Genomic DNA, 46,369 nt, shown 5'->3' on the forward strand with positions numbered 1-46,369 from the left:
TGCCTGGCTCTCCCCGAAAGAAAAACTTGCTGCTTTCTTTGAATCTCTCGCTGTACAAGATGTTTGACAAACCTACATGTTCTGTGTTTCATCCCAGTGAACATCCGCCACCGCCGCACAGACCACACGCGCCGCCCCTTCCCGCAACAAGATACGCGCACATTCGCAGAGCGTTGCGCCCGTCGTGACGATATCATCGATGAGCAGGATGGACTCTCCCGCCAGCCGTATCCCGTTGCAAGCCCGGTATACGCCCTGCACATTTCGCAGGCGTTCTTCGCCGGAGAGTTCGTGCTGCACCTGGTTTTCCTTCGCCTTTCGGAGCGTTTCTACATAGGGCAGTCCCAGCCATTTTGCAGCCTCCCGCGCAATCAGCTCCGCCTGGTTGTATCCACGCTCGCGCAGGCGTCGTTTCGAAAGAGGGACCGCTGTTGCAACCGTAAAAGCTTCCTCCCTCCATTGCTCCCGAAGCCCTTCGGCAACTTTCCGGCCATAATAGGGCGCGTATTCCCGGTGCCCCTGGAACTTGAACCGCATGAGCGATTCTTTGACCGGGCCTTCATAGCGGAAGGGCGTCAAACACCATACAGTCTCCCCGCTTACGCCCGGTTTCATGCGGCGAATCGCGGGAGAAGCCGCGATCTCGTTTTCACACGCTTCACAGATCTCCCACCCTGGATAGATTAATTCGTCGCAAAATAGGCATCGCGGAGGGAACAGCATGTCCCCCAATGTTCGAAAAACAGCCTTTAAGCCCATGGTTCCTTCCCTTCTATTCCTCCTGACCGGCGCCCGTCAAAAAATATAAAAGGCCGGAGTAACGCCGGGTCTTGCGGGCGTTTTCCACCATTGCCTGCACGGTGCGCCGCATCCCCACCATCACCAGCAGCGTTTTTGCGCGCGTGATGGCCGTATAAAGGAGATTGCGATAGCACAACTGCGGCGGCCCGGGAAACATGGGCATCACCACCGCGGTGAACTCATTTCCTTGGCTTTTATGGACCGTCATAGCATAGGCCAATTCCAACTCGGAGGCGGCATCCAATTCGTACAGGACGAGGCGGTCGTCGTCCATCAGCACCGTCAGGACGGAAGCGCGGCGGTCCACCCCGCACAACACACCCATGTCCCCGTTGAACACGCCTTCGCCGGTGGTGCCGTCCGATTTGTTCCAAGGGAGGTTGTAGTCGTTTTTGACTTGCATCACCTTGTCCCCTTCGCGGAACAACACCCCGTTGACCGTGATCTCATTCTTTTTGCGGTCCGGTGGGTTCAGCGCAGCCTGTAGGCGCTTATTCAGCTCATTGGTTCCCAGATCGCCCTTCCTACCGGGACAAAGGACCTGAATGTCCGCCATGGGGGAATATCCATAGCTGGCGGGCAGGCGCTTGGCGCAGAGGCCGACGATGGTCTCCGCCACATCTGCGGCATTGCTGCTGGGCAAAAAGAAGAAATCGCTTGTCCGCACGGAGAGGTCGGGCATCTCCCCGGCCACGATCCGGTGGGCGTTTGTAACGATCAAGCTCTGCATGGACTGCCGGAAAATCTCGTTCAAACGCACCACCGGAAGCATCTCCGAGGCAATCAGATCGCCCAGCACATTGCCGGGTCCCACGCTGGGAAGCTGGTCGCTGTCGCCCACCAGGATCAAGCGGCAGCCGAGCGGGAGCGCCCGCAGCACTGCCTCAAAAATGGTGACGTCCACCATGGAAAGCTCGTCGATCACCAGTGCGTCGCAATCCAGATTGTTCTTTTCGTTCTTGGCAAAGGTGGGCTGGTCGTTCTCATCCCATTCCACCTGCAACAAGCGGTGGATGGTCTTGGCCTCTTTGCCGGTCAGGTCGGACATCCGCTTCGCCGCGCGGCCTGTCGGCGCAGCCAAAAGCACCTTTTCCCCCTTGCGCTCCAAAATCTTGATGATTGCGTTGAGCGTGGTGGTCTTTCCGGTGCCGGGGCCGCCGGTCAAGATCAGCATGCCTTGGGACAACGCCTTGCGGATGGCCTGCTTTTGCATCTCCGCATAGCGGATCGAGAGTTCCTGCTCCATCACCGCTATGTAGTGGTCGATCCCGACGATCGACTGCGCCGGATAACGCAGCAGCATCCCGATGCGCGCTGCTGCGTAAACTTCGGAGCGGTGCAGCTTTGGGGTAAAAATAAATTCCCTGCCGTGAAAGAGCTGGGAGATGACGGAACCGTCCTGCTTGAGCTGTTCCAGCGCCTCCTGGGTAAGCGTCACATCGACGCCCAGCATTCCGGCCGTCGCAGCCAGAAGCTTTTCCTCCGGCAGGCAGGTGTGCCCATTCCCGATGTTGTGCTTTAAAACATACACCAGCCCGGCGCGGAGGCGGCAGATGTCGTCCTGCGGGCGCTCCAAAGAGGCGGCGATGTCGTCCGCCCGGCTGAATCCGATGTTCAGTCCGTCGTCACATAGGCAATAGGGATTCTCCTGGACGCGTTCCACGGCCTGCGGGCCGAACTGTTTCCAGATGCGCACCGCTTCCTCCGGGGAAATGCCGTATTGCCCCAAACTGAGCATCATCTCCCGGATGCCGTGCACGCGCTGGAACTCCTCCCCAATCTTCCGCGCCTTGTCGCGTGTAATCCCCTTGATGCTGCTCAGGCGCTCCGGTTCTTCTTCCAAAATGTGCAGGGTGTTGTCCCCAAAGGTATCCACAATCCGGGCGGCGGTGGCAGCTCCAATTCCCTTGATCGCTCCGGAGGACAGGTATTTCAGCATTGCCACTGCAGTGGCCGGCTTGGAGCGCTCAAACGCCTCCACCTTGAACTGCGTGCCAAAATTCGGATGGCTGCTCCAGTTGCCGATCACCCGGAGCTCCTCTCCGGCGCTCACCCAGGGGATGGTCCCCACCACGGTGACCAGCTCCTGGCCGTTGTTGAGCTCCAATACCGTATATCCATTTTTTTCATTCCGAAAGACAACCCGCTCCACCGAGCCGGTCATCTCCAGAAGGGTCTCTTCATACATGTTGGTTCCTCCCATATGTCGGGTTTTTGCACTCCAATTGCATCGCTTGGCAGCCGTCATCCGACAAAATTCCAATTCCAACAGGGCTTATACCGGCCGTTTGTCCGTTCGGCCGGTATAAGGCATGATTTTAGTATAGACGATTTTGTATGTATTTGTAAACTATTGTTCCAGGATTTCCGCGACTTCCTCCGGCGTACAAATGCGCACATCCAGGTTTTCACGGCTGACAACACGGCAGACCTCCCGCGTTTCTTCGTCCATTCCTCGGTCGACGCAGAGCACCAGCTTCTCCTGCGTGCTGTCCAACCAGCGCAAATGCTCCAAGGCGTTCTTCAGTGCGAGCTCCGCTTCACCGTCGTGCCCTTGGAAGGAGAGCACCCAAAAGAGCTTCCCCCGATGGCGGGTGCGCAAAAAATGGAAGGCCAAAAGCCGGAATACCTCTGTCAGCCCAACAATCGCTAAAAGAATCAGAATGGTCTTAAATAGAATTCCCCACATAAAAAATCACCTCATCACAGTTTATGTGACAAGGTGATTTCCGCGCATATTTTTTTCGAAAATCGTACTATTTAAGCGTTAAGCGCCGCCTTGAGCGCTTCTACCCGGTCCCGCTGTTCCCACGGCAGGTTCAGATCTTCGCGGCCCATATGACCATAGTTGGAGATCTGGCGGTAAATCGGGCGGCAGAGGTCGAAATTCTGGATGATCGCGGCCGGGCGCAGGTCAAACACTTTGCGCACGGCATTTTCCAGCTGTTCGCTGGTATAATCGGACGTCCCGAAGGTATCCACCGCAACCGAGATGGGCCGCGCTACACCGATGGCATAAGCAAGCTGCACCTCACATTTCTTTGCCAAACCCGCCGCTACAATGTTCTTCGCGACATAGCGTGCCGCATAAGCCCCGGAACGGTCCACTTTGGTCGGGTCCTTTCCGGAGAAGGCGCCGCCCCCATGACGGCCATACCCGCCATAGGAATCCACAATGATCTTGCGCCCCGTCAAGCCGGTATCCCCCGCCGGGCCACCCACAACAAAGCGGCCGGTCGGGTTGACATAAAATTTGGTGTTCTCGTCCAGCCACTTGGCCGGGATCGCCGCTTTGATCACATGTTCCACCACGTCGGCGCGAATCTGTTCCAACGTGACATCCGGGCTGTGCTGCGTGGACAGCACGACCGTATCCACGCGCACCGGGACGCCGTCTTCGTACTCCACAGTAATCTGCGTCTTCCCATCCGGACGCAGATAGGGCAGCTCGCGGCTCTTGCGCACGTCGCTCAGCTTTTTGGACACCTTGTGCGCCAGGGAGATCGCCAGGGGCATGAGCTCCGGTGTTTCGTCGCAGGCAAAGCCAAACATCATCCCCTGGTCGCCCGCGCCGACGCTGTCGAGGGCGTCGGTCGCGCCGTTCTGCGCCTCATAGGATTTATTGACGCCCATGGCGATATCGGGCGACTGCATATCGATCGATGTGATAACGCCGCAGGTATTGCCGTCAAATCCATATTTGTTGTTGCTATAGCCGACGTCGATGGCCACATTGCGGGCGATCGACGCAATATCCACGTAGCATTCCGTGGAAATCTCACCCATGATGTGCAGCATCCCGGTTGTCGCCGCCACCTCGCAGGCGACATGCGCATGGGGGTCCTGCTCCAAAATCGCATCCAATACCGCGTCGGAAATCTGGTCGCAGAGTTTATCGGGATGCCCCTCGGTCACCGATTCGGAAGTGAAAAAATACTTTGCCATGTTGTGTTTGTCCTCCTGTTTGAAAATTGCCAGTCTTGTCCATGTCCTTGGAAGCGCGATTGCCTCCTGATTCAAGATTCCAGGTCATAAAAAAGCCGCCCGGAAAACCGAGCGGCCTATAAAGCAACCTCATCTTTCGGTTTACCCGCAGGAATTAGCACCTTGCTTTTAAAAGCAGGTTGCCGGACATCACAGGGCCTGTTCCCTCCGTCACTCTTGATAAGGACATATTCTGTTAGCAGATGTATTATAGCACGGATTGGTATCCCTGTAAAGGGACAAAATAAGAAAAATTCCTACAAAATGTGTCTTAGGACTGGCCAACAAGATCCTTATGACGGCGGACAAACGGCTGCAATGCCTTGAAGACAATCGCTGTAATCACACAGTTGGCGGATGCCTTGATGAGATTAAACGGGATAATCACTGGGATGATCATATCCACGACCGCCTGCATCGGCACGCCCTGGAAATAGCTGGTCAATACCAGATTCAGCGGGATCATCAACGCGGTCATCGCCAAAGTCCCCAGCACCATACCGACGACCGTATCGCGGAATTTGTGGTGCCAGCCGCTGAACTGCCCCACCAGGACCACCAGCGCACCGGATGCGACAACGTGCATCACCAGCCCAATCCAGCCATCACCGCCCAAGAGAAACGCCTGGATCAGGGAAACCACCAGCAGGATCACCAGCCCCGGTACGGTTCCAAACAACAGCGTCCCCAATAGGATCGGCACATCCGCCATGTCGTACTTCATGAACGGTGCGGCAGGGATAATCGGGAATTGGGTGACCGTTACAAGAACGATTGCAATTGCGGCGAGCATTCCCATTTGCGCCATGCGGATCACATTGTCTTTGGTGTTTGTTTTCATAGATACCTCTCCTTTTTGTGGGCTGTCTACGAAAAAAGCCCCGCGGCAATAACGCCACGGGGCCTAAATACGCATAACGCGCGGTTCTTCTTCCATCCGGACTATACCGTCGGCTTTGGGATCTCACCAAAATCAGCTTTCGCTCGCGGGCTTGTCGGCTAACGCCGCATTACCGCCGGTGGGGAATTGCACCCCGCCCCGAAGACAGCTCTTAAATTTGTTAATATTATAACGCTCTTCCATGCGTCTGTCAATCCTTAGAACGATATTTTTCCGGAATTACTTGCTCCACCATGTTTTGTATGTAAGATAAGCTAAAGGAAGAATCGTATTGGCGCACGCCGTGCTGTTGCGCCAATGCCTCCGAATATTGTTCGAGCGGATAGATCGTTATATTCCGGAAATAGTCGCCGTAATGGGTGACAATCGGTTCGAAACGGACGTCCGTTATGGATATCTTCCCGCTTTGCAGCTCTTTCTCCACGGTCACCTGGAGCATCCCGCCCACCATGCTCATCGCGCGATCCTGCGCCGAGACAAAATTTCCCAGGGCATAGACCACCGGACATTGCGCGCCATCCGAAGCGCGTTCCAACATAGCCACCGGCTGTAAGGTATGCGCATGGTTTCCGAAAATAATATCCGCGCCCCAATCCACCAGATTTTGGGCCAGCTCCTGCTGCTTCTGGGTGGGGGTATGGGTATACTCTGTCCCCCAGTGGACGGATACCACTACAACGTCCGCCATGGATTTCGCCTTCTGGACCAACCGCTTCAGAAGGTCCGTCTCCTTGGTCAAGAGGATGTGATAGGGGGAATCCTTCGGCAGAAACAGGCCGTTGGTCATCTCCGTCACACCGATGTGCGCTGTCTTGATGCCGTTTTTCTCTATGATGCGGATGTTTTCCAAGTCCGCATCGCTTCGGTACGCCCCCACCACGGCGGCATTCTTTTTGTCCCAAGTGTCCAACGTGGCGCGCAGCCCCTGTTCGCCCTGATCCAGTATATGATTGTTCGCATGGTTGATGACATCAAAACCGATCTTCACCAGCTCGTCCCCCAATTCCGCCGGCGAATTGAACCGCGGGTATCCGGATAAGGGCAGGATATCGCCCGCCAGCGGCGTCTCTTGGTTGATGACCGCGACGTCCGCCTGTTGGATATAGGGGGCAACCCGCTCATATACCGGGGAAAAGTCATAGCCTGTCCCGCCGGCGCGCCGGTTGGCCTGTTTGTAAATGCCGTCGTGGATTAGGTTGTCGCCCACCCCGAGGATTGTGATCGAGGCGGTCTCCGGCTCCGGCAAAGGTTCGCTTTCCAAAGGCTTGTCCGGAGGCGGTGTAGACGGCGTTTCCGGCTCCAGCTCCTGTGACGGTTCGAACGGTTCCTCCGCTGGCTGTGAAACGCTCTCTTGTGGGATCTGCTCTGTATTCTGAATCCGCCCCGTGGTGGTCAGCAGAAGGAAAGCAGCAACGCACAGCAAAACAGCTAAGCCCGCTGTGGACATCCGCAAAATGACCGTCCCCATGCGCACCGGTAATGGGCGGGGATTCTTCCGGTAATACTTTGCTTTTTTCATATCGGGTTCTCCTGTATTGATACCGTCCATGGCGGCCGATATACTTCATCGGCCGCGCCATTCTCTACTTGGATTATACATCAAACTGCGGAAGAAAGCCATGAAAACCGTATGACGGATTCCGACAGAAACAGCCGCCGTGAAGGATCGGCTCCACAGCGGCTGATCGAAAGGATCTCCAGAACCAGTTATGCCGGGTAAACCAGGTTCCGCTCGTCCCAATCTTCGATGATGGGCAGGAAGTCCTGCGCCTCTTTTCGCGCTCCTGCCAGATCGTGCTCCAAGTAGTTGCCGCATTCTTTGGCCGTCGCCCCGGGGATCTCCCCTTCATACTCTGCAATCTGCCGGAAAATCGAGCGGATCAGGCGCACCGCGTCCGCCTCCTCCATGTCCTTGAGCAGGAAATAGCAGCCCGTCCGGCAGCCCATCGGCCCAAAGTAGATCACATGATCCTTCCACTCCGAATTGCGCGCAAAGGTCGCGAACAGGTGCTCCAGGGTGTGCAACGCCGCGTTTTCCAAATAGGGCGGCGTATTGGGGCGGCGCATACGGATGTCATATGTCTTTACGTCCCCGTCAATGCGGGAGAGGTAAATGCCAGGTACCAATTTGTCGTGGTCAATGCAAAAGCTTGCAATTTTATCCATACGATTTCCTCCATTTTTGTTTGAATCAGATGATTGGATCTCAGCCAAAGGAACGGCCTCCCGTGAGCTTATCCAGATCTATCCCTGCAAAAAATCCGTTGATCAGTTCCAAAGCATCCTGAATGGACCGTTCATACACATCGAAAAAGCTTTCGTTCTTGGGCTCTCCATTCTCCGGCCAGCGCCATGTTCCCAGCAACGTGTTGGCGTAATCGAAATCATCCCCTTCGCCCACGCCGCGGATATGGCACGAAAGGAGATGCTTCCCGCCATGCTTCTTTTCCCAACGCTCCACCAGCGATTTTTTCAAGCTGGTACGGTCGTTCAACCATCCCAATGCTGTGTGCGCATCCCGGATCGCCTGTTCCACCAACGGTTTTGCATGCGGCACGCCAAACCGTACATGCAGCAAAAACGCATAGAGTGTGGCAATCTCTGCCTCCACCTGTGGGTCCTTCGGAAGCGTCTTTTTGAGGGAAAACTCAATTGGAAGCGCCCCGGCCTCATAGCGCAGCAGGATCACGTCGAGCGCCGACTCCAATTCGTGGTGTGCAATCTGCTCATCTTGCTCCGGTTGAACCTGTAACAGTTCGCGCGCATGCGCCCGCACAAACGGGTGGCAGGTCCGGTCCGCCGCATAATGGCAGAGGAATCCCGCGATATAGCTTTTTACGATCTCCGAAGGGTGGGACTCCGCATAACCGCGCAAAATGGATAAGGTCTGAACGACCTCTTCCTGGTGCAATCGTTCCCCGTAAACAGAGAGACTCTCCCCTTTTTGCCAAGGCAAAACACGGTGATAAAAAAGGAAGTCCGGTCCCTGTGCGCCCCACAAAAGCGCATCGCGGTTGGCCGTATCTGGTTTCCAGAGTTCCAGCACCCGCAGGACGTGGTAGTAATGTGTGATTGCCGCAGGCATATGCATCCCTCGCTTTCCGTCTCCGCCATTCATAAAAATAGGAGACATCCCAAAAGATGTCTCCTATTGTAGCACAATCGATTTTCTTTTTAAAGGACTTTGGACAAAAAGTCCTGCAGACGTGGATTCTTCGGATGCGTGAAGAACTCGTCCGGCTTGGCCTCTTCCAAGACCTGACCCTCATCCATGAAGAGGACACGCGTGGCCACCTCGCGGGCAAAATTCATCTCGTGCGTGACAACCACCATGGTCATCCCTTCGTGCGCAAGCTCTTTCATAACCTGAAGCACTTCTCCAACCATCTCCGGGTCCAAGGCGCTGGTCGGTTCGTCAAAGAGCATCACATCCGGCTCCATCGCAAGTGCGCGCACAATGGCAATGCGCTGCTGCTGGCCGCCAGAGAGCTGGGAGGGATAGGCGTTTGCTTTATCCTCCAGACCAATGCGCTTCAAAAGCTGCATCGCCTTATCGTCCGCCTCTTTCTGCGTCTTAATCTTGAGCGTCACGGGCGCAAGCGTGATGTTTTTCAACACGGACAGGTGCGGAAACAGATTGAAGTGCTGGAACACCATGCCCATTTTGCGGCGGAGCTGGTCTACATCGCAGCCGGGAGCGTTGATCTGCGTCCCTTCAAACCACACCTCGCCCCCGGTGGGCATTTCCAGCAGGTTCAGGCAGCGGAGAAAGGTGCTCTTTCCGGAGCCGGACGGCCCCACGATCACCACCTTTTCCCCTTTTTGAATCTCCTGGTTGATCCCCTTGAGCACATGAAGGTCGCCCCGCAGGGTATGGAACGTCTTTTCCAAATTTTTAACGCTTATCATTTTAACGTTTATCACTCTGGTGCAGCCTCCTTTCGAGCTTGGACAGGCACGTAGTCAACAGGATGACCAGCACCAGATAAACCGCCGCCACCAGGAACAGGGGCAGGAATGCATCGTATGTAATACTGCGGATAATATCGCCGCCCTTGGTCAGATCCTGAATGCCGACATAGCCGGCGACGGAAGTCTCCTTCAAAAGGGCGATAAACTCATTGAAGACCGCGGGAGCGACATTTTTAAATGCCTGCGGCAAAACGATCTTGCTCATGGTTGTCCGGCCGTTCAACCCCAGGGAGCGCCCAGCCTCGATCTGGCCACGGTCCACGGACTGGATGCCGCTTCGAATGACCTCGGCAACATAGGCGCCGGAATTGATACCGAACGACAGCATTGCCACCAGAAGCGTTTCCCCGCTGGCGAAGATGAAGTACACCATAATCATCAACTGCACCAGCACAGGGGTGCCGCGGATAACCGTCAAGTATAAACCGCAAATTTTATTGAGGATGCGCAGTTTCTTTGGGTTATTCTGATGCGTGATGCGCACCAGGGCGACCAACGTACCCAGGATGATACCGATGATGACAGCCACCAACGTGATTGCCACCGTGTTGCCAAATCCCTGTACGATGTACATATACCGGTCTTTTAAAATAAAATCATTATAGAACTGCTGTCCCAGATCGGAGAAAAAGGACAGCGGAAGCGATGCGAAAAGTGTCTGCATGACGACCTCCCCATAAAACAGAAGCAGGCAGAAAAGCCGCTGCTCCTATCAAAGGGTCCAGCCGCTCTTCTGCTGTCTCTTGTTTCTTCTAAATTTATTCAGCGCTGATGTACTTGCTGACGATCTCATCCATCTCGCCGCTGTCCTTCATCTCCTGAAGGACTTCGTTGACCAGCTTCTGCAATTCCGTGCTGCCCTTCGGCATGGCAATTGCATATTCTTCGCTCGTGAGCGCCTCATCCAGCTTCTTGATCTTATCGCTGTTCTTTTCCACCAGCTTTTCAGCCGGGAAATCGTCGATGACAACCGCGTCAATACGGCCAGCGAGCAGGTCGGAAACTGCCTCCATGCCCTTGCTGTAACGCTTCACTTCTGCCACAGAAATGTCGTTCTCTCCGTCCTCGTTGGTGCAATACTGGTCGCCCGTGGTGCCCAGCTGGACGCCGACCGTCTTACCGTTCAGATCGGTACGGGAAGTGATGTCACTGTCATTCGTCACAATGATCGCCTGGGAAGCGTCGAAATACGGATCGGAGAAATCCACGTTCTTTTTGCGGTCCTCGCTCGCAGTCATACCCGCTGCAACGATGTCCGCTTTGCCGGACTGCAACGCTGTGATCAATGTGTCAAATGCGATGTCGCTGACTTCCAGCTCTACGCCCAGCTTATCGGCAATTTTTTGGGAAATCTCAATGTCGATGCCAACGACCTCGTCGCCATCCTTGTACTCAAACGGCTCAAACTCCGCATTGGTTGCCATGTACAGCGTTCCTGCATTTTGAATGTCCTCCGGCGTCTTGACTTTGCTGCCGCAAGCAGACATCGGAACCATCATGGACACCGCCAGAAGGAATGCTAAAATCTTCTTCCCTGTTTTCATAAATCGTACCCCCAAATTCGTTACTAAAATCTTCTCTCATTCTATCGCATAAATATTCATATTTCAAGCATACTTATGCGGTCTTCGAAATTTCAGAAGATTTGATAACTTACTAGATAAAATTCGAATAATTTTGTGGAACTTGCAAGCCGCAAGACTCCAAAAGTATACAGAAATCCTCTGGAACTGGCGCGATTATGCACATTCTTTCCCCAGTCACCGGATGTTGGAAGATTGCCTGTGCACAGTGAAGTGCCTGGCGGCCAATATATTCCCGGCTCCCGCCATACAGATCGTCCCCTGCTAAAGGGTTCCCTCTGTTGGACATATGCACGCGGATTTGATGTGTCCGACCGGTTTCCAGCCGGAAAGCCGCCAATGTATGACTCTTTGAGCAGCATAAAGCACGCCAATGCGTCACCGCGTGGATTCCGTTTTCCGAAACGCAGCGCTGGATCGTATGCCCCGGCAATCGCTCAATCGGGCCGTTTTCCGTCCCGCTTCCCGTCAGGATACCTTCGCATACCGCCAAATAGACTTTTTCGATTCCATGTGCCAAGCGCGCTGCTGCATAGGTGTTCTTCGCCAAAACCAATACGCCGGTGGTGTCCCGATCCAGCCGATAGACCGGCCGGAAGGCGCAGCACGCATCTTTTTTCTGAAAATATGCGGCAACCGCATTTGCCAAGCTGTCCCGGTCGTGCCCAGGAGAGGGATGCACCGGCATCGCCGCTGGCTTGTCAACCGCCAAGAGATCCCGGTCCTCATAGAGTGGGGCCAAAGGAAGATCCACCGGTTCTGGACAGGCACCGTCCGCGGGAAGCGCAAGCTGTACTTGGTCGCCAGCCTGCAAAACCTTTCGTACCGTCGCATGGACGCCATTGACTGTAATTCCCAGAGGTTCCTTCTTGAGATCGGTCAAAAGCCGGGCGGATACCCCGCAAAAATGGCGCAAAAACCCTTTTAACTGTGCAGCATCGTATGCTTCCGGCACTGTGAACGTCAGTTTTCTCATGGAACCTCCCCGCGGGCAGACAAAAAGAACGGCGGCAAGCCCATCCGCACACCGCCGTTCTGTCCCACAAAACGATTTATTTTACTTCGACGGTCCAACCAAACTCGTCCTTAATTTTACCCCACTGGATTCCAGTGAGGGTATCGTACAACTTCTGGGAGAGCGGACCGATTTCCCCATTGTTGATCTCCATGATGTCGTCGCCCCACTTCAAGTGGCCAATCGGGGAGATAACTGCCGCCGTACCAGTACCGAACGCCTCTTTCAGGCGGCCTTCTGCCGCTGCATCCGCAACCTCCTGGATCGAAAGCCTCCGCTCCGAAACCTTCATCCCCCAGGACTTCAACATCTCAATGCAGGACATACGGGTAATGCCGGACAGGATCGAACCCTGCAACGCGGGTGTGACCACTTCGTCGTCAATGACAAAGAAGACATTCATGGTGCCGACTTCTTCGATGTATTTGCGCTCCACGCCGTCGAGCCACAGCACCTGGGTATAATCCTGCTTCTCCGCCTCATCCTGCGCCTTCAAGGAAGCTGCATAGTTGCCCGCCGTCTTCGTGAAGCCCATGCCGCCGCGCACCGCACGGACATAATTGGTCTCCACATAAATCTTGACCGGATCGAGCCCTTCCGGATAGTACGCGCCTACCGGGCAGCAGATGACCATGAACAACAGATGGTGCGCCGGATGTACGCCGATGTGAGGATCGACGCCAATGATAAACGGGCGAATATAGAGGGACGTCCCCTCTTCACTGGGCACCCAGTCCTTTTCTACGGAGACGAGTTTTTCAATCGCTGCCTTCGCAAGCTCCTCGTCGATCGGAGGAATGCACAGGCGGTCATTGGAAACATTCAGGCGGGCCATGTTTTTATCCGGACGGAACAGCAAAATTCTGCCATCCTGCGCGCGGTAAGCCTTCATGCCTTCAAATACGGACTGGCCGTAATGCAGGCACATGGCGGAAGGATCCATTTCAATCGGCCCATAAGGAACGATGCGGGGATCGTGCCAACCCTGCCCCTCGTCGTAGTTCATAATAAACATGTGGTCGGTGAAAATGGTTCCGAACGGAAGGGGCGCGCCCGGAGCCGGCTTTTGTTTCGGATTTTTTGTAAGTTCCACTCTGATTTCCTGCATGGTAAATGCCCTCTTTCTGATTATTCCCGTTTATTGTACCATCATTTTTCGGGGATTTCAAGCTGTTACTGTGCGAAAGGCACAGCAAATTTCTCCACAGATTTGATAAGATTTGATCTGTTTTTTAGAGGGAACTCCAAATTCTTCCCCTTGCTACAATCTTATCTATCAAATTTGCATTTCTCCATCGCTATTTTCATTTTGCACAGAAGCATCAAATATCCTGCATAAATGCTGTTCCATGGTTACGCAGCCCCTTGGGATAGCGATTCTTCAAACGGCCTCCCGAGCATTTTCCAAACCCGGTGACAATGCCGTCCACCGCCACGCCGGTATAGCCCTTATAGGAATCGGGCGCTTCCAGCTCTTCCCCGTGCAGGAATGCAGCGATCCGTGGGTCACTGTGGGATAGCTCGAGTACCACACGCAGTTCCTGGGGCTTTGCCGCCATAAACGCCGCATGTGCCGGTTCGATTCGTTTCTGAAAGGTGCCCAACAGCACGCCAGCCCGCAACACCCCGAGGCCCTTCATCTGGGGAAGGCCGTTTGGCAAAAGCAAGAGGTTGTCGCCGATCTGTTCCATTGCCCCCTTGGGCGCTTCTCGATAGATCAGCTCACAGCAGGCTCGCGCCTCCTTACTCGGCTTTTGATAGGAATAGGGCGCCGGCGCATCGCCGTTTTCGGATATCCGCTGTAACTTCGCCACAAAATGGCCCTCTCCGCCATCCAGCGGCAGGATGCGCCGTGTTTGTGGAATCGTGCCCGGCCGTCCGAAAGAGACGCCGCAATCCACCAGTGCAAAATCGCAATGTTCCTCCAAAAACGCAGAGATCACCCCTTCGTTTTCCTCAGGGGAGAATGTGCAGGTCGAATAGACCAGAATGCCACCCTCCCGCAGGGCCTGCGACGCACTCTCCAAAATCGCAAGCTGGCGCACAGCGCAAGTCTTTACATGCTCGGGACTCCATTCCTGTATCGCCCGTTCGTCGCGCCGGAACATCCCTTCCCCGGAGCAGGGGGCATCCACAAGCACTTTGTCAAAGAAGCCCGCCAACGCACTGCACAGGACCTCCGGACGGCAGCAGGATACGACCGCATTCCGCACGCCCATCCGCTCCATATTGGAGAGCAATACGTTTGCCCGGTTCCGGACAACCTCATTGCTCCAGAGCAAGCCCTTCCCCGCCAATAAAGCGGCGATCTGTGTGGATTTTCCACCAGGCGCCGCGCAGAGGTCCAGCACCCGTTCGCCGGGCTGCGGGGCTAACACAGTGACAGCCGAAGCCGCGGACGGTTCCTGCACATAAAATGCACCCGCATGGTGCAACGGCAACACGCCCAGATGCTCCGCCTCCTTTGGAACATAATAGGAAAGCGGCGAAAACGGCGCCGCTGTGACCGGAAACGGCAGGGCCGAGCGGAGAAGATCTTCCCCACATTTTTGGGGATTCAAGCGGATTCCCCGCAAGTGCGGCTTTTCATAACAGGCGAGAAAGGCCTCATATTCCCTGCCTAATGTCTCTTTCATGCGGTCGCAAAATGCATGCGGCAATGTTGTCATGTCTGTTTCTTCCCTTCTTGAACATCTCTTTCTTTCCATCTTTTCTGGCTTCCTGTGGGCATCCGGCAATACCGCTTTCAGGATGGCAACGCTGCACCACGCTGTTCAAAATTTTCCCGCGCTTCTTTGAGTAGCAAGCCATGGTTTTCGCCACGGGGCTCTTCTTTGCCGGATAAAAACACATCGATTTCCCAATAACCAATCGGGCAAATGTAGGAAATCATATCTTTGTGGCTGGGAATGGTTCGATCCCCGCAACATGTACAAGGCGCACCGTTCTCCACATGCGTCCGTTCCTCTTCGTTGTCTGGCCGGTTCCCCTTCTTTTCCCGTAGGGCGGAACCCTATTTTGGGCCTTTCTCAATGCCGCCACCTCCTTGCATAGTTCGCATCATTGGATTTCGCACATTTTTTGAAAGCAAAATCGCATAATTCCTCTTTCCAAAACCAATAATAAGTGCGCAAAGGGGGTGAATACACATGAACAGCAATTACAATAACAGTCAGAACAGTTCCCAGAATCGCTCTAGCCAGAACAGCTTGCAGAACAATTCCCAGAACCGTTCCAGCCAGAATGCCAAGAACAGCACGCAGAACCGCTCTAGCCAGAACAGCCAGAATTGCAAGAATGGCACCAATCAGTGCAGCGGTCAGAACAACAGCCAGAACAGCAACAACTAACGTTCCATTCTGACGATCGCCCATTTTTTCGCAGATGCCGCTTGCCGTGCAAGCTACATCTGCGGGAATGGGTGCGAGAAATCCCCAGGCTATATGTAAGAACAGGCGGCTTTGTTACACGACAAGGCCGCCTGTTTTCTCATGTCCTTTTGTGAGAGGATTCTCTTTTTTTACGGCTATCTTTTAAAATTTGCCGCAGGGACTTATCGTCCGGCTTTTCTTCCCGGAATCCTTCCCCTGTGATTTCCCCCGCCTCGCCTACAATCACAAATGCGTTTGGGTCCACCGCATGCACAATATCATTGACCTTGCACACCTCATAACGCCGCACCGCGCAAAGCAGCATTTCCCCCTCGCGCCCGCTGTAAAGGCCGCGGGATTTTAGCGCCGTAACGCCGCGGTCGAGCTCGATCAAAATCCGTTGGGCAATTTCCTGGTTTTTTTCTGAAATGATAAACAGCACCTTGCCATTCCCCATATCCGTACCATAGAGGATGGTATCAATCAGCCGGGTTGAGACAAAAATGGTAATCAGCGCATATAATGCGCTTTCCATGCTCTGGAATGCAAAACCCGAAAATGTGATAATAACAAAGTCCACGCCAAGCATGAGCTTTCCCATGGAGAGGTGGCGGAAATGCCGCCCTAACAGGCGCGCCACCATGTCTGTGCCACCCGTAGTCCCACCGCGCATGAAGACCAAAGCAAGGCCTGTTCCCTCCAGCACACCGCCAAATATGGCGGCCAGCATGGGGTTTCCTTCATAGGGGGGCACTACATATCCCATCAGATCAATTGCCGCAGAGGATAACAACGTCGCCACGAAGGTTTTCGCCACCATCTTATAGCCAATTTCCGTAACCGCCCAAAGGAATATCGGGATATTGATGAGGAAAGCAGTCGTACCGATCGGCGTGTGGAACAAATAGTTCAACACGATGGACAAGCCCGTCACCCCTCCAGAGGCAATTTGGTTCGGCGCAGTAAACATTTTCACCGATACTGCATAGACCAAGCTTCCCGCTACAAAAAACAAGATATCCTTGGCAAGCGCTTTGGATCGCTCCTGTCTCCACGAAATCTTCATAGCACCCCCTCCTCTCATGTCAACGTCTCATTTTTCCATCAAATGCTGCCCATCCTCCTCATCCAACGCCTCACATGCAAGCTGAAACAGCTCGCGAAGGCGCTGTAAGTTGCCGGTCAGATAGACATAACCGAACAGCGCTTCAAAGGCCGTGGCCGCATGGTAATCCGCAACCTTGGCATTCTTCGGCACATGCCCCACATGCGCATTCCGTCCGCGGTTGTATACCGCTGCCTCTTCCTCCGTCAGCATGGGAAGAAGCTTTTTGGCCGCGGCAGCCTGGGCGCCGCAGCAGACCTGCTCCACCGAGCGCTTATGCAGCTTGTTAACCGGGCAATTGCCCTGGCAAACCAGCTTTTCCCGTACGAAAAGTTCGAACACACCGTCCCCCACAAACGCCAGCGTCAAAGGGCTAAGCTGTTTTGGGTCGCACTGGGCACCAAATAACCGTTCCAAACGTATCACTCCACAAAATCGAATTCAATTTCATAAATGCTGACGGTATCGCCCTCCTGGATACCCGCATCCCGAAGGGCGTCAATCACGCCAGTCTGGATAAGAACACGCTGGAAATATTGCAGCGATTCGTAATCGTCGAAATTGACGGAGTTGATGACCTGCAACAGCCATTCGCCCTCCACCATATAAACGTTGTCCTGTTTGGTGATCTTGACGGCATTCTTTTCAAAGTCCTCCACCGGCTTCTGCGGCAGGGGCTCCGGCTCATAGCGCTTGACCGGCGGCAGCTTACTCAGCAGCTCGGAGATACGGTTGAGAAGCGGGTCCACATCGTAGCGGATCGCCGCCATGATGGGAAAGAACTCGTATCCCTTGCCCTCCACATAATTCTTAAAGTCCTCAATTTGTTCATCCGTGGCAAGGTCGCACTTATTGCCCGCTACCAGCATGGGACGCTCTGCCAATTCCGGATTGAACTTTTTCAGTTCCGTATTGATGATCTCAAAATCCTGTTTGGGATCGCGGCCTTCGCTTCCTGCAACATCCACAATGTGGACCAAAAGACGGCAGCGGTCCACGTGACGGAGAAACTGGTGCCCCAGCCCAACCCCTTCGCCCGCGCCTTCAATCAGGCCGGGGATGTCTGCCATCACAAAGGAGCGGCCATCTTTCAGCCGCACCACGCCGAGCACCGGTGTAATGGTCGTAAAATGATAGTTGCCAATGGTCGGCTTCGCCTCGCTCACGACGGAAACCAGGGTCGATTTGCCCACATTCGGATAGCCAACCAGCCCGACGTCTGCCAAAAGCTTCAGCTCCAGGATTAGCTCAAAGCTTTCTCCCGGCGTGCCCGGTTTCGCAAAACGCGGCGTCTGACGGGTTGGCGTGGCGAAATGGATATTCCCCCAACCGCCGCGGCCGCCCTTTGCGATGACCTGCGGCTCATCGCTGGAGAGGTCCGCAAGAATGCGTCCGGTCTCGGCTTCCTTGACCAAAGTGCCCCGCGGCACGCGGACGATGAGATCCTTGCCGCTCTTGCCATTGCAGCGCGCACCGCGGCCATTTTCCCCACTCGGGGCTACATATTTGCGCTTATAGCGGAAATCCGCCAGGGTGGAGAGGTTGTCGTCCACCTGGAAGACAACATTGCCGCCCTTTCCGCCGTCGCCGCCGTCCGGCCCGCCGGAGGCCACATACTTCTCCCGATGGAATGCAACGGCTCCATCGCCGCCTTTGCCTGCTTTGACGGTGATTTTTGCATGGTCGATAAACATCGTGTATCACTTCCCTCATATTGGGCTGCCCGTTGGACAGCATAGGGCGTAGATAAATCTTTCCACGCTCCTTCTTTTTGTATACCAATCTCCCCGCAGAAACCGAAAAAATCCCTGCCGAACGGTTCCGGCAGGGATTTGTCATTCTGGTAAAATTACTGCTCCACAGCGTAAACGCTGACCTTTTTGCGGTCGCGGCCCAAACGCTCAAACTTGACGCGGCCATCCACCAATGCAAAGAGGGAATCGTCGGAACCTCTGCCCACGTTCTCGCCCGGATGAATGTGCGTGCCACGCTGCTTGACGAGGATATTGCCCGCCAACACAAACTGGCCGTCTGCGCGCTTCACACCAAGACGCTTGGACTCGGAGTCACGGCCGTTCTTGGTGGAACCCATTCCTTTTTTATGTGCGAACAGCTGAATATTTATCTTCAACATACCTTACACCTCCACATAACTTACATTGATATTTTCTGAATATTGCTCCTCAAGCCCCAACATATGAAGCTTGAAACCCGCGAACAAAACGCGGCAGTCCCTGGCTGCTTTGGCCGGGATACGCACAAGCATGTAGCCTTCTTCAGCTGCCACCTGCGCCTCCACACCGATAATCTCCGTCACCGTGTTGGCCGTCATATATGCCGCGGAGGATACCGCCGCACAGATGATGTCGTTGCCCTCTTCCCCGCTGCCGGAATGACCGCTGATGCGGAACCCCACCAAGTCGCCGTCGGGCCTGGTGAAAAATTCAGCGCAGATCATTACGCATTGATGGCTTCAATCTGCACCTTGGTGTAGGGCTGTCTGTGGCCCATCTTGCGCTTTTCACCCTTCTTGGGCTTATAGGTGAAGACCGTGATCTTCTTGGACTTGCCGTTCTTCAAAACCTTACCGGATACGGACGCACCCTCCACATACGGTGCGCCGACCTTGATGTCGCCGTCGTTGTCCAGCATGATGACCTTGAAGTCAACGGTTGCGTCTGCTTCCACAGCAAGCTTCTCGACAAAAATAGTGTCGCCAGCCTGGACCTTGTACTGCTTGCCGCCTGTTTCAATCACTGCAAACATGAATTCCTGTTCCTACCTTTACTTTAGTCTCGCTACTATCGGGCGGGAAGACCCACTTATAGCCCGTAATATGCGGCTTATCCATATTAGCATATCCTGTCAAAAAAGTCAATCCTTTTCCCTGCTAACTGCGGCGGGAAGCCAAGCTTTTTGCAAAATCTGCCAAAGCCTTTCCTTCTTCCCCAAAGGGCTCCAATGCGCGCACGGCTGTATGGGTGAGCTCTTTCACGCGCTGTTTTGCCGTTTCCAACCCCAAAAGGGACACATATGTCGACTTCTGGTTTTCCGCATCGCTGCCGGTCGCCTTGCCGAGCGTCGCCGCGTCGCCTTCCACATCCAGGATGTCGTCCACAATCTGGAACGCCAAGCCAATGGCCCGCGCGTAGTGCTCAGCAGCGTCTCTTTGACGTTCATCCGCCCCGGCGAGCGCACAGCCCATCCGCGCAGAGGCCAAAATCAAAGCGCCCGTCTTTTTTTCGTCCATCTCCTGGAGCGTTTCCAGGGAAATGGCTTTGCCCTCGGAGCGCAGATCGATCTCCTGCCCGCCGACCATCCCATGGATGCCCGCTGCGGACGCCAACTGAAATGCCGCTTCCGCCGCGCAGTCCGCCCCAACCGCCGCGAGGCTCTCCGGGGAAAGCATGGTTGCGAACGCCAGCGTCAACAGGCCGTCCCCTGCCAGCAACGCGGTATCTTCCCCATAGGCTTTGTGATTCGAGGGTTTCCCGCGGCGCAGGTCGTCGTTGTCCATGCAGGGGAGATCGTCGTGGATGAGCGAATAGGTGTGAATCATCTCCACTGCGCAGGCAAACGGCAGCGCCGCCTGCACGTCCCCGCCGCACAGCCGGCAGAACTCCAAAACGAGCGTTGGCCTCACGCGCTTGCCGCCGTCCAAAAGGCTGTAGCGCATGGCCTCAATCAACCGCTCATACCGGCAGTGTTCTTTTGGGAGAAGTTCCTCCAATTTTTGCTCGATCATGGGAAGATATGTGTCAAGCTTCATGCCTGTTCCTCCTTTTCCAGCGTAGAGAGTTGGGTGATCTTTTGCTCTGCCTGTTTCAGTTTCTCATAACAGAGTGTTGCCAGGGCGGACCCCTCTTCAAACAATTTCATGGAGGAATCCAACGATTCTCCCCCCTCTTCCAGCTGTTTGACAATTTCGTCCAGCCGGGTAACCGCAGCCTCAAACGTCGTCGCTTTTTTTGCCATCTCCCGATTCCTCCTGTTCTGAAAAACGTTCTGTCCGTTCGACCAAACATGCAATCTGTCCATCCAAAAGCCGCAGGGAGAGCTTGTCCCCCTTTTGCGCCTGCTCCACGCTGGAAACGACTTCACCGCCCGCGGCACTGGCGATTGCATAACCGCGGGAAAGCACTTGCAGCGGGCTCAGCGCGTGCAGCCGACCACTGAGTGCAGCCAACCGCGCTTCATCCTCCGTCAGCCTTCGTTTGATGCCGTCGGAAAGCCGCGTGAACAACTCGTCGATGCGCATGCGCTGGACCGCCAGAAGTTCTTGTGGATTGCGCAGGACGCGGCTACCCGCCAGGGAATCCACCTGCTGGCGCAGCTGTTCCAGCCTTGCACGCAGAAAAGAGGCCATCCGTGCCTCCTGATTTCGGATGGTGGAAAGCCAATCCGCTTGATCCGGCACGGCCAGCTCCGCCGCGGCCGAGGGGGTTGGCGCGCGCAGGTCCGCCACGAAATCGCAGATCGTAAAGTCCGTCTCGTGCCCCACCGCGGAGATCACCGGGATTTTGGATGCGGCCACTGCGCGCGCAAGCGCCTCCTCGTTGAAGGGCCAGAGATCCTCCAGCGATCCCCCGCCGCGTCCCAGGATGATGACATCCGCACAGCGGAGACGGTTCATCCGCTTTAAAGCGTCGATCAGCTGCGGCGCCGCACCTTCCCCCTGCACCAACACAGGGCAGAATATGACCTCCGCCAACGGCCACCGCCTAGCCAAAATGGTCACAATGTCATGCACCGCCGCGCCGGTTGGGGAGGTAATCACGCCGATGCGCGTGGGAAAGGGCGGCAGCGGTTTTTTTCGGTCCGCGCGGAATAGCCCCTCGGCGCCCAGTTTTTCTTTGAGCTGTTCAAAAGCCAAATTTAAAGCGCCTACGCCATCCGGCTGTAGATCCTCAATGTAAAGCTGATACTGGCCGGTGGGCTCATATACGCCAATATGCCCGCGCGCAATCACTTTCATGCCATCCTCGGGCAAAAAACGCAAGCGCCGCGCATAGGTGGCGAACATAACCGATTTCACCACGCTCTTCTCATCCTTCAGCGAGAGATAAAAATGTCCGGACCGGTAGTGATTGGTAAAATTCGAAATCTCCCCGCTGACGAAGACGCTTGTGAGGTTTAGGTCCCCCTCCAGCAGGGATTTGATATACGTATTCAATTGTGTAACGGTCAAAAGCACCGGTTCCACCATCGTCCGATTCCTCCCGGAGATCCAGAATTCCAAAGTCCGTCTAGCATGCGCCGCAGCGTTTCATCTCGGTGAGCACGGCGATGCCGGCCGCGTTGTCGCTGGAAAACGCGGGCTCCGCAAACACTGCGCCGTATTTTTCCGTAAGCGCCTCTCGAATGAGACGGTTGGACATCACGCCGCCCGCAAACAGCATCGGCAATCCGCCGTACTCTTTTTGCAACGCGGAGGCCATGCCGTCCAGCGCCGCCAGGATGGAAAGGAGGCAATAGCGCGCCACGTCCTCCCGCGGGCTGCCATGATCGAGCATTTTCCTGCATTGGTTCTCCACGCCGGAGAGGGAACAATCCGCCCCCTTCATAGACGGACGGATTTTAAACGAAGCATCCGACTGCAACGCCAATTCCTCCAGGAATTTCCCCGCGGGAAACGGCAGCCCTAGCATTCCGCCCACGCGGTCAACCGCTTGTCCCCCTTTTAAGTCGAGCGAACGTGCGACGATCTCCGCCTGGAAAAGATGCTCCCGGTCCGGCGTGACCCGCACCGCCTCGGTGGTTCCGCCGGAGACATGGAACGCCAAAAACGGCTCCTGCAAAAAGGAAAGCTTCCCCGCGGAATAGAGCGCCGCCGCAATATGCCCCGCCTGATGGGAGAACGAAAAGAAAGGCACGGAAAGCGCCGTTGCCACCGCCTTCGCCGTGCCTATTCCCACTGTGAAACAGGGCATATAAGAGTCCTCCTGGTCGCGTGGACGCGCGGACGCCCCCACCGCTTCGATTGCACCTTCGCCGCCAGCTCCGTGGAACAGCCGTTCCAGGATCTGAGGAAGTTGCTGCACGTGGTGGAAAACGGCGTCGCTCTGCCGCAGGCCAAGTTCGCCTTTCCGCACCGGCAGCAACTGCTTTTCCTGCCGGATCTTGCCGCCGGTATAGAGCGCAGCGGAGGTCGTGTAGTTGCTCGTATCGATGCCCAGAACCTTATGCATGTTTTTCACCGAATTCCTTTGCAACCGATCCAAGGACCCCGTTGACAAATGGAGCGTCCTCCGCCGTCCCATATTTCTTTGCGAGGTCGACCGCCTCGTTGATCGAAACGCTGACCGGGATCTCGTCTTCAAACAAAATCTCGTAAATCGCCAGGCGCAATAGGGACAGGGAAACCTTTGACAGGCGGTTCATCTTCCAGCCCCGGATATTCTTCTCAATCTGTGCGTCGATCTCCGCCTCATGCTGCTCCGCACCCTCGGCAAGGCGCTCTGCAAAATCGTCTACAATCATATCCTTGGACAAACCGGCCGCGTCGATGATCCGGCTGACCGACTCCCGGTTGATGGTTCTTTCAAAGGTCAGGGCAAACGCCTGCTCTCTGGCTTCGCTTCGTTTCATAAGCTTCCTCCGCGTAACTTGTCAAAATAAGAAACCCTCCACAATTGTGGAGGGTTCAAAAGGTTCGTTCGGTTTTCAAACTTCCACGCGGTTATTATACCACAGTCTGGAAGAAAAGCACAAGGGAGCCGCAGAAGAAATCCTACTGGTTCTCCACAATTTTGATCTTATCGTAGGTGACGCCCGCCTGCCCAGCCACAATGTCCTTGATGACCACCGCGTTGTTCGGGTCCGATTCCTTGACCTTCACCACCACATTGCATTCCCCGTTTTGCAGGAATACCACGCAGTCCTCAAACCCTTTGGCCTTGATGAGGTTCTCGATATTACTCTCCTTCAGGACATTCTGCGCCACGACCGCCGCCTGTGCAACCGCATCTTTCTTGGCCGCGTCGCTCTGTTCCGCGTCCTGTAAGACCTTTTCCAGCAGCTCTACCGCCTCATCCCGCGCCTTTTGACGGCTCAAGCGCGCCTGCGTGAAATAATCGTTTGCATCCGTGCTCTGTCCCGCCTCGGAGGAAACCGGTGCGCTGGACGACTCTGCCGGCGCCGAGGAGGACGGCACGGAGGCATTGACCAGTTGTGCTTCTCCGAGTTCCTTCTGCGAGGTGACCGTATTCGTTGCAAGCAGTTGATTATCCCCTGAGAATTGCCAATTCAAATAGACGGCTGCCCCCAGCGCGACGACCAAGGCCGCAAGAACAAGCTGACGTTTTCCAATACCCATACGTATGTACTCCTCCTGTTGTTAATTTTCGCCCTGTATTGCAACGCCGGGCACAGCAGTGATCCGGCCGGGCCTACCCTGTATCCGCGGCTTTGACCACGCAGACCCGGACCGATGTGATATCCAGCGCCGTGGTCACAGCATCGATCACGCGCTGTTGCACCACCGGATCGTCCCCGCCGTCGCACACCACTACCACCCCCTTGACAACCGGCTGCACCTCGGTCACGGCCAGCGCCCGCTGGGAGCCATCGGCGTCTTTCACCAGGATGTAGTTGGTTTCTGTGCTGTTGTTGGAGCCGCGATCCTCAGTGGTCTGGGTGCTGCGTTTTTCCTCCTGTGCATACACCTGTTCCGCGCTGCGTTCCACCGTCACCATCACCTTGGCGTTGCCCGCCCCTTGAATGTTGGTGACCAATTCGGCAAGGCTCTGCTCCAGCTCCTGCGTATACGCCTGCGCGGACTGCGCCGCCGGTTGAGAGGACGCCTCCTGCGTCTCCTCCTTTCCCGGGCTGAACAGCCCGGACAGAAAGATCAGCGCAATGCCCGCCACCCCTGCGATCACAACCCATTTGCGGCAGGTTTCGTTCTCCGCAAACTTTTCAAACCAACTCTTTTCTTCACGATCCTTCGTCGCCATGCGCCGTTACCTCCACTTCCAGCCCAAGCGTCTCCCGCAGATGCGCTTGCGCTCGGGCGCAGTCCCCGCCGTATTCTTCGGCCAGCGTGACCTCCACCCTGTTAATACCTATGCTGTTGTCCGCGTTTGTATCCATCCACACCACAACTTTTTCACTTTTTATGTCCATTCTGCTCAGCTCTGCCGCAACGAGGTTCTCAATACTGGCACGCGCCGCGGTCTCCATCTGGTTTTCCACTGTGCTTTGCAATTGGGTATTCTCCTGTACTTGCCCTTCGATGGGGAAAGTCCAGGCGATCTGCATCCCCAGGTTTTTCAAGGGCATGGCCAGCGCGCAAAGGACAAACGCCCCGAGCACAAGCTTTACCATCCGTTCCATTGCGCCGCTCGGCGCCAATCCCTGTAACAGGGCGGCCGCTAAAGCCGCCAGGCAGATGGCCGCGCTCCATTCGCGGACCGCCCCCATCATCCTCCCCCCTTTCCCATCAGCAGTACAATCGCTGTAGAAACCGTCAGGATGGTCATACAGCACAGCACAATCGCCAAAATCAACTCGACCGCTTTGGCAACCGCCCGCAACAGCGAGGTGATCTCCTTAAGCTCAAAGACATCCCCCGCCCCTGCACAGACGTTGAGCGTCACCATCCAAAGCAGGCATTGCAGGATGACGGGCAAAAAGATCAGTGCGCCCGCCAGAAGGCCAAAGGCTCCCACGCCGGATTTCAGCAGCTTTACACAGCCGGTCACCGTTTGTAAAGCGTCTCCCAAAGCGCTCCCCACCACGGGTACAAAACTGCTGACCACAAATTTGGCAGCCTTTGCCGTCGTCTCATCCATGGAGGACGCCACGATGCTATGTACCGTCAGCAAGCCGGCGAAGACCGTCATGCAAAAGCCGAGCACCCATTTGACCACCTTGTGAAACGCGTTGCAGATGCCGCTCAGGTTTACCCCTGGGGAAATAGCAGACACAATGGAGAGGGCCAGAAAAATGTTGAGGCAGGGGACCAAAATGCTGGCAGAAAGGATGGAAATGACATTCCCGACCGCCATCATCAGTAAATTGTACGATCCTGCGGAGACGGGCTGCCCTGCGGCCAGCATGATGCCGGCGAGGACCGGCACACAGGCCAGAAGAAAGCCCGCTGCGGCCTGCACCACTTGTGCCGCATGCTCAATGCACGCCACCACCGGCCCCACCACCGTGGTGCACACGCAGAGCGCGCCAACCATGCCGATCACTCCGCCGAGCTGTTTTTCCCCCAGGGACAGTTTCATCCCATTGCATAGAGCGCAAAGCAACATAACGGCAATGACCGAGGCTGCCGCTTGCAGCGGCCCTCGGGCGTTTTCCTGCGCCATGCCGCCGATTTCCGAAAAGAGAGCCTCCGGCGTGATCGAAGTCAACGCCTGCCAATCCGTCCCGTCAATTCCGAGTTCCTCAAGCGTATGTTGCGTCTCCTGCGGAAGCTGCTCCGGCAAGTCGGCCGCACCGCTCTCTTCCAATTGTTCCGTATAGTAGTCCTCCGTCGATTCCGCCCACGCAATGGGCGCAAACAACACCGTTAGGACGAGCGCCAACGCCAGGCAAACCATCCGTTTCAATCGACATCCATCCTTTTTCTATCCGCCGATCAGCCCAAGGGCCGTCTGCGCAATATCCTCAAACAGCGGCAGGGAGAGCACAAGAATGGAGATCTTCCCTGCAAGTTCCACCTTGGACGCCAGGGCGCTCTCCCCGGCGTCCCGGCAGGAATCGGCCGCAAACTGCGCCAAGAAACAGATGCCCAGCGTCTTAAACAGAATCAATCCATACTCCTGTGTGAGCCCCACCCCCGAAAGCAGGGTCGTGATCTCCCGAACCGCCGGAGAGATATTCCGCAGGATCTCCACCAGGATCACCACCCCGGCGATGATGCTGATGATGACCGCATATTCCTGGTTATACCGCTTGAGTGTCACCGCGAAGATTGCTGCAATCAGCGCCGTGCCCACAATGCCGATGATGTTCATCCCCGCACCTCCCCACTGGGGCAGATCCATTGCACCGTCACAGCCCGAAAATGGATTTGATGGACTGGAACAGCACGTCGATCTGCTGGATAATCATCATCAGTACGACAATCAACCCGGCCAGCGTCGTCATCATGGCCTGTTCCTCCCTTCCGGAGCGAACCAAAAGCTGGTTGAGCACGGCGACGATGATGCCAATCGCGGCAATTCGAAAGATCAGATCCACATCCATTTTCTTTTCCTCCCCATCGCCCTGGTTCGAACCAGGGCTGTGTTTGATATTCCGCCGTTCAGCATAGGAATAAAGCGACGGCAATGCCTGAAAACGATCCCAGCATCAGGTAGAGCTTTCCTTTGCGTGCCTTTTCCTGCCGCGCACGCTCCAACCGGTCTTGGAACAGCTCCGCGTACAGGCGGCAATGAGAAAGCTGCCCTTCCACGTCGCTGGCCCCAAAGCCGCTCCCAAAGTCGCGCAACAAGGTCTGGTCCTCCTCGGTCAGGCCCGTCCCCTTCGCCCCTGTGCGCACCCCCCCTTCCCAGGCGGTGTGGAAATCCTCTCCCGCTCTGCAATAGGCCAAACACTGCTGCAAACAGGCAAGACTACTCCCGTGCCTCTGGAGAATCTCCACAACGGACGCCGCTGAATAGCGGATCTCCGTCTGCGCCGCGTTCAGGAAACGCAGCATCTCCTCAAGCTGTGCAACCCTCTGCGAGAGCCTATGCGACTGTACATATCCCGCTATGGTCCCGGCCGCGATCAGCAACAGAATTCCCAGAACCTTGAGCAAGCAACTCACCTGCCTTGTATACCTCCGCCACACGGCCGGGTTCCCGGCTTCCTTCCAGGAGCACCACATAGCCAAACGCCCCGGTATGAAGGAGGCTGACCGCCTGCTGCCGGCGCAGAAGTTCCCGCACATTTCCCGCATGGACGCTTGAAATCATGCCGACGCCCGCATTCAGGCCCTGGGCGGCGGCTTCCACATCGGCCAGACCTCCCAGCTCGTCACAGATGATAAACTCCGGGGAAAGCGACCGGATGGCTTGAAGAATCCCTTCCCCCTTTGGATAACCGTCCAGTACATCACAGCAAGGCCCCAAATCGTTTTGCGGCACCCCGCGATACGTCCCCGCCAGTTCCCCGCGTTCATCCACCACCGCCACCTTTCGCACATCTCCGCACAGGCCGGAGGACAGCTGCCTAGCCATGTCGCGCAGAATGGTTGTTTTTCCGCTGGCAGGCGCCCCGGCAATCAGCACCCCTTCCCGCAGATTCTTCCCCACCGCTTGCAGCACGGCGCTGGCGCATCCATACACCTGGCGCGCAATGCGGATATTGATGGAGCTGATGTCCCGCAGGCTGCCGATGCTTCCGTTGGAGATCACCGCCGTCCCGCAAAGGCCCACGCGATGCCCGCCGCTGAGGGTGATAAAGCCGTTCTTGATCTCATTTTGGTGGCTGTATACCGAATAGCTACAGATTCCCCGGAAGGTCTCATCGATGTCCTCGCGGGTTGCCCGCATCCCGTCCGGCTCTGGCCGGCAGGAAGGCCGTCCGTTCCGATTCAAAAAATATACGCCGCCCGTACAACAGATGGAGACCGGCTGGTTGACCCGGAAGCGGATCTCCTGCGCCTGCTCCTTCATGTCGGTCGGCAGCAGGAACAGATAGTTCCGCAGACGGTCGCAGACCGCACGCGCCGCCGAATCGAATCTGCTTTCATAGTTGTTTTCCATCTCTTGTCCTCCTTTCCATACATATCTATGGACAAGGGCCACTTCTTAGAACAAAAAAGGCCCTCGGAAGGAAAATCCCTCCGAGGGCACAACCCAAACACTTTATCATTCTGTTCTTTCTATTGGTCAAATCGCCGTATGCAAAACAAACGATTCGATCGCCTCGCGCGTCCCCTGCACCGACCCTTGGACCAGCGCGGCCTTTCCACCGCCGCGGCCAGCAAACGCCTGGTTGAGCGCTTTTCCCAACGGCCGGACGTCCTCCTGGCCTGCAACGGCATATTTCCAGCCTTCTGCATCGCTTCCAGAGAACACCGCCGCCAGCCCAGCGCGCTCCGCAAGGGCCAGGCAAAAATGGCGCAGGCTGTCCGGGGACAATCCCTCTTCAAAGAAGCAAACACGCTCCTGCCCCTCCGGTACAGCCGCGGCTTTTTGCGTAAAAATCTCCTGTTGCAGCTGGTAGACCTGTTGGCGCAGGCCGTCCCGCTCAGCGAGTAAGCGCTCGACCGCATCAACTACTTCCTCCGGCTTTGCGGAGAGCAGGACCGAAATCGCCGTGACGCTCTTGAGCTTTTCATCGTAGTCTTGAATCGCCCGACTGCCGAATTGAAGCGTCACGCGGACGCCGCCCTTATAGCGCTGCACGGAAAGCACTTTGATCGCGCCCACCTCCCCGGTGTGCGCCGTGTGCAGGCCGCAGCAGGCGCAACAATCGTACCCAGGCACCGTCACGATCCGGACCTCCCCGGTCAGCTCCTTTTTGCTGCGGTAATCGATCTGCGCCAGCTTCTCTTTGGGCGGGCATTCCGCCAGAATCGGCAGATTTTCGTAAATTGCTTGGTTGGCCAAACGTTCCACCTGGGCCATCTGCTCCGCAGAGAGCTCCCCATTAAAATCGACCGTAACGGCCTGCGCCCCCATGTGGAACCCCACATTGTCCAAATGGAACAGGCGATGCGTGATCCCGGAAACGATATGCTCCCCGGTATGCTGCTGCATAAACAAAAAGCGCCGCGGCCAGTCGATCTTTCCTTCCACGCTTGTTCCCACCGCAAGCGGATGGTCCGTGGTGTGCAGCAAATTGCCATCCTTTTCTTGGACATCCAACACCTTGGCGTCGCCAAGCGTGCCGTGGTCCGCAGGTTGTCCGCCGCCCTCCGGATAAAACGCGGTCCGGTCGAGCGTAACAACATAGCCATCCTTTTGCGCTTCACAGCTGGTGACAACCGCTGTAAACTGCTGTAAATAGGCGTCCTCATAATAAAGCCGCTGCGTCGGCATTGTTTCCATTGCGGTTTTCCTCCTCAGATTTCCATTTCGTCCATCAGGCTGCGCATAGCCAGGATCGTCTTTTGGATCAACTCTTCCAGCGGCCAACCGAGCATATCCGCGCCCGCTTGGATCACTTCACGCGAACAGCCTGCGGCAAAATTGAGGGTCTTAAACTTCTTCTTGACCGATTTCACTTCCAGGTCAGAAACGCTCTTCGAAGGGCGCATCAAGGCCACTGCGCCGATCAACCCCGTGAGCTCATCGGTCGCATAGAGGACCTTTTCCATGATGTGCTCCGGCCGGATGTCCACCGCCGGATACGCATGGCTGGCCGTTGCGCGGATGATGCGCTCGTCGATACCGTTTTCCCGCATGATCTCCTGGCTTTTGATACAATGCTGCTCCGGGTACTTCTCAAAATCGAGGTCGTGCAGCAGGCCGACCACTTTCCAAAAGTCCACTTCGTCCGGGGCCAACTCCTTTGCAAACCATCCCATTACCCCCGATACGATTTTCCCGTGCCGGAGATGGAAGGCATCCTGGTTATATTGTTCCAATAGCGCTTGCGCCTGTTCCAGTGTTGGTATCATGGTTTTTCCATCCTTTCTATTTGTTTACTGGCGGAGTGACCGCCCATTTCAAACAATGTTCCTGTTTGCCGCCGAACACACGGTACCCTTCCATAAGATCGTTCAGTGGGGCGCGGTGGGTAATCAGGAAATCCGTGTTCAATTTTCCACACGCGATGAGCTTCATCAGCCGGTCGCAATGGACAGCGTCCACGCCGCCCGTCTTAAAGATCAAATTTTTGCCATACATGTTTGGGAGCGGAAACGGCTGCGCCTGCTCGTACATGGCGACCAGGGCCACGACGGAATTCGGCCTGGCGATCTGCCACGCTGTCTGGAAGGTATCCGCACCGCCCGCCGCTTCGATCACAGCGTCCGCGCCGCGCCCCTGCGTCAAAGCGCGCACCGCTTCCTCTGCGGATTCTGCGGAAGGATTGATCGTATATGTAGCGAGCCCCAATCGCTTTGCAAGCTCTAGCCGGTGCGCGTCAATGTCCAATAGGATGACATCCCCCGCGCCAAACAAACCCGCACACATGGCGGCACAAAGCCCTACCGGTCCAGCGCCGATCACGGCGACCGTATCCCCCGGCTGAATTTCCGCCAGCTCCGCGCCGAAATACCCGCTGGATAGAATATCTCCCAAAAACAACGCATTGTCGTCGGTCACATGGTCTGGGATTGGGGTAAGCCCTGTATCCGCATATGGCACGCGGACATATTCCGCTTGGCAGCCGTCGATCCGGCAGCCGAGTTCCCAGCCGCCATGCGTACAGTTGTTGATAAACCCTTTGCGGCAAAACCAACAGTCCCCGCAAAAGGTGATGCAGTTGGCCGCAACACGCTCGCCCACCTTGCGCTTTTTTACGCTTTCCCCAACGGAGACAATCTCTCCGACAAACTCATGCCCCAACACTGTTCCCGGTACGGCCCGCGGGACCGCTCCGTTCAAGATGTGCAGGTCGCTGGTGCAAATCGTCGAAAGGGTCACTTTTACTATTGCATCGCCCGGCTCTTTCAACACGGGGACGGGGCGCTCCTCCAAACGCAGGTCGCCCAACCCGTGATAAACTGCCGCCAACATGGTCTTTTGCATGATGCTCCTCCTATTCTCCTATATAAGTAAATCGCTGAAACGTCTTTCCATCCCGCTCCACGGTTTCATTCCACATGGAGGCCGGGCGTACCCAGATTCCCCGCTCCCCATAGAGCGCCTGATAGACCACCATTTCCTCGCCGGTCTCAGAATGACGTGCCATACAAAACACTCGATATTCGCCGCCCTTAAAATGGCGGTATTTTCCCGGGCGAATTTGTTCCATGGTCCACTCCCTCCCATTCACTTTCCATTTTCTTCATTGAATTACATCTTTTCCTCTCGATTTGCTTGACTTTTTTTCCCAACCCTCGTATATTGGAGGGGAGTCCTTTTCTTTAGAAAAGGGCCCCTTGGATTGTATCACGGCGCGCCATCTCCTGGTCGATGCCGCCCAATACGGCGATTTTATCCAGGCTCCACAAGGGCGCCAGCAGCATTTCGCGCTGCCCGTCCCCGGTCACGCGCTCGATCACCGTCTCCGGTGGCAAACGCTCCAGCTGGGAACAGACCGTGCAAATGTAGGCTTCCCGCGTCATGGGCTCCAGTTTCCCGGCGGTGAATTCCTCTGCAAGAGGCGTTCCGCGCAGGATGTGCAAGAGATGCAGCTTTACGGCGTCCGGCCTCAATCGGCCGACCGCACGCGCTGTCTCCAACATCATGGATTGCGTCTCCCCCGGAAGGCCGTCGATCAGATGGACACAAACGCGGATACCATGGCCTTTTAGAATTTGGTAGGCGTGAAGGAACTCTGCATAGGAGTGCCCCCGGTGGATCCTCTCCGCTGTCCCGTCGTGGATGGTCTGTAGGCCAAGCTCAACGGTGAGGTAAGTCTGCTGGGAGAGCTGCGCGAGATACGCGACCGTTTCTTTTGGAAGGGCATCCGCGCGCGTTGCAATGCTCAGCCCGCACACGCCGTCCACCGAAAGCGCCTCCTCGTACTTCCTTTTCAGGGTATCCAACGGCGCATAGGTGTTGGTGTGCGCTTGAAAATAGGCAATCACAGGGGCGTCTTTCCATTTTAAATGGATACGGGCCTGCTCCTGCCGTACCTGATCGGAAACGGAGAGCGACGGCCCTGGTGCAAATGCACCGCTTCCACCCTGGCAATAGGTACAGCCGCCGGTTCCCCGCGTCCCGTCTAAATTCGGGCACGTAAAACCGGCGTCGATCGAAGCTTTAAAAACCCGCCTTCCGAATCGCTTTTTCAGGTGATATGCGAGCGTGTGATACCGTTTATTGTCATCCGCATACGGAAATGGATGCTCCATTTCTTTCCCTCTTTGCACTCAAAATATCTTTGCAACCTCTCCACATGTAAGATTTCTTTAAGAAATTCGTGGGTAGACTTGTAAGATTTTACTTGTAGAATAGCACGCAGAATCAAAAAGTGCAAGGGGCGTATCAATATGACGAAAGAAGGACCACTTTGTTGCAATACTTCGTTTTCCCATTCCAAGGACAAGCCGGAAAAGCCTGTCCAACAGGCGGAAGATGCTGCGTATCTGCGGCGCGGGCGTATTGTCAGCCTTATATCTCTCATTGGGTTTGTGATCTTTTCCATCGTATTTGCCGCTACAATCGGGCAAAAACTGATCGAATTCTTGGCGGACGGCAAGGCTTTTCGCGCATGGGTGGAGCAGCAAGGGATTCTAGGCCCGCTTACGCTGGTCGGAATCATGGTGTTACAGGTTGTAATTGCGATCATCCCCGGGGAAGCCGTGGAAATCGGCGCTGGGTATGCTTTTGGCGCAATCCCCGGCATGCTTCTCTGTTTGGTAGGCGCGGCGTTGGGTTCCGTGATCATCTATGGTTTGACGAAACAGTTCGGCATCCGGATGGTAGAGGCCTTCGTTTCGCGTGAAAAGATCCAGTCCTTGAAATTTCTTCAGAACACAAAAAAGTTAAATATCCTTATTTTTATATTATTTTTTATACCCGGTACGCCGAAGGATCTCTTTACCTATTTCATCGGACTGACCCCGATGAAATTGCGCACCTTTTTGATCCTTTCGAGCATCGCCCGCATTCCGTCCGTCATTTCCTCCACCATCGGCGGAGAGGCGCTCGGCTTGCAAAACTATACCTTTGCAATTGCCGTCTTTATCCTTACCGCGGCCATCAGTGGAATTGGCCTTTTAATCTATCGGAAAATTACTATACATTCAGCTGGAAAGAGGGAAAATCAATGAATTGGCAGCTCCTGATCAGCAACCGGATTATCAATGTGGGGTTTATTTCCTGGATGCTCTCCCAATTGATTAAAACGGGCATATTCTTATTGCAAAACAAGAAAATCAACCTAAAACGGTTGTCTGAATCGGGTGGGATGCCCAGCGCTCATTCTGCGTTGGGATGTTCTGTGGCAATCGCTACGGTACAGGAGGTCGGCTTTGCCTCCCCCATCGCCGCGCTTGCCCTATCGTTCGCCGCCGTCGTCCTATACGATGCAATGGGCGTGCGGCGCGCAGCGGGAGAACAGGCAAAAGCGATCAACCAGATCACAGAATATCTGGGAGAAACAGACAAAACGGGAAAAATGGCAGAAATCAAAGAATCCATTGGAACCTTGGAAGTTTCCTTAGGGCATACGCCGTTTGAAGTGTTATGCGGCGCGCTATTGGGCATCTGCGTGGCATTGCTTTCCGCATAAACGAACCGGGCACTGAAAAAGGAATTGTTTCAGTGCCCGGTCTTTTTGTTTATAATCGCCTCTTACTGTACACCTAGCTATAAAAGACGAACTGCCCCCGCGACGCTTTCATAGCGAAGCGGGGGCGTCGCTTTAAACGCACAAATCGTGCAATGTCCCAAACGTATACCCTTCTGCTTCCCATTTGCACAAGAGTTCATCGAGAATCTCCGCGTTTGTCTTGGAAGTGCTGTGCAACAGGACGACCGCTCCCGGATGGATGCGTGGGAGCAATTTACTGAACGCCTCCTCTTTGCTTGGCTGCTGATCCACATACCAGTCCACATAGGCCAGGCTCCAGAAAACGGTCTTATAGCCCAGTTCCTGGGCCTGTTTCAAATTGCTTTCGCTGTATTTCCCCTGGGGTGGGCGATAGAATTTTTCCATCTCCTGACCCGTGGTCTCTTTATACAGCGCCTCTAAGGAGGTTATTTCTTTCTTAAAATCTTCCATTGCAGAAATCTTCGACATATCCGGATGATGGTACGTATGGTTTCCAACAATGTGCCCCTCTGCGACCATCCGCTTAACCAGGTCGGGGCTGGTCTCAATATAATTTCCAACCACAAAAAAGGCGGCTTTCACGTTGTGCTTTTTTAAGGTATCCAAAATTGCCGGGGTATACCCGTTTTCATATCCTGCATCAAAGGTGAGGTAAATCGTTTTCTGTGAAGGGTCCCCTGCATAGTAAGCGTCGTATTGCTTTAAAGATGCAGCAGAGGCATTGCCGACCGGCGTTTTCCCCTCCTCCTGAAAGCTCAATCCCCAGTTGGTATTCGCCGAGGCGGATGCCGCGACGCTTGCATCTGTAACATGATGAAAAATCCCTGGCACCGCTGCCAAGAGCAGCAGGCAGAGCAGCCCAGCCAGAATCCATTTTTTCCGAAGCACAATGACCATATCTTCCACCGCCATTCTTGAAATCGATCATTCGCCTTACAACCGGCGCACAAATGGAATGGGATGCGGCAATTGAGGACGGAAAAGCCGCATCCCAATAGGAAGCCTGTCATTCCTATTTCCATATCTGTCATTTTATAGATATGCGCGAATTACCGGGTTCATGCCTCCCTTGCTTTTGAAAATCTCCAGAACGAGTAGGGCCTTCCACCAAAATCAAAAAGTGCCTTCCTATCCGAACGATAAGAAGACACTTTATATCTATGCAATCCATCCGAAGATACATTGCTTTTGCCCTCAACCTCCCATAGAAGTCTCAGGAAAAACGTATTCCTAAAATCCCGAATATGTAAAAGACCTGCTTCTCAATTAAGCATCCAGAGCGTTTCCAAAGAATTTGTCATGCACCGCAGCAACCGCTTTATCCGCATCCTTGCTGTCGATCAGGACGGAGATCTTGATTTCACTGGTAGAGATCATCTTGATGTTGATATTTGCCTCATAGAGGGCCTCAAACATCTCTGCGGCGATGCCCGGATGGGTCTCCATCCCCGCGCCAACCGCGGAAACTTTGGCAACATTTTCGTCATAGACCACGCTGGTGGCGCCGATCAGATCCACATAGGGGTTCAGCAGATCGATGGTCTCCTTGAGATTGTCATGGCTGACGGTGAAGCTGATGTCCTTCGTTCCGTTTCTGCCGATGGACTGCAAAATAATATCGACATTGATATTCTTAGCGGCCAACTTTGAGAAAATCTTAAAGGCAAGGCCCGGACGGTCCGGCACGCCAATGATCGACACACGTGCGACATCCTCGTCCTTTGCAATTCCGCTAATCATCATTTTTTCCACTTTGGTTGCCTCCTTCACAATGGTGCCCTTCGCCTTTGTCAGGCTGGAAAGTACCTCAAGCTCAATATTGTATTTCTTCGCCATCTCTACGGAACGATTGTTCAAAACCTGCGCGCCCAAAGAAGCAAGCTCCAGCATTTCGTCGTAAGAGATCACGCTCAACTTCCGCGCACCCTTCACTTTGCGCGGATCAGCCGTGAATACCCCTTCCACATCGGTGTAAATCTGGCAGAGGTCGGCATTCATGACCGCTGCAATCGCCACCGCACTGGTATCCGAACCGCCGCGTCCCAAGGTCGTCATATCGTCGTAGCGGTTGACCCCCTGGAATCCTGTCACGACCACGATATTTCTCTTGTCAATCTCCTTTTTAATGCGGTCCGGCGTCACGCGCTTAATCCGCGCCGTCCCATAGGCGGAGCTGGTATAAAAGCCGGCCTGCCATCCCAGCAGGGAAACCACCGGGAAGCCCAATTTCTCAATCGCCATCGCCAGCAGGGAAGCAGAGATCTGTTCGCCAGAGGTCAGCAGCATATCCATCTCACGCTTCGAGGCATTGGGATTGATTTCATTTGCTTTGGCAATCAGGTCGTCCGTAGTATCGCCTTGTGCAGAAACCACCACGACCACGTCATTGCCCTGCTTATATGTTTGGGTAACGATGTTGGCCACATTGAACAGGCGTTCGGCGTTTGCAACGGAAGTGCCGCCGAATTTTTGAACGATAAGGCTCATTGGTTTATCCTCCATCTCTCTATCAATAAAAGTACGTGAAGCGCCATCCCGTTCAGGATAACGTCTCAAAGCAAAAGCAAAGAGCTTCCTCGAGAGAAGCCGGAAAAAGGCACACGATTCTCCCGAACAAAGCTTTTATTCGATTGAAATTTGCGCCCCTTTGGAATCCGCATTCAAAATACGGATCTGCCAACCGGTGATCCCTTTTTCTTCCAGATGGCTGGCCGCATATTTGACAAAATTGTCCGTATCCGCCACATCAATCATGGAGATAATCGTGGGGCCGGCGCCGCTGACATAGGTGCCAAGGGAACCCAATTCATAGCTCAAGCGGAATACGCTGTCCAAATGGTCGATCAAGCCGGAACGATACGGCTGATGGATCTTATCCTGCACCGCTACACGCAAATTTTCCAATTTACCGGAGAACAAGGATGCCGTCATCAACGCGGAACGCGAAAGGTTATATACGGCGTCCGCACGGGCGTATGTCTCCGGAAGCACCGAACGGGCCTTCTCCGTTTTGAGTTCAAACGGCGGGATAAACAGGGCAAAGCGAATCTTTTCGGAGACTGGGACGCTCACGCTGTAGACGCGGCCCGCCTCAATGGCAGAAGCAACCAGACCTCCCTCAATGGCAGGGGTCGTGTTGTCCGGATGGCCTTCAATTTCCGCCGCCAGGTTGATCAACTCCGTTGTGCTGAGGGGACTTCCCAGCAGGCGGTTCGCTCCTAAAATACCTGCCACAATGCAGGCGGAGCTGCTCCCCAGGCCGCGCGCCATGGGGATGTCGTTTTGTTGAATCAATTTCAGGCCGGGAAGCTTGCGCCCACATTTCTCATAGACCTGCCTCGCCGCCCAAAAGATGAGGTTGTTCTCATCCGTGGGGATCTTTACGTCATCTTTGGAGGAAATATCCAGGGTATCGGACTCCTCCATCCAGACCTGATTGTACATCGTCAATGCGATCCCAAGGGAATCAAAGCCAGAGCCCAAGTTGGCGCTGGTTGCCGGAATCTGTATTCTTATCATGCTCTACGACTCTCCTATATTCTATATGTCATTTACAGTTCTCCGATGCGGATGGTATTCTCGATGGCCACGCCCAGCTCGGAAAGCTTCTTCAATTTCTCCACAATGGCACGCTCCGGCATGGTTTCCGTGACAAAGGCAATTTCGCCAGCAGGTGCATTCTTGCGCGTCAAATGGTTGATCTTCCCCAAGAGATGGTTGGCATTGCCAAGGGCAAGTGCCTCGTTGTCCGTATGTGCGCGCACGTACATGCTTACCTTGTCGTCGAGATAATCCTCCACATAATCCGGGCTTCCTTCTCCCCAGAAGAGGTACTTTCTCGCCTTAAAGTGTTTGACGCAATCGATCACGTCGGCCACAACTGCGCTGGCCGTAGGCAGCTTTCCAGCGCCCTTTCCGTAGAACACCACGTCGCCGGTGGAGTCCCCGCGTACCATGATACCGTTAAATACGTCGTCCACATTGGCAAGCTGGCTTTCGCGCGGAATGAACATCGGGCATACAATAATCTGAAGCTTTCCGCTCTCCATCTGCTTCACACGGCCAATCAACTTTACCACGCCGCCCCACTGCTCAGCATACTCGACATCGGCGAGCGAAATATTGGTAATGCCCTCCGTGTGGACTTGCTCCGGATACACATGGCGTCCGAACGCCAGAGAAGCCAAAATACAAATCTTCCGGCACGCATCGGCGCCCTCGACATCCGCAGCGGGATTGCGCTCCGCGTAGCCCAGCTTCTGCGCCAAAGCCAATGCATCCTGGAAATCCATTGAATCATGGATCATCTTGGTCAAAATGAAATTCGTCGTACCGTTCAAAATACCCGCGATTTCAATAACGTCGTTGGCTGCCAGGCACTGGCTGATCGGGCGGATGATCGGGATGCCGCCGCCCACACTGGCCTCAAAGAGGAAGTTCACGTTCTTTTCCTGCGCTACCTTCAAAAGCTCCGCGCCCTTCGTTGCCACCAGCTCCTTGTTGGACGTCACAACGCTCTTGCCGGCTTCCATGCAGCGCATCGAATATTCAAACGCCGGATGCAAGCCGCCCATCACTTCCACTACCACGCGGACTTCTGGATCGTTTATGATATCGTCAAACGATTTGGTGAATTTATCCGCAAAAGGGCTGTCCGGAAATTCCCGTAAATCCAGAATATATTTGATTCCAATCTCTTCTTTTGCACGCTTTGCAATGTGGTCCGTATGCGTCGTAAGGACCTCTACCACGCCGGAACCGACTACACCGTAGCCCATAACTGCTATCTGAACCATTTTTCACCAGCACTCCCTATTCTATATTCGTCACTCTCGCCCAACTTTACCAACTTGTAAATGGGCAAATTTTTACTGCTCTTTCCCCGACCGCCCTTCAAAAAGGCCACCGGCATTTGCTATCCTCAAGGGATGTTCTGCAAACATACAAAAACAGATTCCCCGCTCCAAGAGCACAGAAACATGTTTACAGTTTACCATTTTTTAAACGGACATTCAATATCAAAAAACACAACAATCTTTGCTTTAACAGGTTAATTTATAAAACTGTTGTCAAAAATGCAACGAAAAGAGGGGATGCGTTTCCGCATCCCCACATATTTTTCAAACATTCAATCATCCAACGGGCACAATCCCCGGCGGCAAAGTGTCGTCCCCGGGCGTCACCACAACATTATTGTCCGTATTCCCTTCCGGCTCCTGAGGTGGAACCTGAGACGGCTGCGAAGGAGTCTCCGGTACAGGTTCCGTTTCCTCCGGCACACTGGAATCCGTTGGTGGTTCTGTCACCTGCGAGGAAGTTGCGGGGTCCGTCGGCGTTGTTCCCTCCGGCGTCTCACCTTCGTCCCCGGCCGACGAGGTCTCATCCCCTTCAACAGGATGTTCCATATCACATCTTTCTGGCATTTCGTCTTTTTTGTACCAACCGGTCCCCGTTCTGGGACAGCTCCCCGTCGCCAGTTTGCCGCTCTGCTGGCAGAACGTCGCCGAAACAACATTTTCGTCATAGGTAAATTCCAGTGGCTCTTTATTCTCCAAGTACTGCGACATGATTCCCTGCCAAATGGAGATGGCATACTTGGTTTCCGTGTTGTTCATCGCTGTCGGCGTATCGCGATACCCCGTCCAGATGCCCGCAAGGGCATAGGGCGTACCGCCGATGAACCAGCTATCCTTCTGGTCGTTTGTCGTGCCGGTTTTACCAAACACTTCCCAACCGGAGATCGCCGCCCGGCGGCCGCTGCCCTGCGAACCGGTGATTACGCGGTTCAGCAAGTGATGCATAATCGACGATGTTGTGGAAGAAATCGCCTGTACAGGCTCCTTGTTCCGGTTGTCCAGAATCACGTTTCCATCATGGTCTTCTACATAATAGTACGTATACGGTTCTGTAAACTTTCCGCCGTTCGCAAAAATCTGGAACGCCGCCGTCATCTCACGCACGGTGACGCCTTCGCTCATTCCGCCTATGGCGATCGGCGCGATGTTGTTATCCGCTGGTTGTAGGCTCGTGAAATGGAGCTTATCCTTTAGGAACGTATACCCAACTTCTGGCGTAATCTCCTTACAGATACGCGCCGCCGGTGCGTTTCTGGAGTTCTCCAGCGCAAATTCCACCGTCATATTTCCTAAATACCGGTTGTCAAAGTTGTTGGGACCCGGCTTATCACCGTTCCAATTTTCCAATGGCGCATCTTCTACGATCGTTGAATAATTGATGGCCCCCAGTTCGATCGCGGGCGCATAAACGCCGATCGGCTTAATCGTGGAACCAGGCTGCCGCTGTGCATCGGTCGCCAGATTCAACGGACGGTTCCGCGTCTTTTCGCGCGCACCGACCACCGCCAGTACACGCCCATCGTAATCCATCGCAATATAACCTAGGTCGATCTCCTGGTTTTGCGGCAGGTTTTCCGTGTTGTTTACAAAGGATTCTGCAATGCTCTGCATTTCCTGATCCATTGCGCAGTAAATTTTCAAACCGTCGTGGTAAATCATGTCCTCCGCCTTCGCACTGGTGCAGCTGTACAGCTCCATCAGGTCCTCTTTGACATCCTCAAACATGGTCTCCACGTACCAGTTCCAGATCTCTGTGCTGCCACCGCCGCTCTCCTGCTTTTTGCCGACAAACGTCATGTGGCGGGACTTCTCCATCGCCTCGTCATACTCCGCCTTGGTGATCTTTCCCTGGTCATACATTTCCCCTAAAACGACCTGCTGGCGTTCCATGTTGTTTTCCGGGTGTACCAGGGGCGTATACCGCGACGGATTCTGGGTAATTCCAGCAATTGCAGCGCATTCTGCGATATCGCAATCCTGGATGTCCTTACCAAAATAGAGGTTCGCCGCCGCCTGTACCCCATTGGTGCCACTGCCAAAATTGACCACATTGAGGTATGCCTCCAGAATCTGTTCCCGGCTGTACTCTTTGTTCAGATTCAACGCGCGGAAGATTTCCTTCACTTTGCGGGTCAGGCTGACGTCCTTATCGCCTGTCACATTCTTAATGAGCTGTTGGGTAATGGTAGAGCCGCCGTAGCTGCTGCCCTCTGAAAAAAGCTGCGTCACAGCGCCCAGCGTGCGCCGCCAATCCACGCCATTGTGTTCCCAAAAGCGCTTGTCCTCGATGGCGACAATGGCATCCTTCATTGCCTGGGGGATCTGGCCGTAGTCTACCCAGACGCGGTTTTCATTGCTGTAGAGGCTCTGATACTCCACCGGGTTCCCGTTTTCATCGTAAACATAGATGAAGCTTGTGTAGTTGAGCTTGAGCTTATTGAGGTCATAGGCCATCGTTTCATCCTTCATACTCCAAATGAAGGAGACCAAAAACGCCCCCACGATGGTTCCTGTGATCATCAAAATTGCCAGCAGCGTAATCAACGCTTTTGCCAGAATTTTCCCGATCGACCGTGCGGTATCGGACGCGCTGTTGTCCTTCACGGGGCCGGTATTGCTGAACTTGCTGATGTCGGTTTTTCGCATATTGCGCCTCCTTTCACACTCTCCGGACATCCCGCGCACAATCAGAAAGTGCGGGGTCCTGTATATTTTACCGAATTTTCCAAATAATACCCATGAGGTGATGATCTGTGAAAAAACTGATGATCGTGCTGGCCTGTCTGGACGTCCTGGTTCTCGCCCTGCTGCTGATGGGCTATCCACAACGGTGGTTCCTTCCAGAAACGGCAGAAGAATCCAGCTCAAATATACTGTATTATACCCCTGAGACATTGTCAAGTCAAGAAAGCAGCGGTGCGTACGCCATGGCAAGCCATGTCACGGTGTATACTGTGCGCACATACGAAGGGCGCATCGGCATCTTCCTGAATGACAGCAAAGTCCCCTTTGAGGAATTGGATGTAGATGTCGGCCTTCTCCCCGAGGCCGACCAGGTTCTTTTGGAGGAAGGCATCCGCGTAACGGATCGGGAACACCTCAACCGCTTGATTGAGGACTACGAAAGTTAGCGCCAGATTTCAGCGGTCCCCCTTTCTCTTAACACACAAAAACGCCACACCTGCTGGCGTGGCGTTTTTCAAATGGGGAAGGTTTTATTTCATGTTTTCCTCATAACGCTGGATCATCGTCTTGACCATCTGGCCGCCGACAGAACCAGCCTCACGGGAAGTCAAATCGCCATTGTAACCCTGCTTCAGGTTCACACCGACCTCTGCAGCAGCTTCCATCTTAAACTTATCGAGAGCCGCACGAGCTTCCGGAACAACATTCTTATTATTCGATCTAGACATCATAAAACACTCCTTAAATTTTTGTTTTTGAATTTGTTTTGCGTTTGCCTTCCTATTTTGCGTACCATGCGTTGTTTTATGATTGTCAATTTTTGTAGGGTTTTTAAATGACGTATCCATAGGAGGAATCCACGCCCGCCATCAACAGCACCATACATACCGCAAGCATCTGGCGGGGACTGACTGCCGAATGGAGTTCCACTGTGATATCCCGCGGCTCTACCACGTCGCCGCTGACCGTTGTGATGCTTCGTTGCAGGCTAAGTGCCGCCGCGCCATAATCGAGGCTAGAGATAGAAAGCGTTTCTTTGGCGCACATCCCACAGGTCACAGCCGCCGCCCCTGCAGCACGCAATAATGCTGCCGCACGCTGGTTTTGTGGTTCAAATGCACAAAGGAATCCGTCCGGGATGGCAATTGGCATGTCCGAATCAAAACTGTTTTTTAAAAATAAAATCCCGCTGCTTCCTTCCACCTTTGGGATCCGCTCACAGTCGCAGACCAAAAAGCGTGCCTCATCCTCGCCAATCTTTCGGAGAAGTTCCGGATGAATATACCGCACTCCCCCATATCTTGTCAGGGCTGGCAAAAGTGCTTTCACAATGGACTGGTCGTTGCTTTTCCCACAGAGAAGAATATCGGTCATTCACTTGCACGCTCCAAACCGGCCGAAGCCGAACATTCTGAAACCGGGACGACACAAGTGCAGTATGTACCATTCCACTGGATATTATGTAAAAAGACGAACAAAATTATGGGTTCTCTTTCCAATGCCCTTTGGAGAGAAAGTCCTCCAGATAATCGTGCAGCTGCTGCGCCATCTCCCGGTCTAACTGGATGCTGAGAGGGCGCAAGTCCATTCCCATTTCCTGCCCAGCTGCATGAACCCACATGGAAAAATACGCATCGTTCGTGTTGATGTCCATCACCGTGCGGCTTTCCACACGGATCGGCCGGCTGCATTTGCGAATATGGGTAATCCGTGCCATCTTTTCTGCCTCCCATCCTTTCTATATAATATTGAAATATTGAAGCGCTAAAATAGCTCCGAGACGGTTACAAATGTATATCCCTCATCTTGAAGAATCTCCAATAGGCTTTCCAAAGCAGTGGGCGTATTAAGCGCGCTGCTCTGAAACCGCACGATGGAACCCGGACGAATCTGCTCCACGATCTGATTGCAGATCTGCTCGGGAGGAAGATTTTTCCAGTCCAAGGAATCGATGTCCCATTGGATGGAAAGCATCCCCTCCCCTTGTGCAGTGGAAAGGAGTTCCGGGCTATATGCCCCATAGGGTGCGCGAAAAAGCCCGGGCTTTTTCCCGGTGATCTGCTCCAAGACGCGATTGCACGCCTGCAAATCCGCTGCTTGCTCTTCCGGAGAAAGCTTCTGCATATTCGAATGGGCCATGGAATGGCTGCCCAGCTCGCAATCCGCCATGGCAATCTGAAGGACGGATTCGCGGTGCGTTTCCGCCCAGCGCCCCACGACAAAAAAGGTCGCTTTGGCCCGGTACTTCTTGAGAATGCGGAGCAATTCCCCGGTCTGTACGTCCGTCCACTCCACGTCAAAGGACAGGGCAACCTGCTTTTCCGCCGTATCCACACGGCAGACGGGTTCCTGTATCTTCCGTGCATCGGCCATGATGGGGGCGATCTGGTATATAGTCAAATAAAACACAACGAAGATCGCTAATACACCACATAATAAGGAAAGCAGCCGCTTGCGTGGAAACCAGAACAATACCATTTCCGTACATAGCCGGAGCGAACGCCTACCGTTGTGCCGGAGGAGCAGTTTGTCCTTTCTTCTGAAAGAAACGCTTCATGGCCTGTTCGGTACGCCGTACAAATATCTGCCTACCCTGCTCCTTCTTGGAGACCGGTTTCCCCGATCTTTCCTGCATAACCACGCCACCCTTCTTACCGCTGTCCATCCATGTGCAAAAGGGAAAAGTTCCATGCCTTACCATGCACATGTCTGCAAAATGGATATGCAAGGGCATTGTGGAATATGCGGCCGCTTTCTCGGGCTTCGCATAAACTGAGAAAGACCTCTCTTATTTTATCAAAAATGGAGGTGAAATGCGATGTCCGAGAAAGGAATTCAGTCCCTGCCCGCCGATGTAACCCGGCAGTTGCAGGTTCTCACCCGATCACAGTGGTTTATCATGGTCACCGTCTGTGCCATTCTGCTATCCTATTATTCGGTAAGCCTCATGAAACAAAAACTGGTGTGCACGGCGACGGATCCGGCTCTGTGCAAGTGCCTGCCGGAGACGCTCCCCATCCAGACCTTTTCCAGCATTCTGATCCTGCTTGCCCTTACCTTTTATGTGGGCCTCTCTGGGAAAACCGTTTGTCAAGCAAAGCAGCAGGGCAATCCCAAACAAATCCACACCTCATCTCTCAACCACACTGCCAATCTTTTGGTACTGATCGCGGGAATGATCCGCTTTGGGCTTTTGATCGCACAGGATCGCGCCGAGAGTTCTCTGTGGCGCAGGGATGATCCCGAAAATCCCGCACATACTAAACGGTGAGATTCCCCTGTATACAGGAGGATAAACAGGAAAGTAGGGATTCTGTCATGAGTAAAATTGTTGTAATCGGCGCCAATCACGCCGGAACCGCCGCGGTCAACACCATCTTGGATACAGCCCCTGACCAACATCAGGTGGTGGTTTTCGACGCCAATTCCAACATCAGTTTTTTGGGGTGCGGCATGGCGCTCTGGATCGGCGGCCAAATCTCCGGGCCGGAAGGGTTGTTCTATTCCTCACAAAAGCTTCTACAACAAAAAGGCGCTCTTGTGCACATGCTGACCACGGTGACAAAAATCGATTTTGACCGTAAGATTGTCTATGCGGAGGGTTACGACCACGCCCGCTATGAAGAACCATATGAAAAATTGATTTTGGCAACCGGTTCCCAACCAATCATCCCGGATATTCCCGGCAAAGACTTGGAAAACGTCCAATTGGTCAAACGGTACCAGGATGCGGACGAGGTCATCCAAAAACTCCACACCGATCAAATACAGAAGGTCGCCGTCATTGGGGCCGGATACATCGGTGTGGAGCTGGCGGAGGCATTTAAGCGCAATGGCAAAGAGGTTGTCTTGATCGACTGTGCGCCCACCTGCCTGTCCGGATACTATGACAGCGATTTCACAAACTTGATGTCCGAAGTGCTGGAAAAAAATGGCGTCCAGTTGGCCTTTGGCGAAAGCGTCACACGGATAGAAGGCACAAACCGTGTAGAAAAAATCCTAACAGATCAAAACGAATACGACGCGGACATGGCGGTGCTGGCCGTTGGATTCCGTCCCAATTCGAAGCTCGGCGGGGAGCGGCTGGAGCGTTTCCGCAACGGCGCATATCGGGTCAACCGGCAGCAGCGCACCAATTTGCCGGACGTCTACGCCATTGGCGACTGCGCGACCGTCTATGACAATTCAACCGGAGACGTGAATTACATCGCACTCGCCAGCAATGCGGTGCGCTCCGGCATCGTTGCCGCAGTAAACGCCTGCGGCGGTCAAATCGAGACGGAAGGCGTCCAGGGATCGAACGGAATCAGCATCTGGGGATTCAATATGGTTTCCACCGGCCTCTCCCTCGAAAAAGCGCGGCGGTATGGGTTGGATGTGTGCGCCGCCGATTTCGAGGACTACCAAAAGCCACGCTTTATGAACCATAATGAAAAGGTGAAGATCCGGATTGTTTACCGTCGGGATAACCGCGTGATCGTCGGCACGCAGATGGCCTCCCGCTATGACATTTCCATGGGGATTCACCTCTTCTCCCTGGCCATTCAGGAGAAGGTCACCATCGACCGCCTGAAGCTCCTGGATCTCTTCTTCCTGCCGCATTTTAACCAACCGTACAACTATATTACTATGGCTGCATTAAACGCAGAATAAACGGATAAAATCCGGATTCTTTCCTGAAATGAAGTGACCCCGAAAAGTTAGACAATATTTTTGAAGAAATTGCTCAAGCAACCGAAAGGGCTTGTTGTCTGTGAAG

General features: G+C 54.4%; 54 protein-coding genes and 2 riboswitches. Of the genes, 6 read left to right on the forward strand and 48 right to left on the reverse strand.

What is annotated here, in order from left to right:
- Positions 1–72: 72 nt before the first annotated feature.
- The 15 genes from I2E77_RS12045 to I2E77_RS12115 all read right to left on the reverse strand — a co-directional run bounded on the left by I2E77_RS12045 (position 73) and on the right by I2E77_RS12115 (position 15,209).
- Positions 73–759: a ComF family protein gene (locus I2E77_RS12045; protein ID WP_195451310.1), complete on the reverse strand. Its 687-nt coding sequence runs from the start codon at positions 757–759 to the stop codon at positions 73–75.
- Between the two features lie 13 nt (positions 760–772).
- Positions 773–2,989 carry an SF1B family DNA helicase RecD2 gene (gene recD2, locus I2E77_RS12050; RefSeq protein WP_195451311.1) on the reverse strand — a complete coding sequence of 739 codons (2,217 nt, stop codon included), beginning with the start codon at positions 2,987–2,989 and terminating at the stop codon, positions 773–775.
- A 162-nt stretch (positions 2,990–3,151) separates the two neighbouring features.
- Positions 3,152–3,490: a hypothetical protein gene (locus tag I2E77_RS12055; RefSeq protein ID WP_191405249.1), complete on the reverse strand. Its 339-nt coding sequence runs from the start codon at positions 3,488–3,490 to the stop codon at positions 3,152–3,154.
- A gap of 71 nt (positions 3,491–3,561) precedes the next feature.
- A complete protein-coding gene (gene metK, locus I2E77_RS12060) occupies positions 3,562–4,746 on the reverse strand; it encodes a methionine adenosyltransferase (RefSeq protein ID WP_087231839.1) in 1,185 nt (394 codons plus the stop codon).
- 126 nt (positions 4,747–4,872) lie between these two features.
- Positions 4,873–4,972, reverse strand: a riboswitch (SAM riboswitch).
- Between the two features lie 84 nt (positions 4,973–5,056).
- Positions 5,057–5,626 (reverse strand): ECF transporter S component, encoded by a 570-nt coding sequence (locus I2E77_RS12065; RefSeq protein ID WP_087231836.1) that lies wholly within the window; start codon positions 5,624–5,626, stop codon positions 5,057–5,059.
- 80 nt (positions 5,627–5,706) lie between these two features.
- Positions 5,707–5,836: riboswitch (FMN riboswitch) on the reverse strand.
- 40 nt (positions 5,837–5,876) lie between these two features.
- Entirely contained in the window at positions 5,877–7,205 is a 1,329-nt protein-coding gene (locus tag I2E77_RS12070; protein ID WP_195451312.1) for a CapA family protein, read from the reverse strand.
- Between the two features lie 188 nt (positions 7,206–7,393).
- A complete protein-coding gene (locus I2E77_RS12075) occupies positions 7,394–7,852 on the reverse strand; it encodes an S-ribosylhomocysteine lyase (RefSeq protein ID WP_087231830.1) in 459 nt (152 codons plus the stop codon).
- A 40-nt stretch (positions 7,853–7,892) separates the two neighbouring features.
- A complete protein-coding gene (locus I2E77_RS12080) occupies positions 7,893–8,804 on the reverse strand; it encodes a zinc dependent phospholipase C family protein (RefSeq protein ID WP_195451313.1) in 912 nt (303 codons plus the stop codon).
- Positions 8,805–8,860: 56 nt separating this feature from the next.
- Positions 8,861–9,595, reverse strand: a complete 735-nt coding sequence (locus I2E77_RS12085) for an amino acid ABC transporter ATP-binding protein (protein WP_087231824.1) — start codon at positions 9,593–9,595, stop codon at positions 8,861–8,863.
- A gap of 1 nt (position 9,596) precedes the next feature.
- On the reverse strand, positions 9,597–10,322 hold the full coding sequence (locus tag I2E77_RS12090; RefSeq protein WP_195451314.1) for an amino acid ABC transporter permease: 726 nt from the start codon (positions 10,320–10,322) through the stop codon (positions 9,597–9,599).
- Positions 10,323–10,416: 94 nt separating this feature from the next.
- A complete protein-coding gene (locus tag I2E77_RS12095) occupies positions 10,417–11,202 on the reverse strand; it encodes a basic amino acid ABC transporter substrate-binding protein (protein WP_191362858.1) in 786 nt (261 codons plus the stop codon).
- A 112-nt stretch (positions 11,203–11,314) separates the two neighbouring features.
- Complete coding sequence (locus I2E77_RS12100; protein WP_195451315.1) at positions 11,315–12,217, reverse strand: RluA family pseudouridine synthase; 903 nt, start codon at positions 12,215–12,217, stop codon at positions 11,315–11,317.
- 76 nt (positions 12,218–12,293) lie between these two features.
- Positions 12,294–13,364 carry a branched-chain amino acid aminotransferase gene (locus tag I2E77_RS12105; RefSeq protein ID WP_087231814.1) on the reverse strand — a complete coding sequence of 357 codons (1,071 nt, stop codon included), beginning with the start codon at positions 13,362–13,364 and terminating at the stop codon, positions 12,294–12,296.
- A 214-nt stretch (positions 13,365–13,578) separates the two neighbouring features.
- Positions 13,579–14,925, reverse strand: a complete 1,347-nt coding sequence (locus I2E77_RS12110; RefSeq protein ID WP_191405252.1) for an RsmF rRNA methyltransferase first C-terminal domain-containing protein — start codon at positions 14,923–14,925, stop codon at positions 13,579–13,581.
- Between the two features lie 77 nt (positions 14,926–15,002).
- Entirely contained in the window at positions 15,003–15,209 is a 207-nt protein-coding gene (locus tag I2E77_RS12115; RefSeq protein ID WP_191448614.1) for a CPCC family cysteine-rich protein, read from the reverse strand.
- Positions 15,210–15,405: 196 nt separating this feature from the next.
- Here I2E77_RS12115 and I2E77_RS12120 point away from each other — a divergent pair, with 196 nt between their 5' ends.
- The gene (locus I2E77_RS12120) at positions 15,406–15,606 is read left to right on the forward strand and encodes a hypothetical protein (RefSeq protein ID WP_087231805.1); all 201 of its coding nucleotides are present in this window, start codon (positions 15,406–15,408) and stop codon (positions 15,604–15,606) included.
- Positions 15,607–15,745: 139 nt separating this feature from the next.
- Here I2E77_RS12120 and I2E77_RS12125 read toward each other — a convergent pair whose 3' ends face one another.
- The 24 genes from I2E77_RS12125 to I2E77_RS12235 form a co-directional block, all read right to left on the reverse strand.
- Complete coding sequence (locus I2E77_RS12125; protein WP_191441368.1) at positions 15,746–16,693, reverse strand: YitT family protein; 948 nt, start codon at positions 16,691–16,693, stop codon at positions 15,746–15,748.
- Positions 16,694–16,720: 27 nt separating this feature from the next.
- Positions 16,721–17,149 carry a Mini-ribonuclease 3 gene (locus tag I2E77_RS12130; RefSeq protein ID WP_087231800.1) on the reverse strand — a complete coding sequence of 143 codons (429 nt, stop codon included), beginning with the start codon at positions 17,147–17,149 and terminating at the stop codon, positions 16,721–16,723.
- Between the two features lie 5 nt (positions 17,150–17,154).
- Complete coding sequence (obgE, locus tag I2E77_RS12135; protein ID WP_195451316.1) at positions 17,155–18,426, reverse strand: GTPase ObgE; 1,272 nt, start codon at positions 18,424–18,426, stop codon at positions 17,155–17,157.
- A 155-nt stretch (positions 18,427–18,581) separates the two neighbouring features.
- The gene (rpmA, locus tag I2E77_RS12140) at positions 18,582–18,866 is read right to left on the reverse strand and encodes a 50S ribosomal protein L27 (RefSeq protein ID WP_050698087.1); all 285 of its coding nucleotides are present in this window, start codon (positions 18,864–18,866) and stop codon (positions 18,582–18,584) included.
- 3 nt (positions 18,867–18,869) lie between these two features.
- Positions 18,870–19,190 carry a ribosomal-processing cysteine protease Prp gene (locus tag I2E77_RS12145; protein ID WP_087231795.1) on the reverse strand — a complete coding sequence of 107 codons (321 nt, stop codon included), beginning with the start codon at positions 19,188–19,190 and terminating at the stop codon, positions 18,870–18,872.
- Positions 19,190–19,498: a 50S ribosomal protein L21 gene (gene rplU / locus I2E77_RS12150; RefSeq protein WP_191362864.1), complete on the reverse strand. Its 309-nt coding sequence runs from the start codon at positions 19,496–19,498 to the stop codon at positions 19,190–19,192. Before rplU ends, I2E77_RS12145 begins: the two co-directional genes overlap by 1 nt.
- Before the next feature lie 124 nt (positions 19,499–19,622).
- Entirely contained in the window at positions 19,623–20,501 is an 879-nt protein-coding gene (locus I2E77_RS12155) for a polyprenyl synthetase family protein (protein WP_191395354.1), read from the reverse strand.
- Positions 20,498–20,707, reverse strand: a complete 210-nt coding sequence (gene xseB, locus I2E77_RS12160) for an exodeoxyribonuclease VII small subunit (RefSeq protein WP_191362866.1) — start codon at positions 20,705–20,707, stop codon at positions 20,498–20,500. Before xseB ends, I2E77_RS12155 begins: the two co-directional genes overlap by 4 nt.
- Positions 20,682–21,938, reverse strand: coding sequence for an exodeoxyribonuclease VII large subunit (xseA, locus tag I2E77_RS12165; protein WP_195451317.1), 1,257 nt, complete (start codon positions 21,936–21,938; stop codon positions 20,682–20,684). Before xseA ends, xseB begins: the two co-directional genes overlap by 26 nt.
- Before the next feature lie 40 nt (positions 21,939–21,978).
- The gene (locus I2E77_RS12170; RefSeq protein WP_195451318.1) at positions 21,979–22,920 is read right to left on the reverse strand and encodes a peptidase M22; all 942 of its coding nucleotides are present in this window, start codon (positions 22,918–22,920) and stop codon (positions 21,979–21,981) included.
- A complete protein-coding gene (nusB, locus tag I2E77_RS12175) occupies positions 22,913–23,320 on the reverse strand; it encodes a transcription antitermination factor NusB (RefSeq protein ID WP_087231777.1) in 408 nt (135 codons plus the stop codon). Before nusB ends, I2E77_RS12170 begins: the two co-directional genes overlap by 8 nt.
- 142 nt (positions 23,321–23,462) lie before the next feature.
- Complete coding sequence (locus tag I2E77_RS12180) at positions 23,463–24,047, reverse strand: SpoIIIAH-like family protein (protein ID WP_087231774.1); 585 nt, start codon at positions 24,045–24,047, stop codon at positions 23,463–23,465.
- A 73-nt stretch (positions 24,048–24,120) separates the two neighbouring features.
- Positions 24,121–24,687, reverse strand: a complete 567-nt coding sequence (locus tag I2E77_RS12185) for a stage III sporulation protein AG (RefSeq protein ID WP_087231771.1) — start codon at positions 24,685–24,687, stop codon at positions 24,121–24,123.
- Positions 24,668–25,153, reverse strand: coding sequence for a stage III sporulation protein AF (locus I2E77_RS12190; RefSeq protein WP_172749596.1), 486 nt, complete (start codon positions 25,151–25,153; stop codon positions 24,668–24,670). Before I2E77_RS12190 ends, I2E77_RS12185 begins: the two co-directional genes overlap by 20 nt.
- Positions 25,153–26,283: a stage III sporulation protein AE gene (locus I2E77_RS12195; protein ID WP_243252618.1), complete on the reverse strand. Its 1,131-nt coding sequence runs from the start codon at positions 26,281–26,283 to the stop codon at positions 25,153–25,155. The genes I2E77_RS12190 and I2E77_RS12195 overlap by 1 nt, the downstream gene beginning before the upstream one ends.
- A 27-nt stretch (positions 26,284–26,310) precedes the next feature.
- Entirely contained in the window at positions 26,311–26,700 is a 390-nt protein-coding gene (locus I2E77_RS12200; RefSeq protein ID WP_087231762.1) for a SpoIIIAC/SpoIIIAD family protein, read from the reverse strand.
- Positions 26,701–26,737: 37 nt separating this feature from the next.
- Positions 26,738–26,932: a stage III sporulation protein AC gene (gene spoIIIAC, locus I2E77_RS12205; RefSeq protein WP_087231759.1), complete on the reverse strand. Its 195-nt coding sequence runs from the start codon at positions 26,930–26,932 to the stop codon at positions 26,738–26,740.
- 58 nt (positions 26,933–26,990) lie between these two features.
- Positions 26,991–27,488 (reverse strand): stage III sporulation protein AB, encoded by a 498-nt coding sequence (locus tag I2E77_RS12210; protein ID WP_207738254.1) that lies wholly within the window; start codon positions 27,486–27,488, stop codon positions 26,991–26,993.
- Entirely contained in the window at positions 27,418–28,437 is a 1,020-nt protein-coding gene (locus tag I2E77_RS13775) for a stage III sporulation protein AA (RefSeq protein ID WP_191405716.1), read from the reverse strand. The genes I2E77_RS12210 and I2E77_RS13775 overlap by 71 nt, the downstream gene beginning before the upstream one ends.
- 126 nt (positions 28,438–28,563) lie before the next feature.
- Entirely contained in the window at positions 28,564–29,727 is a 1,164-nt protein-coding gene (locus tag I2E77_RS12215; protein ID WP_237967107.1) for an alanyl-tRNA editing protein, read from the reverse strand.
- A 14-nt stretch (positions 29,728–29,741) separates the two neighbouring features.
- On the reverse strand, positions 29,742–30,299 hold the full coding sequence (locus tag I2E77_RS12220) for a hydrolase (RefSeq protein ID WP_195451320.1): 558 nt from the start codon (positions 30,297–30,299) through the stop codon (positions 29,742–29,744).
- Between the two features lie 16 nt (positions 30,300–30,315).
- The gene (locus I2E77_RS12225) at positions 30,316–31,374 is read right to left on the reverse strand and encodes an alcohol dehydrogenase (RefSeq protein WP_195451321.1); all 1,059 of its coding nucleotides are present in this window, start codon (positions 31,372–31,374) and stop codon (positions 30,316–30,318) included.
- Positions 31,375–31,384: 10 nt separating this feature from the next.
- Positions 31,385–31,600 (reverse strand): DUF1653 domain-containing protein, encoded by a 216-nt coding sequence (locus I2E77_RS12230; protein ID WP_087231747.1) that lies wholly within the window; start codon positions 31,598–31,600, stop codon positions 31,385–31,387.
- A 112-nt stretch (positions 31,601–31,712) separates the two neighbouring features.
- Entirely contained in the window at positions 31,713–32,645 is a 933-nt protein-coding gene (locus tag I2E77_RS12235) for a TIGR01212 family radical SAM protein (RefSeq protein ID WP_195451322.1), read from the reverse strand.
- A gap of 138 nt (positions 32,646–32,783) precedes the next feature.
- Between I2E77_RS12235 and I2E77_RS12240 the strand changes: the two genes are divergently transcribed.
- Both I2E77_RS12240 and I2E77_RS12245 read left to right on the forward strand, forming a co-directional pair.
- Positions 32,784–33,566: a TVP38/TMEM64 family protein gene (locus I2E77_RS12240; RefSeq protein ID WP_195451323.1), complete on the forward strand. Its 783-nt coding sequence runs from the start codon at positions 32,784–32,786 to the stop codon at positions 33,564–33,566.
- Complete coding sequence (locus I2E77_RS12245; RefSeq protein ID WP_087231739.1) at positions 33,563–34,027, forward strand: divergent PAP2 family protein; 465 nt, start codon at positions 33,563–33,565, stop codon at positions 34,025–34,027. The genes I2E77_RS12240 and I2E77_RS12245 overlap by 4 nt, the downstream gene beginning before the upstream one ends.
- 132 nt (positions 34,028–34,159) lie before the next feature.
- On the opposite strand, the gene pdaA is transcribed toward I2E77_RS12245, so the two are convergent.
- The 5 genes from pdaA to I2E77_RS12270 all read right to left on the reverse strand — a co-directional run bounded on the left by pdaA (position 34,160) and on the right by I2E77_RS12270 (position 41,571).
- Positions 34,160–34,966, reverse strand: coding sequence for a delta-lactam-biosynthetic de-N-acetylase (gene pdaA / locus I2E77_RS12250; protein ID WP_087232261.1), 807 nt, complete (start codon positions 34,964–34,966; stop codon positions 34,160–34,162).
- Between the two features lie 369 nt (positions 34,967–35,335).
- Positions 35,336–36,556, reverse strand: coding sequence for an aspartate kinase (locus I2E77_RS12255; protein WP_087231738.1), 1,221 nt, complete (start codon positions 36,554–36,556; stop codon positions 35,336–35,338).
- 135 nt (positions 36,557–36,691) lie between these two features.
- The gene (gene thrB / locus I2E77_RS12260; RefSeq protein ID WP_087231735.1) at positions 36,692–37,588 is read right to left on the reverse strand and encodes a homoserine kinase; all 897 of its coding nucleotides are present in this window, start codon (positions 37,586–37,588) and stop codon (positions 36,692–36,694) included.
- Between the two features lie 32 nt (positions 37,589–37,620).
- A complete protein-coding gene (locus tag I2E77_RS12265) occupies positions 37,621–38,865 on the reverse strand; it encodes a homoserine dehydrogenase (RefSeq protein WP_191395347.1) in 1,245 nt (414 codons plus the stop codon).
- A gap of 336 nt (positions 38,866–39,201) precedes the next feature.
- Complete coding sequence (locus I2E77_RS12270; RefSeq protein ID WP_195451324.1) at positions 39,202–41,571, reverse strand: PBP1A family penicillin-binding protein; 2,370 nt, start codon at positions 41,569–41,571, stop codon at positions 39,202–39,204.
- A gap of 107 nt (positions 41,572–41,678) precedes the next feature.
- Here I2E77_RS12270 and I2E77_RS12275 point away from each other — a divergent pair, with 107 nt between their 5' ends.
- Positions 41,679–42,056 carry a BofC C-terminal domain-containing protein gene (locus tag I2E77_RS12275; protein WP_191362877.1) on the forward strand — a complete coding sequence of 126 codons (378 nt, stop codon included), beginning with the start codon at positions 41,679–41,681 and terminating at the stop codon, positions 42,054–42,056.
- An 84-nt stretch (positions 42,057–42,140) separates the two neighbouring features.
- Here the strand turns inward: I2E77_RS12275 and I2E77_RS12280 are convergent, their stop codons facing one another.
- The 4 genes from I2E77_RS12280 to I2E77_RS12295 form a co-directional block, all read right to left on the reverse strand.
- Positions 42,141–42,338: an alpha/beta-type small acid-soluble spore protein gene (locus tag I2E77_RS12280; RefSeq protein WP_054323039.1), complete on the reverse strand. Its 198-nt coding sequence runs from the start codon at positions 42,336–42,338 to the stop codon at positions 42,141–42,143.
- Positions 42,339–42,441: 103 nt separating this feature from the next.
- Complete coding sequence (locus I2E77_RS12285) at positions 42,442–42,984, reverse strand: hypothetical protein (RefSeq protein WP_191441374.1); 543 nt, start codon at positions 42,982–42,984, stop codon at positions 42,442–42,444.
- 106 nt (positions 42,985–43,090) lie between these two features.
- Complete coding sequence (locus tag I2E77_RS12290) at positions 43,091–43,327, reverse strand: hypothetical protein (RefSeq protein ID WP_087231722.1); 237 nt, start codon at positions 43,325–43,327, stop codon at positions 43,091–43,093.
- Between the two features lie 47 nt (positions 43,328–43,374).
- A complete protein-coding gene (locus I2E77_RS12295; RefSeq protein WP_195451325.1) occupies positions 43,375–44,019 on the reverse strand; it encodes a polysaccharide deacetylase family protein in 645 nt (214 codons plus the stop codon).
- 409 nt (positions 44,020–44,428) lie between these two features.
- On the opposite strand from I2E77_RS12295, the gene I2E77_RS12300 reads away from it, so the two are divergent.
- Positions 44,429–44,881 carry a hypothetical protein gene (locus I2E77_RS12300; RefSeq protein WP_087231716.1) on the forward strand — a complete coding sequence of 151 codons (453 nt, stop codon included), beginning with the start codon at positions 44,429–44,431 and terminating at the stop codon, positions 44,879–44,881.
- Between the two features lie 47 nt (positions 44,882–44,928).
- Positions 44,929–46,263, forward strand: coding sequence for a H2O-forming NADH oxidase (gene nox / locus I2E77_RS12305; protein ID WP_195451326.1), 1,335 nt, complete (start codon positions 44,929–44,931; stop codon positions 46,261–46,263).
- Positions 46,264–46,369 lie beyond the last annotated feature (106 nt).

Source organism: Anaeromassilibacillus sp. 1001302B_160321_C8 (genome assembly GCF_015554745.1).
GTDB classification, from domain to species: Bacteria; Bacillota; Clostridia; order Oscillospirales; family Acutalibacteraceae; genus Anaeromassilibacillus; species Anaeromassilibacillus stercoravium.

Coding starts and splice junctions, on each gene's coding strand:
- I2E77_RS12190 (WP_172749596.1), bottom strand. CDS start 25,153: ATGGGGGCGGTCCGCGAATGGAGCGCGGCCATCTGCCTGGCGGCTTTA.
- I2E77_RS12240 (WP_195451323.1), top strand. CDS start 32,784: ATGACGAAAGAAGGACCACTTTGTTGCAATACTTCGTTTTCCCATTCC.
- obgE (WP_195451316.1), bottom strand. CDS start 18,426: ATGTTTATCGACCATGCAAAAATCACCGTCAAAGCAGGCAAAGGCGGC.
- I2E77_RS12225 (WP_195451321.1), bottom strand. CDS start 31,374: ATGCAAAAGACCATGTTGGCGGCAGTTTATCACGGGTTGGGCGACCTG.
- I2E77_RS13775 (WP_191405716.1), bottom strand. CDS start 28,437: ATGGAAAACAACTATGAAAGCAGATTCGATTCGGCGGCGCGTGCGGTC.
- I2E77_RS12290 (WP_087231722.1), bottom strand. CDS start 43,327: ATGGCACGGATTACCCATATTCGCAAATGCAGCCGGCCGATCCGTGTG.
- I2E77_RS12270 (WP_195451324.1), bottom strand. CDS start 41,571: ATGCGAAAAACCGACATCAGCAAGTTCAGCAATACCGGCCCCGTGAAG.
- I2E77_RS12105 (WP_087231814.1), bottom strand. CDS start 13,364: ATGCAGGAAATCAGAGTGGAACTTACAAAAAATCCGAAACAAAAGCCG.
- rplU (WP_191362864.1), bottom strand. CDS start 19,498: ATGTTTGCAGTGATTGAAACAGGCGGCAAGCAGTACAAGGTCCAGGCT.
- I2E77_RS12285 (WP_191441374.1), bottom strand. CDS start 42,984: ATGACCGATATTCTTCTCTGTGGGAAAAGCAACGACCAGTCCATTGTG.
- xseA (WP_195451317.1), bottom strand. CDS start 21,938: ATGGTGGAACCGGTGCTTTTGACCGTTACACAATTGAATACGTATATC.
- I2E77_RS12110 (WP_191405252.1), bottom strand. CDS start 14,925: ATGACAACATTGCCGCATGCATTTTGCGACCGCATGAAAGAGACATTA.
- I2E77_RS12265 (WP_191395347.1), bottom strand. CDS start 38,865: ATGGTTCAGATAGCAGTTATGGGCTACGGTGTAGTCGGTTCCGGCGTG.
- I2E77_RS12075 (WP_087231830.1), bottom strand. CDS start 7,852: ATGGATAAAATTGCAAGCTTTTGCATTGACCACGACAAATTGGTACCT.
- I2E77_RS12220 (WP_195451320.1), bottom strand. CDS start 30,299: ATGATACCAACACTGGAACAGGCGCAAGCGCTATTGGAACAATATAAC.
- I2E77_RS12215 (WP_237967107.1), bottom strand. CDS start 29,727: ATGGAAACAATGCCGACGCAGCGGCTTTATTATGAGGACGCCTATTTA.
- I2E77_RS12055 (WP_191405249.1), bottom strand. CDS start 3,490: ATGTGGGGAATTCTATTTAAGACCATTCTGATTCTTTTAGCGATTGTT.
- pdaA (WP_087232261.1), bottom strand. CDS start 34,966: ATGGTCATTGTGCTTCGGAAAAAATGGATTCTGGCTGGGCTGCTCTGC.
- I2E77_RS12095 (WP_191362858.1), bottom strand. CDS start 11,202: ATGAAAACAGGGAAGAAGATTTTAGCATTCCTTCTGGCGGTGTCCATG.
- rpmA (WP_050698087.1), bottom strand. CDS start 18,866: ATGTTGAAGATAAATATTCAGCTGTTCGCACATAAAAAAGGAATGGGT.
- I2E77_RS12200 (WP_087231762.1), bottom strand. CDS start 26,700: ATGAACATCATCGGCATTGTGGGCACGGCGCTGATTGCAGCAATCTTC.
- I2E77_RS12280 (WP_054323039.1), bottom strand. CDS start 42,338: ATGTCTAGATCGAATAATAAGAATGTTGTTCCGGAAGCTCGTGCGGCT.
- I2E77_RS12300 (WP_087231716.1), top strand. CDS start 44,429: ATGTCCGAGAAAGGAATTCAGTCCCTGCCCGCCGATGTAACCCGGCAG.
- nusB (WP_087231777.1), bottom strand. CDS start 23,320: ATGAAACGAAGCGAAGCCAGAGAGCAGGCGTTTGCCCTGACCTTTGAA.
- metK (WP_087231839.1), bottom strand. CDS start 4,746: ATGGCAAAGTATTTTTTCACTTCCGAATCGGTGACCGAGGGGCATCCC.
- I2E77_RS12230 (WP_087231747.1), bottom strand. CDS start 31,600: ATGGAACAAATTCGCCCGGGAAAATACCGCCATTTTAAGGGCGGCGAA.
- I2E77_RS12170 (WP_195451318.1), bottom strand. CDS start 22,920: ATGCATAAGGTTCTGGGCATCGATACGAGCAACTACACGACCTCCGCT.
- I2E77_RS12080 (WP_195451313.1), bottom strand. CDS start 8,804: ATGAATGGCGGAGACGGAAAGCGAGGGATGCATATGCCTGCGGCAATC.
- I2E77_RS12100 (WP_195451315.1), bottom strand. CDS start 12,217: ATGAGAAAACTGACGTTCACAGTGCCGGAAGCATACGATGCTGCACAG.
- I2E77_RS12155 (WP_191395354.1), bottom strand. CDS start 20,501: ATGAAGCTTGACACATATCTTCCCATGATCGAGCAAAAATTGGAGGAA.
- I2E77_RS12065 (WP_087231836.1), bottom strand. CDS start 5,626: ATGAAAACAAACACCAAAGACAATGTGATCCGCATGGCGCAAATGGGA.
- I2E77_RS12045 (WP_195451310.1), bottom strand. CDS start 759: ATGGGCTTAAAGGCTGTTTTTCGAACATTGGGGGACATGCTGTTCCCT.
- I2E77_RS12235 (WP_195451322.1), bottom strand. CDS start 32,645: ATGGAGCATCCATTTCCGTATGCGGATGACAATAAACGGTATCACACG.
- I2E77_RS12245 (WP_087231739.1), top strand. CDS start 33,563: ATGAATTGGCAGCTCCTGATCAGCAACCGGATTATCAATGTGGGGTTT.
- I2E77_RS12255 (WP_087231738.1), bottom strand. CDS start 36,556: ATGAGCCTTATCGTTCAAAAATTCGGCGGCACTTCCGTTGCAAACGCC.
- I2E77_RS12195 (WP_243252618.1), bottom strand. CDS start 26,283: ATGGTTTGCCTGGCGTTGGCGCTCGTCCTAACGGTGTTGTTTGCGCCC.
- spoIIIAC (WP_087231759.1), bottom strand. CDS start 26,932: ATGGATGTGGATCTGATCTTTCGAATTGCCGCGATTGGCATCATCGTC.
- nox (WP_195451326.1), top strand. CDS start 44,929: ATGAGTAAAATTGTTGTAATCGGCGCCAATCACGCCGGAACCGCCGCG.
- I2E77_RS12090 (WP_195451314.1), bottom strand. CDS start 10,322: ATGCAGACACTTTTCGCATCGCTTCCGCTGTCCTTTTTCTCCGATCTG.
- I2E77_RS12185 (WP_087231771.1), bottom strand. CDS start 24,687: ATGGCGACGAAGGATCGTGAAGAAAAGAGTTGGTTTGAAAAGTTTGCG.
- I2E77_RS12120 (WP_087231805.1), top strand. CDS start 15,406: ATGAACAGCAATTACAATAACAGTCAGAACAGTTCCCAGAATCGCTCT.
- I2E77_RS12180 (WP_087231774.1), bottom strand. CDS start 24,047: ATGGGTATTGGAAAACGTCAGCTTGTTCTTGCGGCCTTGGTCGTCGCG.
- xseB (WP_191362866.1), bottom strand. CDS start 20,707: ATGGCAAAAAAAGCGACGACGTTTGAGGCTGCGGTTACCCGGCTGGAC.
- recD2 (WP_195451311.1), bottom strand. CDS start 2,989: ATGTATGAAGAGACCCTTCTGGAGATGACCGGCTCGGTGGAGCGGGTT.
- I2E77_RS12070 (WP_195451312.1), bottom strand. CDS start 7,205: ATGAAAAAAGCAAAGTATTACCGGAAGAATCCCCGCCCATTACCGGTG.
- thrB (WP_087231735.1), bottom strand. CDS start 37,588: ATGATAAGAATACAGATTCCGGCAACCAGCGCCAACTTGGGCTCTGGC.
- I2E77_RS12125 (WP_191441368.1), bottom strand. CDS start 16,693: ATGAAGATTTCGTGGAGACAGGAGCGATCCAAAGCGCTTGCCAAGGAT.
- I2E77_RS12145 (WP_087231795.1), bottom strand. CDS start 19,190: ATGATCTGCGCTGAATTTTTCACCAGGCCCGACGGCGACTTGGTGGGG.
- I2E77_RS12085 (WP_087231824.1), bottom strand. CDS start 9,595: ATGATAAGCGTTAAAAATTTGGAAAAGACGTTCCATACCCTGCGGGGC.